46 protein-coding genes (1 of these 46 running past the window's edge) are annotated in these 57671 nt (G+C 68.9%); 19 read left to right on the top strand and 27 right to left on the bottom strand.

The window, feature by feature from the left end; genetic code table 11:
- Nucleotides 1–1589 carry the 5' portion of a DUF1800 domain-containing protein gene (locus HV783_RS17735; RefSeq protein ID WP_254603933.1) on the bottom strand. The gene continues 94 nt to the left of window position 1, outside the view, so only the first 1589 of its 1683 coding nucleotides appear in the window; it begins with the start codon at nt 1587–1589; the stop codon falls past the left edge of the window.
- Nucleotides 1590–1857: 268 nt separating this feature from the next.
- Here HV783_RS17735 and HV783_RS17730 point away from each other — a divergent pair, with 268 nt between their 5' ends.
- Nucleotides 1858–2193 carry a hypothetical protein gene (locus HV783_RS17730; protein WP_081273528.1) on the top strand — a complete coding sequence of 112 codons (336 nt, stop codon included), beginning with the start codon at nt 1858–1860 and terminating at the stop codon, nt 2191–2193.
- A 57-nt stretch (nt 2194–2250) separates the two neighbouring features.
- Here HV783_RS17730 and HV783_RS17725 read toward each other — a convergent pair whose 3' ends face one another.
- Both HV783_RS17725 and phrB read right to left on the bottom strand, forming a co-directional pair.
- Nucleotides 2251–3942: a methyl-accepting chemotaxis protein gene (locus HV783_RS17725; RefSeq protein WP_175189587.1), complete on the bottom strand. Its 1692-nt coding sequence runs from the start codon at nt 3940–3942 to the stop codon at nt 2251–2253.
- 168 nt (nt 3943–4110) lie between these two features.
- Nucleotides 4111–5529 (bottom strand): deoxyribodipyrimidine photo-lyase, encoded by a 1419-nt coding sequence (phrB, locus tag HV783_RS17720; protein ID WP_064526028.1) that lies wholly within the window; start codon nt 5527–5529, stop codon nt 4111–4113.
- A gap of 301 nt (nt 5530–5830) precedes the next feature.
- Here phrB and HV783_RS17715 point away from each other — a divergent pair, with 301 nt between their 5' ends.
- Nucleotides 5831–7279, top strand: a complete 1449-nt coding sequence (locus HV783_RS17715) for a CoA transferase (protein ID WP_175189586.1) — start codon at nt 5831–5833, stop codon at nt 7277–7279.
- A 16-nt stretch (nt 7280–7295) separates the two neighbouring features.
- Here HV783_RS17715 and HV783_RS17710 read toward each other — a convergent pair whose 3' ends face one another.
- The 6 genes from HV783_RS17710 to HV783_RS17685 form a co-directional block, all read right to left on the bottom strand.
- On the bottom strand, nt 7296–7835 hold the full coding sequence (locus tag HV783_RS17710) for a peroxiredoxin (RefSeq protein ID WP_175189585.1): 540 nt from the start codon (nt 7833–7835) through the stop codon (nt 7296–7298).
- A 123-nt stretch (nt 7836–7958) separates the two neighbouring features.
- On the bottom strand, nt 7959–9320 hold the full coding sequence (locus HV783_RS17705; RefSeq protein WP_175189584.1) for a YXWGXW repeat-containing protein: 1362 nt from the start codon (nt 9318–9320) through the stop codon (nt 7959–7961).
- Between the two features lie 31 nt (nt 9321–9351).
- The gene (locus tag HV783_RS17700) at nt 9352–9510 is read right to left on the bottom strand and encodes a hypothetical protein (protein WP_006385045.1); all 159 of its coding nucleotides are present in this window, start codon (nt 9508–9510) and stop codon (nt 9352–9354) included.
- 252 nt (nt 9511–9762) lie between these two features.
- On the bottom strand, nt 9763–10170 hold the full coding sequence (locus HV783_RS17695) for a DoxX family protein (RefSeq protein WP_049074147.1): 408 nt from the start codon (nt 10168–10170) through the stop codon (nt 9763–9765).
- 174 nt (nt 10171–10344) lie between these two features.
- Nucleotides 10345–11733 carry an ATP-dependent RNA helicase DbpA gene (gene dbpA / locus HV783_RS17690; protein WP_054504299.1) on the bottom strand — a complete coding sequence of 463 codons (1389 nt, stop codon included), beginning with the start codon at nt 11731–11733 and terminating at the stop codon, nt 10345–10347.
- 131 nt (nt 11734–11864) lie between these two features.
- Nucleotides 11865–12626, bottom strand: a complete 762-nt coding sequence (locus HV783_RS17685) for an IclR family transcriptional regulator (protein WP_054504298.1) — start codon at nt 12624–12626, stop codon at nt 11865–11867.
- A gap of 160 nt (nt 12627–12786) precedes the next feature.
- On the opposite strand from HV783_RS17685, the gene xsc reads away from it, so the two are divergent.
- The 10 genes from xsc to HV783_RS17635 all read left to right on the top strand — a co-directional run bounded on the left by xsc (nt 12787) and on the right by HV783_RS17635 (nt 25446).
- On the top strand, nt 12787–14598 hold the full coding sequence (gene xsc / locus HV783_RS17680) for a sulfoacetaldehyde acetyltransferase (RefSeq protein ID WP_063583568.1): 1812 nt from the start codon (nt 12787–12789) through the stop codon (nt 14596–14598).
- Nucleotides 14599–14602: 4 nt separating this feature from the next.
- Nucleotides 14603–15532: a bifunctional enoyl-CoA hydratase/phosphate acetyltransferase gene (locus HV783_RS17675; RefSeq protein WP_144657596.1), complete on the top strand. Its 930-nt coding sequence runs from the start codon at nt 14603–14605 to the stop codon at nt 15530–15532.
- A 182-nt stretch (nt 15533–15714) separates the two neighbouring features.
- Entirely contained in the window at nt 15715–17250 is a 1536-nt protein-coding gene (locus HV783_RS17670; RefSeq protein WP_254603932.1) for an ABC transporter substrate-binding protein, read from the top strand.
- A 10-nt stretch (nt 17251–17260) separates the two neighbouring features.
- Nucleotides 17261–18229 (top strand): ABC transporter permease, encoded by a 969-nt coding sequence (locus tag HV783_RS17665; protein ID WP_175189583.1) that lies wholly within the window; start codon nt 17261–17263, stop codon nt 18227–18229.
- Nucleotides 18226–19128, top strand: a complete 903-nt coding sequence (locus HV783_RS17660; protein WP_049074140.1) for an ABC transporter permease — start codon at nt 18226–18228, stop codon at nt 19126–19128. Before HV783_RS17665 ends, HV783_RS17660 begins: the two co-directional genes overlap by 4 nt.
- The gene (locus tag HV783_RS17655; protein WP_175189582.1) at nt 19128–20759 is read left to right on the top strand and encodes a dipeptide ABC transporter ATP-binding protein; all 1632 of its coding nucleotides are present in this window, start codon (nt 19128–19130) and stop codon (nt 20757–20759) included. The genes HV783_RS17660 and HV783_RS17655 overlap by 1 nt, the downstream gene beginning before the upstream one ends.
- Nucleotides 20752–22428, top strand: a complete 1677-nt coding sequence (locus HV783_RS17650; RefSeq protein ID WP_175189581.1) for an amidohydrolase — start codon at nt 20752–20754, stop codon at nt 22426–22428. The genes HV783_RS17655 and HV783_RS17650 overlap by 8 nt, the downstream gene beginning before the upstream one ends.
- A 1-nt stretch (nt 22429) precedes the next feature.
- A complete protein-coding gene (locus HV783_RS17645; protein WP_175189580.1) occupies nt 22430–23422 on the top strand; it encodes a CobW family GTP-binding protein in 993 nt (330 codons plus the stop codon).
- A 149-nt stretch (nt 23423–23571) separates the two neighbouring features.
- Nucleotides 23572–23964: a nuclear transport factor 2 family protein gene (locus tag HV783_RS17640; RefSeq protein WP_064526043.1), complete on the top strand. Its 393-nt coding sequence runs from the start codon at nt 23572–23574 to the stop codon at nt 23962–23964.
- A gap of 90 nt (nt 23965–24054) precedes the next feature.
- Nucleotides 24055–25446 (top strand): NAD(P)/FAD-dependent oxidoreductase, encoded by a 1392-nt coding sequence (locus tag HV783_RS17635; RefSeq protein ID WP_081273532.1) that lies wholly within the window; start codon nt 24055–24057, stop codon nt 25444–25446.
- Nucleotides 25447–25530: 84 nt separating this feature from the next.
- Here the strand turns inward: HV783_RS17635 and HV783_RS17630 are convergent, their stop codons facing one another.
- The gene (locus tag HV783_RS17630) at nt 25531–30894 is read right to left on the bottom strand and encodes a S6 family peptidase (RefSeq protein ID WP_254603930.1); all 5364 of its coding nucleotides are present in this window, start codon (nt 30892–30894) and stop codon (nt 25531–25533) included.
- Nucleotides 30895–31149: 255 nt separating this feature from the next.
- Here HV783_RS17630 and HV783_RS17625 point away from each other — a divergent pair, with 255 nt between their 5' ends.
- Nucleotides 31150–32388 carry an MFS transporter gene (locus HV783_RS17625; protein WP_175189579.1) on the top strand — a complete coding sequence of 413 codons (1239 nt, stop codon included), beginning with the start codon at nt 31150–31152 and terminating at the stop codon, nt 32386–32388.
- Between the two features lie 56 nt (nt 32389–32444).
- On the opposite strand, the gene HV783_RS17620 is transcribed toward HV783_RS17625, so the two are convergent.
- The 7 genes from HV783_RS17620 to HV783_RS17590 form a co-directional block, all read right to left on the bottom strand.
- A complete protein-coding gene (locus HV783_RS17620) occupies nt 32445–33164 on the bottom strand; it encodes a class II aldolase/adducin family protein (RefSeq protein ID WP_175143798.1) in 720 nt (239 codons plus the stop codon).
- Nucleotides 33165–33192: 28 nt separating this feature from the next.
- Nucleotides 33193–34188 carry a tripartite tricarboxylate transporter substrate binding protein gene (locus HV783_RS17615; protein WP_175189578.1) on the bottom strand — a complete coding sequence of 332 codons (996 nt, stop codon included), beginning with the start codon at nt 34186–34188 and terminating at the stop codon, nt 33193–33195.
- Between the two features lie 190 nt (nt 34189–34378).
- Nucleotides 34379–35902 (bottom strand): MocR-like pyridoxine biosynthesis transcription factor PdxR, encoded by a 1524-nt coding sequence (gene pdxR, locus HV783_RS17610; RefSeq protein WP_064526052.1) that lies wholly within the window; start codon nt 35900–35902, stop codon nt 34379–34381.
- Between the two features lie 168 nt (nt 35903–36070).
- Nucleotides 36071–36898, bottom strand: a complete 828-nt coding sequence (locus tag HV783_RS17605; protein ID WP_063583226.1) for an ABC transporter permease subunit — start codon at nt 36896–36898, stop codon at nt 36071–36073.
- Nucleotides 36891–37727 (bottom strand): taurine ABC transporter ATP-binding protein, encoded by an 837-nt coding sequence (locus HV783_RS17600; protein WP_049074125.1) that lies wholly within the window; start codon nt 37725–37727, stop codon nt 36891–36893. The genes HV783_RS17605 and HV783_RS17600 overlap by 8 nt, the downstream gene beginning before the upstream one ends.
- Nucleotides 37728–37816: 89 nt before the next feature.
- Nucleotides 37817–38845 (bottom strand): taurine ABC transporter substrate-binding protein, encoded by a 1029-nt coding sequence (gene tauA, locus HV783_RS17595; protein WP_175189577.1) that lies wholly within the window; start codon nt 38843–38845, stop codon nt 37817–37819.
- A gap of 262 nt (nt 38846–39107) precedes the next feature.
- Nucleotides 39108–39959: a LysR family transcriptional regulator gene (locus HV783_RS17590; RefSeq protein WP_175189576.1), complete on the bottom strand. Its 852-nt coding sequence runs from the start codon at nt 39957–39959 to the stop codon at nt 39108–39110.
- Between the two features lie 105 nt (nt 39960–40064).
- Here HV783_RS17590 and HV783_RS17585 point away from each other — a divergent pair, with 105 nt between their 5' ends.
- Nucleotides 40065–40997, top strand: coding sequence for a DMT family transporter (locus HV783_RS17585; protein ID WP_240806509.1), 933 nt, complete (start codon nt 40065–40067; stop codon nt 40995–40997).
- 73 nt (nt 40998–41070) lie between these two features.
- Here HV783_RS17585 and folE read toward each other — a convergent pair whose 3' ends face one another.
- The 3 genes from folE to HV783_RS17570 form a co-directional block, all read right to left on the bottom strand.
- Nucleotides 41071–41616 carry a GTP cyclohydrolase I FolE gene (folE, locus tag HV783_RS17580; protein ID WP_026383761.1) on the bottom strand — a complete coding sequence of 182 codons (546 nt, stop codon included), beginning with the start codon at nt 41614–41616 and terminating at the stop codon, nt 41071–41073.
- Nucleotides 41617–41715: 99 nt separating this feature from the next.
- Entirely contained in the window at nt 41716–42372 is a 657-nt protein-coding gene (locus tag HV783_RS17575; protein ID WP_006387204.1) for a response regulator, read from the bottom strand.
- A complete protein-coding gene (locus tag HV783_RS17570) occupies nt 42369–43796 on the bottom strand; it encodes a cache domain-containing protein (protein WP_054504286.1) in 1428 nt (475 codons plus the stop codon). The genes HV783_RS17575 and HV783_RS17570 overlap by 4 nt, the downstream gene beginning before the upstream one ends.
- Nucleotides 43797–44113: 317 nt before the next feature.
- Here HV783_RS17570 and HV783_RS17565 point away from each other — a divergent pair, with 317 nt between their 5' ends.
- Together HV783_RS17565 and HV783_RS17560 are read left to right on the top strand one after the other, a co-directional pair.
- The gene (locus HV783_RS17565; RefSeq protein WP_054504285.1) at nt 44114–46198 is read left to right on the top strand and encodes a carbon starvation CstA family protein; all 2085 of its coding nucleotides are present in this window, start codon (nt 44114–44116) and stop codon (nt 46196–46198) included.
- Between the two features lie 17 nt (nt 46199–46215).
- Entirely contained in the window at nt 46216–46428 is a 213-nt protein-coding gene (locus tag HV783_RS17560) for a YbdD/YjiX family protein (RefSeq protein ID WP_100504858.1), read from the top strand.
- Between the two features lie 62 nt (nt 46429–46490).
- On the opposite strand, the gene HV783_RS17555 is transcribed toward HV783_RS17560, so the two are convergent.
- A complete protein-coding gene (locus HV783_RS17555; protein ID WP_049074106.1) occupies nt 46491–47354 on the bottom strand; it encodes a DMT family transporter in 864 nt (287 codons plus the stop codon).
- A gap of 116 nt (nt 47355–47470) precedes the next feature.
- Between HV783_RS17555 and HV783_RS17550 the strand changes: the two genes are divergently transcribed.
- Entirely contained in the window at nt 47471–48865 is a 1395-nt protein-coding gene (locus tag HV783_RS17550; RefSeq protein WP_175143807.1) for an aminotransferase-like domain-containing protein, read from the top strand.
- Between the two features lie 25 nt (nt 48866–48890).
- Here HV783_RS17550 and HV783_RS17545 read toward each other — a convergent pair whose 3' ends face one another.
- The gene (locus tag HV783_RS17545; RefSeq protein WP_175189575.1) at nt 48891–50081 is read right to left on the bottom strand and encodes an MFS transporter; all 1191 of its coding nucleotides are present in this window, start codon (nt 50079–50081) and stop codon (nt 48891–48893) included.
- 109 nt (nt 50082–50190) lie between these two features.
- Nucleotides 50191–50892 carry a DAPG hydrolase family protein gene (locus HV783_RS17540; protein WP_054504281.1) on the bottom strand — a complete coding sequence of 234 codons (702 nt, stop codon included), beginning with the start codon at nt 50890–50892 and terminating at the stop codon, nt 50191–50193.
- 127 nt (nt 50893–51019) lie between these two features.
- Between HV783_RS17540 and HV783_RS17535 the strand changes: the two genes are divergently transcribed.
- Both HV783_RS17535 and HV783_RS17530 read left to right on the top strand, forming a co-directional pair.
- A complete protein-coding gene (locus tag HV783_RS17535) occupies nt 51020–51685 on the top strand; it encodes a TetR/AcrR family transcriptional regulator (protein ID WP_175189574.1) in 666 nt (221 codons plus the stop codon).
- Between the two features lie 158 nt (nt 51686–51843).
- A complete protein-coding gene (locus tag HV783_RS17530) occupies nt 51844–52395 on the top strand; it encodes a Dps family protein (RefSeq protein ID WP_049074093.1) in 552 nt (183 codons plus the stop codon).
- A gap of 84 nt (nt 52396–52479) precedes the next feature.
- Here the strand turns inward: HV783_RS17530 and HV783_RS17525 are convergent, their stop codons facing one another.
- The 4 genes from HV783_RS17525 to msrB all read right to left on the bottom strand — a co-directional run.
- Nucleotides 52480–52980 (bottom strand): hypothetical protein, encoded by a 501-nt coding sequence (locus tag HV783_RS17525; RefSeq protein ID WP_175189573.1) that lies wholly within the window; start codon nt 52978–52980, stop codon nt 52480–52482.
- Nucleotides 52981–53180: 200 nt separating this feature from the next.
- A complete protein-coding gene (locus HV783_RS17520) occupies nt 53181–55988 on the bottom strand; it encodes an autotransporter outer membrane beta-barrel domain-containing protein (RefSeq protein WP_175189572.1) in 2808 nt (935 codons plus the stop codon).
- 533 nt (nt 55989–56521) lie between these two features.
- Nucleotides 56522–57220 carry a peptide-methionine (S)-S-oxide reductase MsrA gene (gene msrA, locus HV783_RS17515; RefSeq protein ID WP_116792643.1) on the bottom strand — a complete coding sequence of 233 codons (699 nt, stop codon included), beginning with the start codon at nt 57218–57220 and terminating at the stop codon, nt 56522–56524.
- Between the two features lie 35 nt (nt 57221–57255).
- The coding region (gene msrB, locus HV783_RS17510) for a peptide-methionine (R)-S-oxide reductase MsrB (protein ID WP_254603929.1) at nt 57256–57671 on the bottom strand (416 nt) is incomplete at its 5' end.

The raw sequence follows: 57671 nt of genomic DNA, 5'->3' as shown, positions 1-57671 counted from the left end.
AGGCGCGCGAACAGGCCGTCGCCGGCGTTCTCGCGCAACAGCTCGGGCAGGCGCGGCAGTTCCACCGGCCCCTTGTCGTCGCCTTCGCGATAGAAGGCCTGCGGCGCGGCGGCGATGGCGCGCGCCACTTCGAAGCGCGCGGTCATCTGGCCCGAGCCGGCCCAGTCCGACTGCGCCTGCGGGTAGCCGTCGGGCGTCAGGCGCTGGTTCAACGGCTGACCCAGTTGCCGCAGCATGGCCAGGCCCGGCCGCGGGGTGACGATGGGCGGCAGGTCGGCATAGGTCAGGCGCAGTGCCGAGTAAACGTAATGCACCGGGTCCTTGAACACGCCCGTCTTGAGCGACTGCGTGAATTCCGGCGAGCCATACAGCGTCTGCAAGGTGGCGGCGATGTCGCCGTCGCTGGCCTGGAAGGTCTTGGCCATCTTGTCGATCACGGAGGCCGGCGGCGCGTCGCCCATGAAGTAGGCGGCCAGCTTGGCGCTGATGAAGCGCGCGGTGGCGGGATGGCGCGCCAGCAGGTCCACGGCCTCGTCGACCTCGGCCAGGCCGGCGCCGCGGATGGTGTGCCCCAGGAAGCGCTTGTCGCCGTAATCGTGGCGCGCCGGGTTGAACAGGAACAGGCCGTCCAGCACCACCTGATTGCGCAGCGCCGGCCGGACCTTGGGCGGCCCGTCCTGGTTGTGGATGCCCAGGCCGGTGAGGATGCGCGCCAGTTCCTGCACGTCGGCCTGCGTGTAGCCGCCCTTGACGCCCAGCGTGTGCAGCTCCATCAGTTCGCGCGCGTAGTTTTCATTGATGTGCCCGGCGGCGTTCTGGGTGTTGTCCAGGTACGCCAGCATCGCCGGCGATCGCAGCGTGGCCGCCAGCAGGTCGCGGAACTTGCCAAGCGCGTGCGGGCGGATGGCGCGTTCCTCGTACTGGTCGATGTAGGTGCCGATGTCGTTCTTGGCCGCGTAGACGTTGAAGTGGTTCATCCAGAACCAGGTCATCTGTTCCTGCAACTGGTTGGGCGAGTACAGCGCGCGGTAGAACGCGCGGCTGGAGGTGTCGTCGGCGCGCTGGCGCGAGATGGCGCGGGCGTCGCGCTGGGCCTGCTGGCTGGCGTCGGGGGCGGCGTTCTTGGCGCCCTGGCGCAGGCTGCGCTGTTCGGCGTGCGCGTCCTCGGCGCTTTGGCGCGAGATCGACAGCGCGTCGATGCGCTGCTGCACGGCGGCGGGCAGGCGCGCCTTCGGGTCGGGATGCAACTGCGCCTGCAGGTACCGCTGCGGGCCGAGTTGGTGCATGCGCGCCAGCTCGGCGGGGGTGGCGCCCCAGGTGATGCGGTTGACCAGCGCGGCCTCGAGCGCCTGGGCCTCGGAGCCGGTGGCGGGTCTGGATGCGGTGGGCGGCGCGGCCGTCGCAGGGGCCGCGGCCAGCAGGGGGGCGGCGAGCAGGGGCGCGGCGAGCGCCAGGGCCGCCAATGGCGGCCGCCGGGCCGCGAGGCGACGCAGGAAGAAGCGACGCAGGAAGAAGCGACGCAGGAAGAAGCGGCGCAGGAAAAGGCGGCGCGGGAAAAAGAGACGCGGGAAAAGGCGCATGTTCGGCATGAAGCGGCACCTTGCGGGTTGACGGTTGCGGCCTGCCTTCAGCAGGCGGTCAGGGTCGGCCGCGCGCGTTGCGGCCGAGTCTGAGCATGTGACAGGATAGTCGCACCGCCATTCCCGTCGCGGCGCTGCTTGAAACGCAAGGAAACCGATGCTTGTGCAATGCGCCGCCGCTTTCCCTGCGCGGCGCGGGGCCATTGCCGCCGATGGGCGGTCCGCGGCCTATCATGTGCCATCGCAGTCAGCGCAAGCGGCGCAAAGGAGGCCGGGCATGCGGGAAATGATCGATCGACTGGAAACCATGTTGGCCAAAGGCACCGACAATATGTTGTTGCGATTCTCGCTGGGCAAGGCCTACGCCGAGCAGGAATGCTACGGCGACGCCGAGACGCATCTGCGCGCCTCGCTGGTGTTCGATCCGGCCTACTCGGTGGCCTGGAAGTGGCTGGGCAAGGCCTGCCTCGGCCGCGGCGACAAGGCTGGCGCCCGCGCCGCCTGGGAGTCGGGCCTGAAGGCCGCGCAGGCGCGCGGCGACAAGCAGGTCGAGAAGGAATTGCTGGTATTCATCAAGCGGCTCGACAAGGAGGCCGCCGCGCCGCAAGAGTGACCCGCTATTGCCGCTTGGCCGGCCGGGTCCGCGCCCGAATCCACGCCGGCGCCGGGGCTATGAGGGGCGCCGTTCCAGCAATGGTTGTCCTTGCCGGGGCGCGGTGATCAACGCCGCTGTCACGGGCGCGGCGGCGCGCTTGGGCAACACGGTCTGGGCGCCGGCGATGCGGAACACCTCGATGGCGTGGCGCAGTTGGGCCCCGCGTGTGCGCAGGTTGTCGACCGCCAGGCTGGCCTGCTCCACCCGCGCCGCGTTGCTTTGCGCGGCGCTGTCGGTTTCCGAGATGGTGCGGCTGACGTTGTCGATGCCGGTGTGCTGCTCGTTGGACGTGGCGGCAATCTCGTTGACGATCTGGGTCACCTGCTGCACCGAGCCGACGATGTCGAGCATGGCCTCGCCGGCGCGCTCGACGTGGCGCACGCCGTCCTCGACCTTGTGGTTCGACGCCTCGATCAGTTCCTTGATCTCGCGCGCTGCCGTGGCGCTTTTCTGCGCCAGGCTGCGCACTTCGGAGGCCACCACCGCGAAACCCTTGCCGGCCTCGCCGGCGCGGGCCGCTTCCACTGCGGCATTGAGCGCCAGGATGTTGGTCTGGAAGGCGATGCCGTCGATGATGCCGACGATCTCGCGGATGCGCGCGGTGCTTTGCACGATGCCCTGCATCGCCCGCACCGCGTCGTCCACAACCTCGCCGCCGCGCTTGGCCACGTCGGACGCCTGGTTGGCCATCTGGTCGGCGCCGTGCGCGTTGGTGGCGGTCTGTTTCACCGTGGACGCCAGTTGTTCCATGCTGGCCGCGGCTTCCTCCAGCGAGGCTGCCTGGCGCTGCGTGTGGGCCGAGAGGTCGGCATTGCCATCGGCGATTTCGGCGGCCGAGGTCAGCGCGCTTTCGATGCCGCTGTGGACGTCGCGGGTGATGCTGACCAGGCTCTTGCGCATCACTTCCAACGAGAATTTCAGGGCCCCGATCTCGTCGCGGATGCTGGCGGGGGGTAGCGGCGTGCTGAGGTTGCCAGCGGCGATCTGGCGCGTGAAGTCGGTGGCGGTGACCAGCAGGCCGGTGATCGAGCGGGCAAAGCCCCAGCCCGAGGCGAAGATCAGGATCACGCCGCCGGCCAGCATGGCCGCCGCCAGCGCGATCTCCTCGGTGCTCATGCGGTCGAGCATGCCGTATAGCGCCACGCCGGCCGCGCCCAGGAACAGCGTCGAAGCCAGCATGGCCCAGGCCAGCATGCGCGAGCGCACGCCGGTCAGGCGCCAAATCTTGAGACGCGCCAGTACGCCGCGCAGGCCGGTCGGCTTGACCTGGCCGCGGCTGAGCCTGAAGCCGCGCGCGGTGCCGGCGCGCAGTTGCCGGTAGGCCGCGTCCGCGGCGTCGATCTGGGCCCGGGTCGGCTTGACCCGCACCGAGGCATAACAGACCGTCTCGCCGCGCTCGATGATGGGGGTGACGTTGGCCAGCACCCAGTAGAAGCCGCCATCCTTGCGGCGATTCTTGACCACGCCGGTCCAGGATTCGCCGCGCTGGATGGTGCGCCACAGGTCCTCGAACGCCTCTTCCGGCATGTCGGGGTGGCGCACGATGTTGTGGGCCGCGCCCACCAGTTCCTCGCGGGCGAAGCCGCTGACCTCCACGAACGCGGGATTGGCGTAGATGATGCGGCCGCGGGCGTCGGTGCGCGAGATCAGGTACTGCTCGTCGTGAAGCGTGTATTCCTTGTCGTAGACCGGCTGGTTGTTGCGCATGCGTCTTTCGTCCTCTGATGGGCGGGGGCGTGTTGCTGCTGCCGGATCATCGGGGACGGGCGATATCGCCGGGTTGATCTACATCAAAATATTTTGAAACGATGCGAAACGTAAACGGCCGCAAGCGGGCTGGGCCGTGATGTGATGGACGATTTTTGGCCGGCCGGCTCAGGCCTTGGGCAGGTTGCCGAAGGCCTCCAGCGCGCGCAGGCGGCTCTGCGCCAGGTCGACGATGGGCAGGGGATAGCCGGCCGCCGCGCGTTCCATCGGGCTGGGATCGTGGATGGCGCTGTCGTCCAGGTGGGCCAGCTCGGGCAGCCATTCGCGCAGGAACACGCCGCGGGGATCGAACTTGCGCGATTGCGACAGCGGATTGAAAACGCGGAAGTAGGGCACGGAATCCGCGCCGGTGGACGCGCTCCATTGCCAGCCGCCGTTGTTGGCCGCCAGGTCGCCGTCGACCAGGTGCGCCATGAACCAGGCTTCGCCCAGGCGCCAGTCGATCAGCAGGTTCTTGGACAGGAACATGGCCGTGACCATGCGCAGCCGGTTGTGCATCCAGCCCAGCGCCAGCAATTGCCGCATGGCGGCATCGACGATCGGCAGGCCGGTGCGGCCCTGCTGCCAGGCCGCGAGGTCGTCGGGCGCGTCGCGCCACGGCACCGCGGCGGTTTCCGGCTTCATCGGCCGGTGCATCGACAATTCGGGGCAGGCCGCCAGCAGATGCTGGTAGAACTCGCGCCACAGCAGTTCGTTGATCCAGGTGGCGGCCCCGGCATTGCCGCTCTCCAGCTCGCCGTGGTTGGCCGCCTGCGCCGCGCGCAGGGCCTGGCCCGGCGACAGCACGCCGGCGGCCAGGTACGGGGACAGGCAACTGGTGGCCGGCAGGCTGGGGAAGTCGCGTTCGTCGCGATAGGCGTCGATGACCCCATCGACGAAGGCGTCCAGTCGTTCGCCCGCCGCGGTCTCGCCGGCCGGCCACAGCGCGCGGATGGCGTCGCTGGCGGGCGGGTAGCCGTCGAACGCGTCGGGCAGCGGGTCGGCCTGCCAGGCCGGCGCGGCCTGCGGCCTGGGCGCCGGCGTCGCGCGCAGCGGGGCGCTGCGCAGGCGTTCGCGGCAGGCGCGCGCATATGGGGTGTAGACACGGTAGCAGTCGCCCTTGCCGGTCACCACGGTGCCCGGACGCAGCAGCGAGGCGCCGTGGTGCAGGTGCCAGTCGATGTCGGCCTCGGCCAGCCGCTGCGCCACGGCGTCGTCGCGGCGGCGCTCGTTGACGGCCCATTCGGTGTTGGCGTGCACCTGCGCGATGCCGTGTTCACGGCAGAAACCGGCCAGCGCTTCGGGCACCTGGTCCCAGGTGTCCAGCGTCAGCAGCTTCAGCGGAATGCCGAGGCGGCCCAGGTCCCGCGACAGCTCGCGCAGGTTGCGCAGCCAGAAGTCGACCTTGGCCGGCGCCTCGCCGTGGCGGCGCCATTGGCCCGGCGCGGCAATGAACAGGGCAGTGACCGTGCCCGCCTGCGCCGCGGCTGCCAGGGCGGGGTTATCGTGCAGGCGCAGGTCGGTGCGCAGCCAGATCAGGGTATGCATGAGGGCGGTCGTTCCGGAAAGGGGCGGCGGGAAGGGCGCGGCAAAGGCAGGCATTCTATCGCGCCCCGGCGGCGCCTCCGCGAGCCGGGCGGCTGCCCACACCATGTAAAAACTACGAGTAGATGTGACGGCGGTGACGGCGCGTGCGCCGCCAGCGGGCGCAGGGGGGGACGGCGGATGCCCGGGCGATGCCGCCCGGCCGGCGGTCAAACCATGAAACACGCTGGCGCCGCCGCCTTATTGACGCCGCCGCGGCCCGCGCCATGTAATCCAATTACCGACAAAGCAAAGAATGAACGCCATGGGACATCTGATGGATTTCCGCGCGTCCTTCCTGAGGGGACGCGCACCCGCCGCCAAGACGCCAGGCGATGTATTGCAGGATCTGTGGCGTTCCTTCGACCTGCCCGGCGAATCGCTCGAGCACGTGGTGCTGATCGGTAACGAGCCGGTGCTGCCGTCCTCATTCGCGGTGGGGACGGCGGCCCAGGTCAGCATGGCGGCGGCGGCGCTGGCCGCGGCCGAGTTGTGGCATCTGCGTGGCGGCGAGCGGCAGCAGGTTGGCGTGGACATGCTGCACGCGGCGCAGGAATGCCGCAGCCACTTCCTCATCAACGGCGCCTCGCCGGATCCGCGCGATCCGATCACTGGCGTGTATCGCTGCGGCGATGGCGGCTGGGTCCGCATCCACGCCAATTTTCCGCACCATCGCGACGGCGCCCTGGCCTTGCTGGGCTGTCCGACCGGCGACGGCGCCACCCGCGAAGCGGTCGAGCAGGCGCTGGGCCGCTGGCGCGCGCAGGATTTCGAGCAGGTGGCGGCGGACGCAGGCATGGTGGTCACCGCCATGCGCAGTTTCGATGAATGGGACCGCCACCCCCAAGGGCAGGCGATCGCGGCTCAGCCGCTGCTGACGGTCGAGCGCATCGGCGAGGCCGACCCGCGGCCCCTGCCCAAGTATGGGCACGATCCGCGCCCGCTACAGGGCATCCGCGTGCTGGACCTGACCCGCATCATCGCCGGCCCGGTCTGTGGCCGGGCGTTGGCGGCCTACGGCGCCGACGTGATGCTGGTGAATTCGCCGCACCTGCCCAATATCGCCAACCTGATCGACACCAGCCGCGGCAAGCTGTCGGTGCACGCCGACCTGGACACCGCCGACGGCCGCATCGCGCTGGCCAATCTGCTGCGCAGCGCGCATGTGTTGGTGCAGGGCTATCGGCCCGGCGGCATGGCCGCGCTGGGGTTCGGTCCGCAGGACGCGGCGCGCCTGCGGCCGGGCATCGTCTACGTGTCCCTGTCCGCCTACGGCGCCTCCGGCCCATGGTCGGGCCGGCGCGGCTTCGATTCGCTGGTGCAGACCGCCGCCGGCTTCAACCATGCCGAGGCCGAGGCCGCTGGCCAGGACGCGCCCAGGGCGCTGCCGATGCAGATCCTGGATCACGCCTCGGGCTACCTGATGGCGTTCGGCGCACAGGTGGCGCTGGCGCGCCAGGCCACCGAGGGCGGCAGTTGGCATGTACAGGTGTCGCTGGCGCAGACCGCGCATTGGTTGCGCACGCTGGGCCGCATCGAAGGCGGCCTGAACCGCGCCATGCCAGGCTTCGAGGGCATGATGGAAACGGAGGCATCGGGGTTCGGCGAATTGATCGCGATGCGCCATGCCGCGCAGTTCTCGCTCACGCCGGCCCGCTGGACCCGGCCGTCCAGCCCGCCCGGCACGCATCCGACGGTGTGGCCGTTCAATTGACGGCATCGCGGCCGCGTTATTTCTTGCCGGCCTTCCAGTCGCGCAGCGCCTTCATGGTGTTGGTGACGTGGGCCTCGGGATTCATGTTGGTGTATTCGTACAGGATCTTGCCATCGGGCGTGATCACGTAGGACACGCGTTGCGCGCGCTCGGGCCGCGCGTCCAGCACCGCGTCGTAGGCCTTCATGATCTTGCCGTCGCCATCGGCGGCCACCGCGAACTTGCTGCGGCATGCACTGACCGAGAATTTGTTCAGGGTGTCAATGTCGTCGGCCGAGACGCCGATGACGGTGGCGCCCAGCGACTTGTATTCGTCGGTGGCCTCGGCGAAATCATGGGCCTCGATGGTGCAGCCCGCCGTGAACGCGGCGGGGTAGAAATACAGGACCACCGGACCCTTCTTGAGCGCCTCGGCCAGCTTGAAGGTGAACACGTTGCCGCCGAGCGAGGCCTGGGCGCTGAAGTCGGGCGCGGGCGCGCCGACGTTGAGGGCGGCCTGGGCGGCGGGGCCGGCCAGCAGGCCGCAGGCGAGAAACAGGGGGGCAAGGCGCTTCATAGGGGTCTCCGCGAATCGATGGGCCGTGGGCCGCGTGGACATCGACGGGGCCGGGCCTGACCACTGTAGCCGCGTCGTCCGCAGGAATCCAGCCCGGCGGACGACGCGGCCGTGGTTGCGAGGTCAGTCGCGGCCACCCCGTTCATGCGGCGCGCCTCGCTCGCCGCCACCGCCGCGTTGCGGTTCCTGGCCGCCGGATGGCCGCCCGCCGCCGTGCTGCGGATTGCCCTGGGGCCGGGCCTCGGGGCGGTTGGCGGGGGCCGCGTGCGACTCGCGTGGCGCACGGGGCGCCAGGTTGTCCGGGGCCGGGCCGGGACGCGGCCCTTGCTGCGGCCGTGCCTGGGGCTGGGCTTGCGGCGGTCGCGATTGCATCTGACTGGGCGGCTGGGCCTGTGGCGGCCTCGATTGCGCTTGACTCGGCGGTTGGGCCTGCGGCGCGTTTTGCGGTTGCCGCGCTTGCGGTTGGCCGGGCGTCTGTGCCTGCGGCGGGCGGGCCTGCTGCCCCGGCGCCTGCGCAGCAGGCGGGCCGCCGGCACCGCCACGATTGAAATCCGCCCGCGGGCCGCCGGGCGTCGCGGCGCCCGGTCCACGGTCCGGGCCATTGCCCGGTCGATTCTGCGCGCCGCTTCCCGGACCGTTTCCTGGGCCATATCCTGGCCCATTTCCAGGCCCATTGCCCTGGCCCGCGCCGGGGCGCGGTCCCGCAGCCGGCCCGCCGCGGCCCGGCGCATGGTCCACGAACGCCTGCGGCGGCCGCCCCTGGTTGTGGTCGAAGAACTGGGCGCGGTTGCCGCCGGCCTCGCGCACGAAGCCGCGTTGCACGTCGGTGGGCGGATGGTGTGGTTCGTTGCGCGCGGCGACCTCGCGCGGGTCGGGCCGGCGCTGGATGCCGGCCGGGCCGCCGTTGTAGCTGATGCGGCGGTTGTCGATATTGTTGTTGACCACCACCGTGTGGTTGTAGACGTTGGTGACGCGGGTGACATTCACGTTGGTCACGGCGCGGTTGTAGAAGAAGCGGTCGTGATCCCAGTAACCGCCGACGTAGCCGATGCCGATATAACCAAAGCCGTAGTTGACGCCGCCGTAGAAGCCGATGTGCGGCCCCCAGTAGCCCGCATGCCACAGGTAGACGCCGTCGACGAAGCCCCAGTAGCCCGGGGTCCACAGCGCGCCGGTGTAGGGCGCCAGCACCCAGGCGCCAGGCACCCAGAAGTAGCCGTAGCGATTCAGGCTCCAGTAACCCGGCACCCACATGTAGCCGTCGCCGGGGGCGGGCGGCTGCGTGTAGACCGGCAGGGGCGGAGGCGGTTGCGGGCTGCGGTCGATCGGCGCCAGGTTGGCATTGGCGGGATCGCCGTTGTCGTAGGCGGGGGCGGCTGGAGCGGCGGGCGGCGCGTACGTCTGCGCCATTGCGCCGGCGCAGACGGTCATCAGCACGACGGCGGCCAGGGGGCGCAGGCGGGGAAGCGGGGCGAGGGCATTCATGGCGTTTCCTTTGCGCGGCGCGGCGCGCGGATCAATAGCCGTGGTAGTAGCCACCGTGATAGTAATAGTGCGGCGCGGGGTAATAGTAATAAGCAGGCGCCGGCCGGTAATAAGCCGGGCGCGCCGGCACCACCACACAGCCGGTCAGGGCGCTGGCCATCGCCAGCATCAACAGAATCGTCTTCTTCATTTGGGATCTCCTGCCGAGCGCCTGGCGTGCGTCACGCCTTCCTTGGGCTCGTAGGGATTAGGCCATGACCGCGGGGGCGAGTTCTGGGTCTGTAATGGATCCGAAACAGCTTTCAGGTGACGGATGTTTGCGCCGGCGTGACCGTTGATGTCGTTCGTAGCAATTGTTCCGGCCCGCGGCCCAGCGGCCGGCCGTCCATGAAAAAGGCCGCCTCGCGGCGGCCTTGAGGGGTGGCGCGAGGCGCCGGGGCGGTCAGTTCCAGCGGCCGCCGTTGCCGGCCAGGCTGAAGCGGCCGGCGCCCATGAAGGCGATGGCCAGGGCCGTGAACAGGAACATGCCTTGCAGTTCCAGCGCCCAGCCGCCGTTGTTGGTCAGGCTGCCGATCTGGCCGGTATGGGCCAGCAGGATCGCGACCACCATGTTGATGGCGATGATCAGGCCGCCCAGGCGGGTGTAGACGCCGATGATCAGCAGCACCGGCGCGATGATTTCGCCGATGTAGACGCCGTAGGCCAGAAAGCCGGGCAGGCCGTGCGAGGACAGCATGCCGGCGATGCCGCCGACGCCGCCGCCGGTGATCTTGAACAGGCCATGGAGCAGAATCAGAATGCCGAGGGTCAGGCGCAGGATCAGCTTGCCGGTGTCGTCGGATTTGATCATGGTGGATTTCTCTTATGGTGGTTAAGGGGGATGCGATGCGCCGGTTGGAGCGCACGCCGAGCCTTTGGTTCCCGCTCCCGCGCCGGCTGGCGCGGGGTGGGCCATTATTACAAATCCGGAATGTGACCAGCAAGCGTTTTGCCGGGGGGACGGCCAGTCGGTGCTGACGAATGCTTACAGTTCCTCGAGATAGCGCATGCGGAAGCGCCGGCCCTTGATGTTGCTGTTGGACAGGCGCGAGAAAGCCTGCTTGGCGATCTTGCGGTCCAGCGCCACGTAGGCGTTGAACTCGGTGATGTTGATCTTGCCGACCTGCTCGAAGGCCAGGCCGCCGTCGCCGGTCAGGGCGCCCAGCAGGTCGCCGGGGCGCAGCTTGTCCTTCTTGCCGCCCTGGATGCACAGCGTCACCATGGGCGCGCGCAGGGGACGGTCGGCCTTGGGGCGCAGCGATTTCAGGTCGCCCCAGGTCAGCGGCGCGCCCTGGTATTGCTCGATCAGGTTGGCCCAGCGCATTTCGTCGGGCGAGCACAGGCTCAGGGCCAGGCCCTTCTGGTCGCCGCGGCCGCTGCGGCCGATGCGGTGCACGTGGACTTCGGTGTCCTTGGTGACGTCGACGTTGATGACCGCGCCCAGGTTCTGGATGTCCAGGCCGCGCGCGGCCACGTCAGTGGCCACCAGCACGGCGCAGCTCTGGTTGGCGAACTGGATCAGGATCTCGTCGCGCTCGCGCTGTTCCAGGTCGCCGTTCAGCGCCAGGGCGCTGATGCCGTCGGCCTGCAAGCGTTCGACCAGATCGTGGCTGCGGATCTTGGTGTTGCAGAAGGCCAGCGTCGAGACCGGGCGGAAATGCGCCAGCAGCCTGGCCACCGCGTCCAGGCGTTCGGCCGGGTCGATCTCGTAGAAGATCTGTTCGATGCGGCTGGCGTCATGCTGCGCCTCGACCTTGACCTCGGCCGGGTTGCGCAGGAAGCGCGCGCTCAGCTTGCGGATGTTGTCGGGGTAGGTGGCCGAGAACAGCAGGGTCTGGCGCTTGGCGGGGCAATGCGAGGCGATCGCCACGATGTCGTCGTAGAAGCCCATGTCGACCATGCGGTCGGCTTCGTCCAGCACCAGCGTGGTCAGGCCGGACAGGTCCAGGCTGCCGCGTTCCAGGTGGTCCTGGATGCGGCCGGGCGTGCCGACCACGATGTGGGTGCCGCGCGCCAGCGATTCGGCCTGCGGGCGGGCCGCGGCGCCGCCGCACAGCGTCAGGATCTTGACGTTGGCAATCTGGCGCGCCAGCCGGCGCAGCTCCTGCGCCACCTGGTCGGCCAGCTCGCGGGTCGGACAGAGCAGCAGCGCCTGCGGCGTCAGGCGGGTGGGATCGAGCTTCTGCAGCACGCCCAGGCCAAAGGCAGCGGTCTTGCCGCTGCCGGTCTTGGCCTGCGCGATCAGGTCGCGGCCTTCCAGGATCAGCGGCAGGCTTTGCGCCTGGATCGGCGTCATCTGCTCGAACCCCAGGCTTTGCAGGTTATCGAGCAGGGCGGGCAAAAGGGGCAGGGAAGTAAAGGGCGTCTGGGTCACGGCAGGGGCTCTCGCAGGAACTGCGATAAATACGGATTCGGCCGACAGTGTAAGGCCTGCGGGTCCCGAGGGCGCCCGGACCGGCGCACGCACCGGCCTCCGGGCGCGCGCCAATTCGGGGGCGCGTGGCGCTATCCGGCCGACGGTTCGTAGGTGCCCGCCAGCGCCCGCGCCGCTTCCTGCATGCGCGGCAGCCAGGCGCGCGCGCCGTCGATCGACAGCCGCGCCATCGGCGCGTGCAGCGCCACGGCGGCGATGGCGCGGCGCCCGCGCATGATGGGCACCGCCATGCAGACGATGCCCAGCAGGAATTCCTCGCGGTCGAAACTGGCGCCTTCCTTGCGGATCGCCAGTAGCTCGCGTTCCAGCGCCGCCGCGTCGCATAGCGTGTTGGGCGTGTAGCGCGGCAGCGGCGCCGCCGCCAGCAGCCGCGCGCGCGCCTCGCGCCGCATGTGCGCCAGGAACAGCTTGCCGCTGGCGCTGCAATGCAGCGGCACGCGCGAGCCGGGCTGCAGGTTGACGCGCAGCGGCCAGGCGGTCTCGACCCGGTCCAGGTAGATGACCTCGTCGCCGTCCAGCATGGTGCAGTTGCAGGTTTCGCCGATCTCGTCGACCAGGCTGTCGAGGATGCGGTGGCGCTCGGCCCGCAGCGGCGAATTGAGCAGGGTGTCGCGCGCCAGCAGCGCCAGCCGCGGGCCGGTGATGTAGCTCTTGCCTGCGGGCTCGCGCAGCAGCATGCCGGCGTCCACCAGCCGCGACACGATGCGCAGCACGGATGGCTTGGGCAGGCCGGTGGCCTCGGTCAGCGCCGCCAGCGATACCGGCGTCTCGGAACCGGCGACCTGTTCCAGCAGGGATAGCGCGCGCAGCGCCGCGGAGGATTCGTCTTTCATCTTTCAATATTTGAAGATTTGGCGAAAGGCCGCCAGGTTGATGCGGATTCTGCAGAAAATGGAACGCTGCAGGGTGGGAAATGCGGGAGTTCTGCTGCAGTATCGGTTCACCCCGGCCAATATGCAATCCAAGCCGCGCCGGTCCGCCAGGAGAGAGACCATGAGCAGCAAACAACACATGACCCCCAGCGAAGCGTTCGTCGAGACGCTGGTGGCGCAGGGCGTCAAGGACGTTTTCGGCATCGTCGGCTCGGCCTTCATGGACGCGCTGGACCTGTTCCCGGCCGCCGGCATCCGCTTCGTGCCGACGGTGCACGAGCAGGGCGCCGCCCACATGGCCGACGGCTATTCGCGCGTCACCGGCCGCCACGGCGTCTGCATCGCGCAGAACGGTCCGGGCATCACCAACTTCGTCACCGGCGTGGCCGCGGCCTACTGGGCCCACAGCCCGGTGGTGGCGATCACGCCCGAGACCGGCACGTCCGGCATGGGCCTGGGCGGCTTCCAGGAAACCGAGCAGTTGCCGATCTTCTCGCGCATCACCAAGTACCAGGCGCACGTCAACCGCCCCGACCGCATGGCCGAATTCACCGCCAAGGCCTTCGACAACGCGCTGGCCGAGCGAGGCCCGACCCAGTTGAACATCCCGCGCGATTATTTCTATGGCGAGATCGACGTGGCGATTCCGGAGCCGCGCCGCATCCGCCGCGGCCCGGGGTCCGACGAGGACCTGGAAGCGGCCGCGCGCCTCCTGGCCAGCGCCAGATTCCCGGTGATCGTCGCCGGCGGCGGCGTGCTGTTCTCGGCCGGCCAGGCCGAATGCGTGGCGCTGGCCGAATTGCTGGGCGCGCCGGTGGTCACCAGCTACCTGCACAACGACGCCTTCCCGGCCAGCCATCCGCTGTGGTGCGGGCCGCTGGGCTACCAGGGCTCCAAGGCCGGCATGAAGCTGCTGTCGCAGGCCGACGTGGTGCTGGCGCTGGGCACGCGCCTGGGACCCTTCGGCACCTTGCCGCAGCACGGGCTGGACTACTGGCCGCAGAACGCGCGCATCATCCAGGTCGACGCCGACCACCGCATGCTGGGCCTGGTGCGGCCGGTGTCGGTGGGCATCTGCGGCGACGCCAAGCCGGCGGCGGCGGCGCTCGCCGCGAAACTGCGCGATCGCGAGGTCGCCTGCGTGGCCACCAAGGCGGCGCGCGGCGAAGAGATCGCGGCGCAGAAAAGCGCCTGGGAAAAGGAACTGGACGGCTGGTCGCACGAGCGCGACGACTGGAGCCTGGACATCATCGAGCACGGCGGCGGCCGCATGCATCCGCGCCGCATGCTGCGCGAACTGGAGCGCGCCATGCCCAAGCATGTGATGGTGTCCACCGACATCGGCAACATCTGCTCGGTGTCCAACAGCTACCTGCGCTTCGACGAACCGGATTCGATGCTGGCGGCCATGAGCTTCGGCAACTGCGGCTACGCGCTGCCCGCGCTGATCGGCGCCAAGCTTGGGCGCCCGGACCGGCCGGCGGTGGCCTACGTTGGCGATGGCGCCTGGTGCATGAGCTTCCAGGAACTGCTGACCTGCGTGCGCGAACGCATCCCGGTGACGGCGGTGGTGTTCCACAACGGCCAGTGGGGCGCGGAAAAGAAGAACCAGGTGGATTTCTACGGCCGCCGTTTCGTCGGCAGCAACCTGCAGAATCCCAACTTCGCGGAACTGGCGCGGGCCATGGGCGCCGAGGGCATCCGGGTCGAGCATGCCGACCAGGTCGGCGCGGCGCTGCAGGCCGCGTGCAAGGCGCAGTCCGAGGGCAAGACCACCGTGCTGGAGATGATGGTGAGCCAGGAGCTGGGCGATCCGTTCCGCCGCGACGCGCTCAAGCAGCCGCTGCGCCTGCTGGACAAGTACAAGCGCTACGTCAACCAGCCGTTCCAGCCGGGCGAGGTGCCGCTGCCGATCGACCCGGTGCGCGGCTGACGCCATGGCCAGCGACCGCTTGTTCGAGCCGCTGCGGGCCGCGGCGCTGTCGGCGGGGCGGGTGCGCACGGCGGTGGCCTATCCGCTGTGCGCGTCCAGCCTGGGCGCCGCGGTGCAGGCGCGAGAAGCCGGCTACATCGAGCCGCTGCTGGTCGGGCCGGCGGCCCGGCTGGCGGCCTTGATGGCCGAACTGGGCCTGCGTGCCGGCTCGCTGGAGATCGTCGACACGCCCGACGACGAGGTGGCCGCCGCGCGCGCCGCCGCCGGCCTGGCGCGCGACGGCGCCGTCGGCATGCTGATGAAAGGCAGTCTGCACACCGACCACTTCATGTCGGCGGTGGTGGCGCGCGAATCGGGCCTGCGCACCGGCCGGCGCATCAGCCATGCCTTCGTGATGGCGGCGGCCGCGTATCCCAAGCTGTTCATCCTGACCGACGCCGCCGTCAACATCGCCCCGACCCTGCAGGAGAAGGCCGACATCGCGCAGAACGCCATCGACCTCGCGCGCGCGCTGGGCGTGGCGCGGCCCAAGGTGGCGGTGCTGTGCGCCACCGAATCGGTCAACCCGGCGATGCCGGCCACGCTGGACGCGGCGGCCCTGTCGAAGATGGCCGACCGCCAGCAGATCCGCGGCGGCCAGATCGACGGTCCGCTGGCGTTCGACAACGCCATCTCGCGCCAGGCGGCCGAGCAGAAGGGCATCGTCTCGCCGGTGGCGGGCGATGCCGACATCCTGCTGGTGCCCGATATCGAGGCCGGCAACATGCTCTACAAGGAACTGACCTGGCTGGCTGGCGCGGCCACCGCCGGGCTGGTGCTGGGCACGCGCGTGCCGGTGCTGCTGACCAGCCGCTCGGACGCGGTGCAGGCGCGGGTCGACAGCTGCGCGGTGGCGGCGCTGTATGCGCGGGCGCTGGCGGCCGGCGCGCGTTGAATCGGGTCGCCCGCCGGCCTGGCACCATCAAGTCCGGCGGTTTGGTACTAAGCCGGACCCCCCGGGTTGACTAGGCTAGCGCCATAGCCATCGTTTGAATGGCTCATGCCAACAATGCCAAGGGGTGGATGATGCGCAGCGCGACACGCGGCTTTGCCGCAATACTGACAGCATGGGCCTTGATGGCCGGCACGCACGCGGCGCGGGCCGCCGACGCGCCCAAGCCGGGCGGCACGCTGGTGATCGGCTCGACCCAGGTGCCGCGGCACCTGAATGGCGCGGTGCAATCGGGCATCGCCACGGCGCTGCCCAGCGCCCAGTTGTTCGCCAGCCCGCTGCGCTACGACGCCAACTGGAAGCCGCAACCCTACCTGGCGCAGTCGTGGGAGCTGGCGCCGGACGCCAAATCGCTGACCCTGCACCTGCGCCACGACGCGCTGTTCCACGACGGCCAGCCGGTCACGTCCGAGGACGTGGCGTTCTCGGTGATGGCGGTCAAGCAGAATCATCCGTTCCAAAGCATGCTGGCGCCCGTCGAAAGCGTCGACACGCCCGATCCCTACACCGCCGTGCTGCGCATGAGCAAACCGCATCCGGCGATCCTGCTGGCGCTGTCGCCGGCGTTGATGCCGGTGCTGCCCAAGCACATCTATGGCGACGGGCAGGACCTGAAGAACCATCCGCGCAATTCGGCCAACGTGGTCGGCTCGGGCCCCTTTACGCTCAAGGACTTCAAGCCGGGCCAGGAGATCGTGCTGGAGCGCTTCGACAAGTTCTTCGAAAAGGGCAAGCCCTACCTGGACCGGGTGGTGGTGAAGATCAATCCCGACGCCACCAACCTGCTGATCGGGCTGGAGCGCGGCGACATCGGCGTGCTGCCGTACATGACCGAGCCGACCATCCTGCGCCGCGCCAAGGACAATCCGCAGATCGTCATGACCGATCGCGGCTACGAGGGCATCGGCGCGCTTGGCTGGCTGGCGTTCAATACCGCGCGCAAGCCGCTGGACGACGTGCGCGTGCGGCAGGCCATCGCCTACGCCACCGACAAGGGGTTCATCACCAAGGCGCTGAACGCCGGCTTCGCCAAGCCGGCGGACGGGCCGATCGTGGCCTCCAGTCCCTACGCGACCCAGGACCTGAAAAAGTATCCGCTGGACCTGAAGAAGGCCGAGCAGTTGCTGGATGAAGCCGGCTTCAAGAAGGACGGCAAGGGCGAGCGCATGGCGCTGACGGTCGACTACATGCCGGGCAGCGACGTGCAGGGCAAGAACGTCGCCGAATACCTGCGCAGCCAGCTGAAGAAGATCGGCATCGCGGTGCAGGTGCGCGCCTCGCCCGATTTTCCGACCTGGGCCAAGCGTATCGCCAGCCATGACTTCGACATGACCACCGACATTGTCTTTAACTGGGGCGATCCGGTGATCGGCGTGCACCGCACCTATCTGTCGAGCAATATCCGCGACATCATCTGGACCAACACGCAGTCCTACAGGAATCCCAAAGTCGACGAACTGCTGGCGCAGGCCGGCACCGAAACCGACGAGGCCCGGCGCCGCGCGCTGTATGCGCAGTTCCAGCAGATCGTGACCGAGGACCTGCCGATCGATTTCCTGACGGTCATCCCGTACCACACGCTGTCCTCCAGGAAGGTGCATGGCCTGCCCGATGGCATCTGGGGCCTGTTGTCGCCGCTGGACGACACCTGGCTGCAATAGGAGAGCGGCCATGTTGCGCTATCTCGCGCGTCGCATCGGCTATGCCGTGGTGCTGCTGCTGGCGGTGGTGACGCTTAACTTCGTGTTGATCCACATCTCGCCGGGCGATCCGGTCGAGACCATCGCCGGCTCCATGGGCGGCATCAGCGAGGAACTGCGGGCCCAGTTGCGCACCCAGTACGGGCTGGACCGGCCGTTCCTGGTTCAACTGGGGCTGTATCTGTCGCAGGTGGCGCGCGGCGACCTGGGCTATTCCTACTTCTTCAACCTGCCGGTGGCGCAGTTGATCTGGGAGCGGGTGCCGGCCACGCTGCTGCTGGTGCTGACGTCGGTGTCCAGCGCCTTCCTGGCGGGCACCGCGCTGGGGGCGCTGGCGGCGCGCAAGCCCAACGGGCCGCTGTCGCAGGGCATCACGCTGCTGTCGATCGTGGGCTATTCTGCGCCGGTGTTCTGGACCGGCATCATCCTGATCATCCTGTTCGCGTCGCTGCTGCCGTGGTTCCCGGTGTCGGACATGCGCTCGGCGGGCGGGCCCGAGGGCGGCTGGGCCGGCGCGCTGGACGTGCTGCACCACCTGGTGCTGCCGGCCTTCACGCTGGCCTTCGTGTACCTGGCGCAGTACAGCCGGCTGGCGCGCGCCAGCGTCATGGATGCGCTGGCGGCCGACTACATCCGCACCGCGCGCGCCAAGGGCCTGCCCGAGCGCACCGTGCTGTACCGGCACGCGCTGCGCAACGGCGTGCTGCCCGTGGTGACCATGCTCGGCCTGCAATTCGGCAACGTGCTGGCCGGCGCCATCCTGGTGGAAACGGTCTTCAACTGGCCGGGGCTGGGCCGGCTGGCGTTCGATTCCGTGCTGCGGCGCGACTATCCGACCCTGCTCGGCATCCTGCTGTTCGCGTCCCTGCTGGTGGTGGTGATGAACCAGCTTACCGACCTGGCCTACCGGCTGATCGATCCCAGGATAAAGACCTCATGAGCCACGTTCCTCCCGCCTTGTCCGGCGCGCCCGCGCCGGCGGCCGCCCGTGCGGCGCGGCCATCGTACGAAGCGCTGCGCGCGTTCGCCCGCAATCCGGGCGCGCTGATCGGCTTGCTGTTGCTGGCCGCCATCCTGGCGGTGGTGCTGATCGGCCCCCTGGTGATGCCGGCCGATCCCTTCGAGATCGCCAGCGCGCCGATGGAGCCGCCTGGCGGCGAGCTGCTGCTGGGCTCGGACTATATGGGCCGGGACGTGCTGACCGGCATCATCCATGGCGGGCGCGCCACCTTGCTGGTCGGCGTGGTGGCGGCGGTGCTGTCGATGGCCATCGGCATCACCGTGGGCGCGCTGGCCGGCTACTACGGCGGCTGGGTCGATGAAACGCTGATGCGCATCACCGAGTTCTTCCAGGTGCTGCCGGCGCTGTTGTTCGCCATGGTGCTGGTGACGCTGTTCTCGCCGTCGCTCGGCACCATCGCCGTGGCCATCGGCGTGGTTAGCTGGACCGCCACCGCGCGCCTGGCGCGCGGGGAATTCCTGAGCCTGAAGCGGCGCGAATACGTGCTGGCCGAAAGAGTGATCGGCTCCAGCAACGCGCGCATCATCTGGCGCGTGATCCTGCCCAACGCGCTGGCGCCGCTGATCGTCTCGGCCACGCTGGCCATCGGCACCGCCATCCTGTTCGAGGCGGGCCTGTCGTTCCTGGGGCTGGGCGATCCCAACGTGATGAGCTGGGGCCTGATGATCGGCAGCAACCGCCCCTACATCCTGACTGCCTGGTGGGCGGTGACGTTGCCGGGCGCGGCCATTTTCCTGACGGTGCTGGCGGTCAGCCTGATCGGCGACGGCCTGAACGATGCCCTCAATCCCAAGCTGGCCAGCAAACGGAGAAGCTGATGAGCGCCTTGCTTGAAGTCCGCGATCTCGGCGTGTCCGCCGCCCACGGCGGCCCGGTGGTGGTGCGCGGCGTGTCCTACACCGTCAACCGCAACGAAATCCTGTGCGTGGTGGGGGAGTCGGGATCGGGCAAGTCGGTCACCGCGCAGGCCATCATGGGCCTGCTGCCGCCGGATCAGTTGCGCGTGACCCAGGGCCGTATCCTGTACGACGGGCGCGACCTGGTCGGCCTGTCGGCGGCCGAATGGCAGGGGCTGCGCGGCCGCAGGTTCGGCATGGTGTTCCAGGAGCCCATGACCGCGCTCAATCCCGTCATGCGCGTGGGCCGGCAGGTGGAGGAGGTGCTGGCCTGGCACACGGACATGGACGCCGACGCGCGCAGGCAGCGGGTCCTGGAGCTGTTCGGTCAGGTGCTGCTGCCCGATCCCCGCGCCATGTACGCGGCCTTTCCATTCCAGTTGTCCGGCGGTCAGCGCCAGCGCGTGGTGATCGCGATGGCGCTGGCGCTGGAGCCGGACGTGTTGATCGCCGATGAGCCCACCACCGCGCTGGACGTGACCACGCAGGCGCAGATCCTGGCACTTATCAAGGACATCCAGCGGCGCATGGGGATCGGCGTCATTTTCATTACCCATGATTTTGGCGTGGTGGCCGACATTGCCGACCGCATCGTGGTGATGCGCCACGGCGCGGTGGTGGAGGCGGGCGCGGCCGCCGAGATCCTGAACCGGCCGCAACATCCCTACACCCGTCAATTGATCGCGGCGGTGCCGCACAAGCCCGAGGGCAAGGACGAGGCCGCCGCCACGCCGCCGCTGATGACCGTGGCCAAGCTGTGCAAGACCTACGTCACCGGAGGCCGCCGGGTCGAGGCATTGCGGGATATTTCGCTGGAGATCCGCCAGGGCGAGACCCTGGGGCTGGTGGGCGAATCGGGCTCGGGCAAGTCCACGCTCGGCAGCGCGCTGATCGGGCTGGTGGCGCCAGACAGCGGCAGTGTGCGCCTGGACGGCCGCGAACTGGTCGGCATGACGCCAAGGGATTTCCGGCCCTACCGGCGTCAGATCCAGATGGTGTTCCAGGACCCTTACGCTTCGCTCAACCCGCGCCAGCGCGTGATCGATTCGGTCGCGCAGGGGCCCATCGGCTTTGGCGAGAGCCGCCAGACCGCGCTGCGCGAGGCCCGCGAACTGCTGGCCCTGGTGGGACTGGGCGGCGACGCGGGGGAGCGCTATCCGCACCAGTTCTCGGGCGGCCAGCGCCAGCGGGTCGGCATCGCCCGCGCGCTGGCGCTCAAGCCGCGGCTGCTGGTGGCCGACGAGGCGGTCTCGGCGCTGGATGTGTCGATCCAGGCGCAGGTGCTGGACCTGCTCAAGACCATCAGCGGCCAGTTCGATCTGTCGGTGCTGTTCATCACGCACGACCTGCGCGTCGCGGCGCAGATCTGCGACCGCATCGCCGTGATGCGGCACGGGCAACTGGTGGAGCTGGACCGCGCCGCCACGATTTTCTACCACCCGCGACACGAATACACGCGCCGCCTGATCGATTCGGTGCCGGGCAAGGCCTGGAACAAGCCCGACCTTCAGGCGCTGTCGGACATCACGAACAGGAGCAAGCAGCATGCATGACGCCCCGCATCCGGGACCGGCGCAAGCCGCCCGCACCACCATTTTTGCCGCCCGCGCCATCCTGACGATGAACCCGGCCCAGCCGCGCGCCACGCACGTGGCGGTGCGCGACGGCCGCATCCTGGGCGTGGGCAGCCGCGAAGACCTGGCCGGTTGGGGACCCGCCGACCTGGACGAGCGCTACGCCGACCACGTCCTGATGCCGGGGCTGGTGGAGGGGCACTGCCATCTGCCGGAAGGGGGCATGTGGCAGTTTGCCTACGTCGGCTACTACGACCGCCGCGGGCCCGACGGCCGCGTGTGGCCGGGCCTGCGAAGCTTCGCGGCGGTGGCCGCGCGCCTGCGGGAATTCGCCGCCGGCCTGGCGCCGGAACAGACACTGATCGGCTGGGGCTTCGATCCCATTTTCTTCGGCGGCCAGCGCATGAGCGTGCGCGACCTGGACGCGGTGTCGGCCGACCGGCCGGTGGTGGTGATGCACGCCAGCATGCATCTCATGAATGTGAACACGCCGATGCTGGCCCGTGCCGACATCGACCGCGATACGGATATCGAAGGCATCAGCCGCTTCGCCGACGGCCAGCCCAGCGGCGAGCTGTGCGAATTCGCCGCCATGTTTCCGGTGATGCGGCTGATCGGCAATCCGTTCCGCACCGTGGGCCTGTCGGAAAACGGCCTGCGCATGTTCGGCAAGGTGGCGCAGTGGGCCGGCGTCACCACCGCCACGGATCTCGTCAACGAACTGGGCGACGAGGGCCTGGCGACGCTGGCGCGGGTCACGGCCGAGCCCGACTATCCGGTGCGCATCGTGCCAGCGGCGTCGGCGCTGACCTACGCCGGCGACCCGGCCGCCTGCCTGGCGAAGCTGCGCGAGGCGGGCCGGCTCAATCATGGCAAGCTGCGCCTGGGCATGGTCAAGCTGGTGGTGGACGGCTCCATCCAGGGCTTCACCGCCAGGGTGCGCTGGCCGGGCTATTACAACGGCGCGCCCAACGGTATCTGGGTGATCGCGCCGGGCGAGCTGGACGGTCTGGTGCAGGCCTATCACGACGCCGGCGCGCAGTTGCACATCCACACCAATGGCGACGAAGCCACTGAGCTGGCGATCGACGCCATCGACCGCGCCTTGCGCCGCAGCCCGAGGCGCGATCACCGCCACACGCTGCAGCATTGCCAGATGGCCGATGCCGCCCAGTTCCGCCGCATGGCCAGCCTGGGCATGTGCGTGAACCTGTTCGCCAACCACATTTTCTATTGGGGCGACGCCCACCATGCCCTGACCATGGGGCCGGACCGCGCCAATCGCATGGACGCCTGCGCCTCGGCCGCGCGCGCGGGCGTGCCGTTCGCCATCCACTCGGATGCGCCCATCACGCCGCTGGGGCCGCTGTTCACCGCCTGGTGCGCCGTCAACCGCCAGACCGCCTCGGGCCGGGTGCTGGGCGAGTCCGAGCGCATCAGCGTCGAGGCGGCGTTGCATGCCATCACCCTGGGCGCGGCCTACACACTGCACATGGACCACCTGGTCGGCTCGATCGAGGTCGGCAAGCACGCCGATTTCTGCGTGCTGCGCGACGATCCGCTGGACGTGCCGCCGCAACGGCTCAAGGACATCGAGGTGCTCGGCACGGTCATCGGCGGCCGGCCGTTGGCGCTCCAGGCCGCCTGACATGGCGCGCATCCCGCTGACGGTGGTGGGCGGTTTCCTGGGCGCCGGCAAGACCACCTTGCTGAACCACGTGCTGGCGACCGGCCGCCGCCGCGCCGCGGTGCTGGTCAACGATTTCGGGCCGGTCGATATCGACGCCGGCCTGCTGGCCGAGCGCGCCGACAACGTGATCCGGCTGGCCAACGGTTGCGTCTGTTGTTCGATGGCGGGCGGCCTGGACGACGCGCTGGCGCGGGTGCTGGCGCTGGACCCAGCGCCCGAATGGATCGTGATCGAGGCCAGCGGCGTTTCCGACCCCGGGCGCATCGCGCAGGTGGGCCTGTCGGATCCGCTGCTGCAACTGGAGGCGGTGGTGGTGCTGGTGGACGCCGGCGCCATCCGCGAGACGCTTGCCGATCCGCTGCTGGCCGACACGGCGCAACGCCAATTGCGCGCCGCCGACCTGCTGGTGCTGAACAAGACGGACCTGTTGCCCGCCGCCGCGTTGCCGGCGCTGCGCGACTGGCTGCGGACGCAGGCGGGCGGGGCGCCGATCGTAACGACGCGCGAGGCGCGGGTGGAGCTGGGCGCCTTGCTCGGCGCGGGCGATCGCGGCCATGAAACCTGCGCGGCGCATTGCTGCGATCCGGCGCACCGCCACGCGGCGGCCGGACCGGCGCACGCCATGGACGCCGACGAGCCGCAACATCCGTTCCAGAGCTGGCTCTGGCCCGCGCCCGCCATGCTGCATGCCGACCGCCTGGCCGATGCGCTGCGGCAGTTGCCGCGCCATTGGCTGCGGGCCAAGGGCTGGGTGCGCACCGAACGCCATGGCTGGGTGCTGGTGCAACTGGCCGGACGCCGGGTGCGCTTCGATACGCGGGCGGCGCGCCCCGCCGGGGTGCGTTCGCCGTCGCTGGTATTCATCGGCATGCGCGGCACGGCGCAAGTCGATGAATTGGACGCGCGGCTGGCGCCCGCCGCCGAGTCAGGCGCCACGTCAGGCGCTACGTGAGGCGTCGTGAAGGCAGACGCCGCGCCGGCGGGGCCGTTCTGGTGCAAGCGATTTGCCGCGTCTGGTTCTAGACCCTGCCCAGGCCCCCCGCGTACCTTGGGCATGGAGCCTGGGCGCACGTCGCGCCCGGCGATCGAGGAGGGTAGGCAATGCAAAAGACCGTCACCGTGGACATGCTGGCCGAGTTCGCGGCCGCATGGAACCGCCACGATATCGACGCCCTGATGTCCTTCATGAGCGAGGACTGCGTCTTTGAAACGGTGGGGGGCCCCGAGCGCTGGGGCGCCCGGCACAGCGGCCGCGAGGCGGTCCGCGCCGCTTTCGAAGCGGCCTGGAAGAACTTCCCGGATGCGCAGTGGAACAACGGCCGCCACTGGGTGGCGGGCGAGCGCGGCGTGTCGGAATGCACCTTCACCGGCACGGCCGCGGACGGCTCGCGGGTCGAGGCCGACATGGTCGACGTGTTCACCTTCCAGGACGGCAAGATCCGCGTCAAGAATGCCTTCCGCAAGCAACGCCCGGCCTTGCCGGCCCGCGCCTGAGCCGACGCCGCCACCGGACACCGCCCCATGGATGCCGCTATGTCTTCCGATCCGTCGAATACCGCCGGTACCCTCATCGACCCCGACGGCATGCCGGCCGCGCCGCCCGCCGCCAGCCCGGCCGCCAACGCCTACGATCCGCTCTACGATCCGCTGGTGTCGGGGCCGGGACGCGGGCAGGAATACGCGCCAACCTACTGGGTCGACACGGCCGGGCCGCCGCCCGCGGACGACGGCCCGATCCAGGGCGACATCGAGGCCGACGTGGTCATCGTCGGCTCGGGGTTCACCGGCCTGTCGGCGGCGCTGGCGCTGGCGCGCGACTACGGCGTGCGCGCGGTGGTGCTGGAGGCCAACCGCGCCGTGTGGGGCTGCACCAGCCGTAACGGCGGGCAAGGGCAGAACGCCTCGGGGCGGCTGTACCGCTCGCAATGGATCGAACGCTGGGGGCTGGATGTCGCGCGGCGCCTGGACGCCGAGATCCACGAGGGCTTCGATTACTGGAAGAGCCTGGTGGCGCAGATCGATTGCGACGCGCAACCCGGCGGCCATCTGTACACCGCGCATCGCGAGAAGAAGATGGCCTTCCTGCGCAACGAGGCGCGCGTGATGCGCGAACTGTTCGGCTACGACACGCACATGCTGACCAAGGCGGAACTGCGCGAGCGCTACGTCGACGACCACGAGGCGGTCGGGGCCTTGCACGAGCCGGACGGCATCGGCGTGCATCCGTTGAAACTGGCCTATGGCTACATGCGCCAGGCCCGCGCGCTGGGCGCGCGCGTCCATCCCGGCAGCCCGGTGTCGGGATGGAGCGAGGAGGGCGGCGGCTACCGGCTGCATACGCCGGGCGGCACGGTGCGCGCCAGGCGGGTGGCCTTCGCCACCGGCGGCTATACGGCGCAAGGGGTGAACGGCCTGCTCGACAACCGCATCATGCCGATCCTGTCCAATTCCATGGTGACCCGGGTGCTGACGCCGGACGAACGCGCCCGCGCCGGCCTCAAGAGCACGGTATTCATCACCGACACGCGCACGCTGCGCTTCTATTACCGGCTGCTGCCGGACGGCCGCATGCAGATCGGTAGCCGCAGCGCGTTGCGCGGCGCCGACGCGCAGCATCCGCGCCACCTGGCGCTGCTGCGGGAAGGGCTGGCGCGCAAGTTCCCGTCGCTGCGCGGCATCGAACTGGACTATGCATGGACGGGCTGGGTCGACGTCAGCCACGACATGATGCCGCGCATCACCCAGCCGGACCCGGCGCGGCAGGTTTATTACGCCTTCGGCTATGGCGGCAACGGCGTGTCGTTCTCGGCCCATGCGGGTCGCCGCCTGGCGCAGCGCATGATGGGCCAGGACGGCCTGTCGTGGAACCTGCCGATCTATGACTCGCCGCTGCCCGGGCACCTGTTCGCGCCGTTTCGCCGGCTGGGACAGGCGTTGCTGTATCGCTGGTATTACCTGCGCGACGAAGTGCTGTAGCGGCGGGGGCGTGGCGCGGAACGCGCCCGGACCATCGGCGAAGCCGGGCCGGGCGCGGTGGGCCGCGTTCAGAAAGGGGCGCGCTCAGAACTGATAACGCACGCCGATCTGGCCGTTGTAGTCGTGCTTGAGCTTGCCGGCGAAACTGCTTTCCACCTGGCTGTAGAGGCGCCAGTTGGCGGACAGCCTGGCGTTCAGCGACAGGTTCACCAGATAGCGGCTGTCGTCCGCCATCGGCTTGCGCAGCACGTCGTCCGGATTGCCGTTGTTCACGATGTCGACGCTGCCGCCGCGCCGCAGGTTCTGCAGCCGGAACAATCCGGCGGACACGGCCAGCGCCTGTTGCTCATCGGACTGCAGGTTCAGGCCGACGGCCGCGCCGATCTTGGCGTAGACCGGCCGGCTGGCATTGACGCGCACATCGACGCTGTCTTTGCCGCCATGCAGGGTGTAGCCGCTGGTGGCGCCCGCGACGACTTCGGCCGATGGCTCGATGAAGGCGCTGCCGTTGAACAGGTTCTGCCGCCATCCCGCCTGCACGCTGGCCAGCAGCGAGGTCGAGCGCGCACCTCGCGCGCCGATGTCCAGTTGGCCCGGGAACTGGTAGGTCTGGTTGGTTTTCAGGTACTTGGCGACGACGTCGATGAACGGGCCGTCCTCGTGGATCAGGGCGTAGTAGAGACCGATGCCGCCCGTGGTGTGCCGCTCCGACAACTGGCCTTCGCCCTGGCCGGAACCCTGTGTGTAGCTGCCCATGATGCCGTATAGCTGCCTGCCCTGCTTGCGGTCGAGGCCGAATTGCAGCGTGGTGTGCTTCAGGCGGATCTGCTGGTAGTCGGCCCGTCCATGGCTGGTCTTGATCCAGAGTCCGGCGTCTTCATTGAGCTGGCGCACGTCGCCCAGGCGCTTGTCGAGCTGGTTGGTTTCGAGCACGAAGGCGACGCGCGGCAGGCTGGCCAACGCGCCGGTGCGGTCGATCTGCCGGCGCACCTCGGTGATCTGTCGGATGGTGCTTTCGTCCGCCGCGACGCCCGCCTGTCCCAGGCGCTTGATGATTTCCTCGCGCGACCGCAGGCTGTCCAGCTCGGTCAGCCTCAACGACACGGCCGTGAACAGCGACAGGCCGGGCCTGGCCTGCGCGCCGCCGCCGGCATCCGGGGTGACGACAAGGACGGGATCGTCGGCGGGCTGTGGCGCGGGTTCGGTTGCGGCGGTATCGCCGGGGGCTTCAGGTGAGCCGGAGGAATCGCCCGTTTGCGGCGTGTCGGTGGCGCCGGGGTTGGTGGCGGGGCCGGGATCGCCATCGGGCGCGGCCCCGTCGCCGGGACTGGCGCCGCCGCCCTGCGGCGTCTCGATATCCGGCATTTCGGCGGGCTTTTCTACCGGCGGTTCCGCAGGTTTTTCGACTGGCGGGTCAGCGGGCTTTTCGGCCGGCGGGTCGGCGGGCTTTTCGACCGGCGTGTCGGCAGGTTTTTCGACTGGCGGGTCAGCAGGTTTTTCGACCGGCGGGTCAGCGGGCCTTTCAACCGCCCTGTACGCCAACTGCCATTTTTTCTCCGTGTCGGTGCTGACGATTTCAAGGTTGGGTACGTAGACGGTCAGGCCCTGCGTGACCGAACCGGTCTTGAAATAGCTGTCGGCCGTGCCCACGGGCGCGGACGCCAGCAGCAGACTGCCGCTGGCGTTGTCCGGCACCTCGCCACGAACCAGGAGCGTGAGGTCCAGGCTGTTGTCATCGCCCAGCGCCTCGGTAGCGACGTGGATGCTGTCGCTTGCGCCGTCCTGGGGCCGCGCGGTCAGGGCGAAATGCACGCCGCTGGCGTTCAGGGTGTCGGTTTGCAGGGTGCGCGGCGTCCAGTCGGCCGCCTGGGGCCGGGACAGCTCCACGCGGCCGCCCGTCGGCAAATGCAGCGCGTCGAACTGGCGATCCTGGCTCAAACGCCAGGGGGCGTCGCCGCGCATACTGATGAACCACCATTGCCGCTGGTCGCCGTCATGGCTGACCGCGAGGCCGCCGAGCCACGGGTTGGTGTCCTCGCTGGCGCCGGCCGTGCCATGGATGTCGGCCCGCTCCAGTTGAAACAGGTCAGCCGGCGCAGAGGAGGGGGCGCTCAGCAACAGGTCTTCGCGCGCGACTGGCGCGGCGCTGGCGGGGCGGTCGCCGAAGTCGGTGATCCGCAAGCGGTTGCCGCTGCCGCTCAGCCCGGTGGTGATAATCAGGCGGTCATGATCGCCGCCATTCGGATCGACCCGCAAGGCAAACGTGCTGTCCGTCGCGGCGACGGTGTCGGCTGTGAGGGTGTAGGCGGACGGGCTTACCGCCGTTGGCGACAAAATGCCGGCCACGTCGGGGCCGGACTGCGCCCGCGCCATGAATCCATTCCGGGTCTGGGTCATGTCGTCGAAGCTCAACAGCGCCTGGGTCGCCTGGAGTTGTTTCAGCGTGGAATCGCCCGTGACGATCCAGTGGGCCTTTTCCTGGATCCGCATGCTGGCCTGCGCCGCGTTCACGCTTCCCGCGTAGATCGTTTCCGGCGCGTCGGCCGTGGCCGAGGCGCCCAGCGTGATGCGGCTGGCGGCCGGGCTGGACAGGTCGCTGAACGAATGGCTGCCCGGCGCCAGATACAGGTTCGCATTGTCGCCCTGCAACGCGATGGCCTGGGTGAAGTAATGGGCCGGGCCCGCGGACGCGCCGGACAACGTCAGCGCCGCGCCGTCCGCCAGCGTGACGGCGCCGTCGTCGTACCAGCCGCCCGAGGCCTTGAGATGCGCGCCGCGTTCCAGCGTCAAGGGACTGCCGGCGAACCGGCTGTGACCTGTCAGCGCCGCCTGATCGGAAAGCACGCTGACGGCGCTGCCGCTGGCGTCGATGGCGCCAGCGAACAATTCGCGGATTTCCAGCGTGGAACTGTCCTGCAAGGTGACCTTTCCGTGGTAGCTGCTCCTGTCGGCGTCCGTGGCGGCGATGGAGGTGCCCCGTTCCGGTTCCTGCGCCAATGGGCCGCCGTCGTTCTTGTTGATATACAGCGACGGGCTGCCCAGGATGACCCGCGCGCGGCGCGCGTCGATGTCGCCCTGCAGCGTGGCGTTGCGCGCCAGGCGGAAAGTGCTGTCCGTCAGCGCCAGTTTGCCGAGGGTGAAATGGCGCGTTTCCCAATCCGGCTGGTCGAACGATACGGATTGGGTCAGGACCGAATCATCGCCGATATCCCGCAGCATCTGGGCGACATCCGGCGTATTGGTGGCATGGATGACGGGATGCCCCTGGAAAACCACTTCGCCCTGGCGCGCGCTGACGGCGTTGTCGCCAATGGCAATGTCGCCGTCGGCGATGAAGGCCGTGTTTGCCTGGTTGACGATGTCGACGTCGAGATTGTCTTTCAGGGATCCGGCAAAAATGAATGCCGTGCGAGGGGGAAAGTACTCCCGCTTGCGCGCATTCGCGATTTCCAGCGCGGGATCCAGGAATTGTCCGGCGTATTCCCAATAATCGTCGCTGGCTTGGGAAGCCGTGGAGGGAACGGTGGCGAAGCTGTTCTGCTTCAAGACAAAAAAGCTGAGGCCGCGCTTGTACAGGTCGCCCCGCGATCCGGTGCCCGCGCGCGACGGCATGATGATGTAGTCGGTGACGGCAGCGGGGCCGACCGGGCTCAGGTTGACCGTCACGCCGGCCTTTCGGGCGGCGTGGTTGGCGATCGTGGCGCCATGGTCCAGGGCGTTGTCGGCGAGCTGGTTGAACGTGATGTCGTTGCCGTTGATGTCCAGCACGCCGCCGCGCGCGCCCCACTGGATGCGGTCGGGATTGACCTGCCTGGCGTCGCCCAGCACGACTTCGGCGCGGCCGCTGGCAATGGTGATGCCGGCGAATGCCTGGACCTTGTCGTCAGCGCCTGGCTGTTGCGCGAGGATGACCTTGCCCTCACCCACGCGCAGGCCGCCCGGGTTGACGCCGGTGCCGCCGATGGCCAGGGTGCCGGCGCCGATCTTGTGCAGGTTGTCGCCGGCTACGCCATTGACGTTCCACGCGACCGTGACGTCCTGCTTCACGTCGATGCCCGCGCCCATCCAGGTCTGGTTCGTGTCGGGGGAAACGGTGTAGTCGTTGTGGAAAGTCAGCGCGCCGGCGCCCTGGTTGACCGAGTCTTTCAGGCGGATCTGGCCCGCGCCCGTGCCGCTCGCGGTGCGAAAGGCGAGGTTCTTTCCCGCATCCAGGCCAGGGAAGTCCAGCGCGCTGTTGGCCAGCGCAAACGTCGGCGACTTCTTGTAGCCGTGCATGGCGTAGGCGGGGCCGGCGGTCTGTTGCAGGGCGCCCGTGCCTTGCGTACTGTCGAAGGTCCAGGCCAGCGCCCCGTTGCCGGCCGTGTGGATGACGTCCGGATCGTTGTCCTTCTTGAGAATGCCGTCGATGAAGTCATCGGGCAGGTGCGACCAATAGACGTAGCTGCCCTGTTCGGACATTTTCAGGTCCGCCGCCGTGCCGGCGACCACCCATTGTGCCTTCGCGGCGTCCCAGGCAAACAGGGGGGAGCCGCTGTCGCCTTGCTCCACGTATGACGGCAGCAGGCCCTTGTCTCCCTGGGCGATGACGAAAGTCTCATTCGACCAGGTCGGCGTCACCATGCCGCCCGTCGCCCATCGGTAGGCATAGCCGAGATAGTGCTCGCCGTCCTTGAGGGGCTTATTGGCAGGGTTGGGATCTTCCCCCGCCATGTTGACGCCCAGGTCTGGATTCGGGCCGACGAACTGGATACCCATGCCGACGCGGTAGAACAACGGAAACTGTTGGCGCTGCGCCTCTGTCCAGCGATCCTTGTCGTTGCCGTCCAGCGCCGGCACCGGCGCCCGCGCCACCACGGACCTGGCGATGGGCGCGACGTCAGTCACCAGTTTGCTCATGCGGGTAAGGTCGAAATCCCATTCCTGGGTGTAATCGCGGATCGCATGATAGTTGGGATGCAAGTCTCTCCTGACCTGCGAGTACACCGTGCCGCCGAAGCGGGCCTCGTCGTGATCGACGTTGTGCGCCACGCCCACGGCGTATTGGGGCGCGATCAGGGTTTCAATGGCGCGGTCGTTGCTGACGCTGGAAAAATCGATGAACGGGATGGCGGCGCTTGTATCGCCGCGCAGCGTGCCATCCTTGTTGAGGATGGGAATGCCCAGGGCGCCGGGCTGGAAAGCCCCCTTGTTCTCGGCGAAATCGCGGTAGGTCTGGTAGGGAATGTCGATGCTGACGTAGCTGGCGCAGGCCGCGCCCGGCAAGAGGGCGGCGGCCAGCAGGGGCAGGCAGGCCGCGAGCGCCGCGCGCCGGCCTTGCCCGCGAGCGCGCCGGGTGGCGCCGATGGTCGAGCCCCGCTTGCGCGCGCCGCAGACTTCGGAGACCGGGACCAGCAGGTTTTGATGGTTGTACTTGAGCGAGTGGATCTTGTTCATGAGGAGAGGGGGCATGCGCCAATGGAAAGCGCAGGGGCGGGCATCGGGGGGGGCGGTCGGCATCGCCTCGAGCAGGCGAAGGGTGTTTGCCGGGCCGCGCATCGTGGGATGGGATTGAACTTGAGTTTGGCGAGCCTGGCGTCGCAATCGTCGATAAATCAGACGGCTTCAACCTCACGCCATCGGACCAGCGGATGCGACCGAATTCCTGGTAATGTTCTGCAACCCTGGAACCTCCCGTTTGCAGAGATGCGTCGCCCGCCGCTTGCCATGCCGTCGCCCCGCGCCAATCCGCCATGCCTCGAGCCGCGCGCGGCCGCCGCCCTGTTGGGCGACCGATTGCCCGCGCGGCTGCTGATGCCTTATCTATTGGCGGCGCTGGCGCTGGCGATCGCCTATGGCGCCAGCTTCCTGCTGGTCGATGCCTTGCGCGCGGCCGGCTTTGACGCGGCCGATGCCGGCACCGTCATCAGCATTGGCACGGTGGCGACACTGATCGGGGCGGGCGGGGCTGGCAGGCTTGCGCAGCGCGCCGGCATCCTGCCCGTGATCGCGGCGGCCGCGGTGGTCATGGCGCTGGCGATGGCCTGCTTTGCCGTGGTTGGCACGGCCGGCATCGGGATGGCCTATGCCGGCGGCGTGCTGCTGGGGCTGGGATGGGCGCTGTTCTACATGCTGGCGCCGATCCAGTTGATCCATTGCCTGAAGCCGGCGGCCCGGCTGGAGGCCCTGACCCTGTTGTCCGGTTCGCAGATGCTGGGTCTGGGGCTGGCCGCGCCGCTCGGCCATTTCCTGGCGGACAGGTTCGGCGGCGCCGCGTTCGCCTTTGCCGTCTATGCGGCGCTCTGCGTCGTGGCGGTCGCGGTGGCGTGGGGACTGCGGCGTCCGCTGGCGCGCCTGCCGCAACTGCCGCTGGACGCCGTGGCGCTGACGCCGCCGGCGATGGCGCGGGTGCTGGGATCCCGGGTCGCGTTGCCGGTCCTGATGATGGCCTTGTCCGCCTGTACGTTTGCCGGTTTGTCCACTTTCCAGAGCCTGTACGCGCGCCCCTTGCGGTTGACGCCGGATACGTTCTTCCTGACCTTCACGCTGACTACGGTGGCGCTGCGCTTTTCGGTGGCTTCGCTCATCGGCAAGCTGCCGTTGCGGCCGCTGGCGCTGTGCCTGTTCCTGTTGACCCTGGCGGGCATCGCGCTGCTGGCGCTGAACCCCGGCAGCGTCTGGCTCTATGTCGGCGCCACCGTGCTGTTCGCCACTGGCTATGGCCTGACGTATTCGACCCTGAACGCGATGGTCGTCAACCTGGCCGGCGAGTCGAACCTTTCCATTCCGGTGGCGTCGCAGGTATTCACCCTGGGCTACTTCGCCGGGGCGTTCGGCTTTCCGTACGTCGCGGGCAGGCTGATCGCCGCCCACGGCATCGGCTTCGCGTTGGCCGCGATGATGGCGCTGGTCGCGGTCAACATCGCGATCATCGGCGTGGTGCTGCTGCGGGGCCGCCAGGGCTGACCGTCGCGGCGTTCGCGCCGGGCGGCGTCATGTCGCCGCCCGGCGCACGGAGGCCATCAGGGCTGCCCGGATGCCTGCTTCTTCCACAGCTCCCAGGGGCGGTTCATGACGCCCGCCATCATGTCGTCGGCCATGGCGGCTTCCTCGTCGGACAGGTAGGTGATCTCGCCGTTCAGGCCGATGGCCTTCTGCTGGAGCGCCGCATTCATCTCGGTGTAGATGGCGCGGTAGACCGCCACGGGGATGTCGCCGCCCACCGCGACGAAGCCATGTCCGCGCATCAGCGAGACCTTGCTCTGGCCCAGGGTCCGCGCCAGTTCGCGGCCATGGTCGCGATTCCTGACGAGCATGTCGGTGTGGCCGAAGCAGCAACGGATGTCGAACACCGGGGCGCCGGCGCCGAGAAACCCCGCCATGTGATAGATCGGGCGCAGGCGCACATTCGATCCGGCATAGGGGATCACCGACGGCGAATGGCTGTGGACGACGGCCTGCACGTCGGGCCGCGCGCGATAGATCTCGCCGTGGATGTAGCGCTCCAAATAGGGCTTGCGCGCGTCCGCGCCGGCCGGCTCGGAGGTCTCGTCGAATTCCATGATGTCCTGCGCGGTCACCAGTTCCGGCGCGAGCGAGCGCGACAGCAGGAAGTGCGCGGGATTGCCCGGGTGGCGGACGCTGACATGGCCGAAGCCGTCAAGGACGCCGAAACGCGCCAGGATGCGGTTGGCGGTGACCAGGTCGTCGATGACCTGTTGGTGTTGCGTGGGGGTGCTCACGTGATTTTTCCCTTGTCGTTCGTGGCGGCTATTGGGCGTCCAGCGAAATGCCGGATCTGCTGGCCAGCGCGCTGTACAGGCCGAGATCGCCGTCAAGCTGCCGCGCCATCGCGGCCGGGCCGGTCTCGACTGCCTCGTAATAGCGGTCGCGGAATTCCTGCTGCACCGCCGGGTCCTTCATCGTCGCGGCTACGGCCTCTTCGAATTTCGCTTTCACGCCCGCCGGCAGATCGCGCGGACCGAGGATGCCGAACCAGACGGAGATGTCGAGGTCGCTGAAGGGCGCGGTCTCGGCGATGGCGGGCACGTTCGGCAGGAACGAGACCCGCTGCCTGGATGCCACCGCGATCATCCGCAGCTTGCCGGCGTCGGCGTGGGGCGCCAGGTTGGGAATGGTGCTGAACAGCACCGGCACCTGGTTGCCCAGTCCGTCGTTGATGGCGGGCGCGCAGCCCTTGTACGGCACGTGGACGATGTCCAGCTTGGCCATCTGCTTGACCGACTCGCCCACGAAATGCTGGGGCGTGCCGTTGCCGCAGGACGAATAGCTCAGCTTGTCCTTGTTCTGCTGGATATAAGCGACCAGTTCCGGCACTGTCCTGGCGGGAATGGCGGGGTTCACGCCCAGCGCGACCGGCGCCGAAACCAGCAGCGAGATCGGCGCCAGGCCTTTCTTTACGTCCGGCGTGCCGCGCATCTGCAGCGCGGCGTTGATCGTCAGCGTGCTGTTGGTCAAGAGGAAGGTATAGCCGTCAGGCGCCGCGCGCGCCACCTGCTGCGCGCCGATGTTGCCCGAGGCGCCCGGCTTGTTATCGACAATGACGGTCTGGCCGCCCAGCCGCTGCGGCAGTTTCGCCGCCACCAGGCGGGCCACGACGTCAGCGCCGCCGCCCGCGGCGAAGGGCACGATCAATGTGATGGGCTTGGCGGGATAGGGGGCCTGGGCCCACGCGGGCGCACCTCCCAGCGCGAGCGCGATGGCGGCGCCCAGCCGCCAGCGCCTCGCCATGCGTGGCTTGGTCATGTTGATGTCTCCGTATGGTGTTTTTATGTGGAGCCATTATCTGGACCCGGCCATGCGAGTTCCAATGAAAAAATATTATTTTCCATACGATGCCGCGTATGGCTGTATGGGCCCGCAGGGCTATGGCCCCGCCATCGGTGGCGGTCAGGCGAGGCGCGGCCTCACCGTGATGGCGCGGCGAACGGCGTCCTCACGCGGCGGCCCGCAGGCGGAAGCGGTGCACCACCTGTGCGAGTTTCTCTATGCCCGGGCCGATATGCTCGGCGCGGATGGAGGTGAAGCCGACGCGCAGGAAGTTGCGCGGCGCGCCGGCGGCGTCCATGAAGAACACCTGGCCCGGCTCCACCACCACGCCTTCGGCCTGCGCCGCCTGCGCCAACGCGGTGGCGTCCAGCCATTGCGGGCCCCTGAGCCAGCACGATGACGAGCCGGTGATGGGCACGGCGGTGAAGTCGGGCAGCCAGCGCGCCAGCGCATCGGCGAGCTCGGCGCCGCGCTTCTGGTACGCCTGCGACTGGCGCCGCAGCAGCGAATGGTGGTGTCCCAGCGAGATGAACAGCGAGAACGCGCGCTGGATATAGGCCGATGGGTGGCGCAGCATCAGGCGGCGCAGCGCGCGCAGTTCGGCGGTGAGTTCGCGCGGCGCGACGATGTAGCCGATGCGCAGCCCCGGCGCGAACGACTTGGCCAGGCTGCCGACGTAGATGACGCGGCCGTCGCGGTCCAGGCTCTTGAGCGCCGGGATGGCGCCGTCGCCCCAGCGGCTTTCGCTTTCGAAGTCGTCTTCGATGATGAGGCTGTCGGCCCGGCGCGCCAGCGTCAGCAGTTCCTCGCGTCGCGTCGGCGACAGGGTCACGGTGGTGGGGCACTGGTGGCCCGGGGTGACGAACACGTAGTCACAACCCAACAGTTGGGTGCCGGTGCGCAGGCCCTCGTCGTCCACCGGCAGCGGCAGCAGGTGGCGGGTATGGCTGGCGAAGATGTTGCGCGCGTCCGGGTAGCCAGGGTCTTCCATGCCGACCACGGTGTCCTCGTTGACCAGCAGGTCGGCCAGCAGGTAGAGCGCGTGCTGGGCGCCGACGGTGATGACGATCTCCTCGGCATCGGCCCACACGCCGCGGCGCGGCAGCACCTGGGTGCGGATCTGTTCGATCAGCGCGGGATCGTCATGGGTGATGAGGTCGGGCGCCCAACTGCGGATGTCCAGCACCGACAGCGCCTTGATGCAGCATTCGCGCCAGTCGGCGGTGGGGAACAGGTCCTGGTCGAACTGGCCATAGACGAAAGGGTAGGGCTGCGTTTGCCAGTCGCGCGGCTTGACGATGTTGCGCTGGCGGCTGGGACGAAAGCGCAGCCGCTCGTCCCAGCGAACGTGGTCGACCGACGAGGCGGGCCCGCTGTCCATGCTGGGAGGCGCGGCGCGCCCTTCGAGCACGCCGTCGTGGACGAAATGACCGCTGCGTTCGCGCGATTCGAGGTAGCCTTCGCTGACCAGTTGCTGATAGGCGAACACCACGGTGTTGCGGGCAATGCGCAACTGGTCGGCCAGGTAGCGGCTGGATGGCACCGGCGCGCCGGGCGGCAGGTGCCCGCTGAGGATCGCCGACACCAGCATCTGCCGCACGCGGCCCTGCAGGCTGAGGTTGGGGGCGCTTTCCCGTTCGAACAGGCGTTCCCACAACACAGGCTTGAGCATCGAGGCCTGGCTGGACATGGCGGCTCCTTGTAGGGGGCGCGTCTGGCCCGGTCGGCACGCTGGAGCGGCCGACACCGGGGACGCGCTCCCAGGATAGAGTAGCCGTGCGAAAAAAAGGAATGCGGGATTGCCCTGTCGATGGGCAGGGTTTGGGCGTATCGGCGCAAAAATGGAACGGTGAGCGTCTTAGACCCGTCCCTTCCAAGGAATCGCGAACCTCTCCAGATACCGCACCAGCAGATCGAACGCGAAGGCGAACACGCCGATCACGATGATGCCCATGATGACCGTGTCGCTGGCCAGGAACTGCGCGGCGTTCAGCACCATGAAGCCCAGCCCGCGATCGGCCGCCACCATCTCGGCGGCCACCAGCGTGGTCCAGCCGACGCCGATGCCGATGCGCATGCCGGTGAAGATCTCGGGCATGGCGGCCTTCAGGATCACGTGCCAGACGATCTGCATGCGGCTGCCGCCCATGGCGTAGGCGGCGTGGATCTGCTCGATCGACACCGAGCGCACGCCGGCGCGCGCGGCGATCGCCATGGGCGCGAAGATGGCCAGGTAGATCAGCAGGATCTTGGGGAACTCGCCGATGCCGAACCAGATGATGATGAGGGGCAGGTAGGCCAGCGGCGGCAGCGGACGGTAGAACTCGATCGGCGGATCGAAGATGCCCCGGGCGTAGCGGTTCACGCCCATCAGGATGCCGACCGGAATGGCGGTGGCGCAGGCCAGGAAGAAGGCCGAGAACACCCGCGTCAGGCTGGCCAGGGCATGCTCGGCCAGGGTCGAGTTGGCCACGCCGTCGGTCATGGCGGACACGAACTTGCCGTACACCGCCTGCGGCGACGGCAGGAACAGCGGCTTGACCCAGCCGGCGTTGGTGGCCAGGAACCACAGCGCCAGCAGCGCGATGCTGGTCAGCAGGCTGATGTGGCCGCTGTAGCCGGCCCCGGGCGCGCCGTACACCTTGCCGGGCGCGGCGGGCCGGCGGCCGCCCAGCCCGCTAGGCATGGACGGCCTGCGCGTCGGCGGCGGCAAGTTCGTCGCCGTAGATGATGCCGAGGACTTGTTCGCGCATGGCGATGAAGTCGGGACTTGATTTGATGCCGCGGCCATCGCGCGTCTCCAGGTAGCGCCGGTTGAAGTCCGGCTGGAAGGTGTGGGTGATGCGTCCGGGGCGCGGCGACATGACGATCAGCCGCGAACCCAGGAACAGCGCCTCTTCCACGCTATGGGTGATGAAGAAGAACATCTTGCCGGTCTGGCGCCAGATATCCAGCAGCAGCTCCTGGATGGTCTCGCGCGTCAGCGCGTCCAGCGCCGCCATCGGCTCGTCCATCAGCAGCATGGCCGGATCGCAGGTCAGGGCGCGGGCGATGCCCACGCGCTGCTGCATGCCGCCCGACAACTGGTAGATCATGTGGCGGTGAAAGTCCTTCAGTCCCACCAGCTCCAGGTTGCGGCGCGCGCGGGCGCGCCGCGTCTCCTTGTCCACACCCTGCAGCTTGAGGCCGAATTCGGTGTTTTCCAGCACGTTCAGCCAGGGCAGCAGCGCGTGCTTCTGGAACACCACGCCGCGGTCGGCGCCGGGGCCGGTAATGGGTCGTCCGCCCAGCGTGATCTCGCCGTCGGTGGGCGACAGGAAACCGGCCAGGAGGCTCAGCAGGGTGGTCTTGCCGCAGCCGGAGGCGCCCAGCGCGACGACGAATTCGCCGGGTTCGATAGTCAGGTTGACGTCCTGCAGCGCGATCACCGGTCCGCTGTCGTGCAGGCCGGGGTAGGTGACGCTGACGTGGTCCGCGCGCAGGGCCTGCGCGGCGGGCGTGGCGGGTGGAGTCATGCGGGGTCCCCTTGCATGGTGCGACGCCCGCGGCCAGGCGGGCGCCGGGACCGGGCGCGGCTTGCGGCGCGCCCGGCGTCTCGCCGCGGCTATTTGGCGGCCGCTTTGGCGTACTGGTCGGTGACGTGGGCGCTGTAGTCGTCCAGCGACTTGTCGATCTGCTTCTGGTCCTTGAGGAATTTGGCGCTGGCGGCGAAGGCGCGCGCGGCGCCCGATTCCTTGCCGCCGCCCAGCCATTCGGGCGAGGCCTGTTCCTGGGCGGTGGGGAAGGTCAGCAGCGTGAGCGCGGTGGCGACGTCGTCAGGCTTGCCGCCGATCAGCTTGACGATGCTCTTGACCTGCACCGAATCGGCGGTCCAGGCGACCGGGTTGGCGCGATAGGCAGCGTACGACTTGGCCAGCACGGTGGTGAAGGCGGCCATGAACTTGGGGTTCTTGGCGGCCCAGGCGCGATCGACCACCAGGCCGTCGAAGGTCGGCACGCTGGCGCGGCCGATGGCTTCGGAGTCGGCGATGACCTTGCCCGTCTTCTCGATCTCGGTCAGCGCGGGCGGCCAGACGTAGGCGGCGTCGATGTCGCCGCGCTGCCAGGCGGCCACGATCTGCGGCGGCTGCATGTTCAGGATGCGCACGTCGCGCGGGTTGATCTTCCAGACCTGTTCCAGCCCCACCAGCAGGTGAAAGTGCGAGGTCGATACGAACGGCGTGGCGACGCGCTTGCCCTTCAGGTCGGCGGTGCCGTTGATGCCCGAGCCGTTGCGCGCCACCAGCGCTTCCGACTTGCCGATGTTGTCCAGGATCCAGAACAGTTGCAGGTCGACGCCGCGGGTGGCGGCCGAGGTGATGCCGGTGGAGCCGAGCACGCCGACCGGCACGTTGCCCGAGGCCAGGGCGGTGGAAATGTCGCCGCCCGAGGTGAACTGGCGCCAGTCGACCTGGTAGCCGGCGTCTTTCAGGGCGGCATCGAAGCTGCCGTCGGCGATGGCGGTCAGGAAGGGGCCGACGATGAGCTGGTAGCCCACGGTCAGGCGGGTCTGGGCGTGGACGGGCGCGGCCAGCAGGGTGGCGGCCAGGCCGGCCAGGATGCCGCGGCGGATGAGGCGGTATAACGCGTTCATGGGTGATCTCCGATAGAGAATGGGCCGCGCCCCGACGCGACCGGCTTGTGCCGGTGCGGCCTGTGGTGCCAGTTTGCCCGGATGGGGCCACAGCGCTAGGGCCAGATGCCGTATTCGATAGGAGCCAAGGGGGTTGCCCCACCTTGGGGCGGCGGCCCCGGGCGTCCTACATCTTTTGGGGGAGAGGGGGCGGAACAAGGGGGCGAGCCGGGCGGACCCTTGCCGTCAGGTCTCGCCGTGACCGGCGATCCCGCTCGTCGCGCTAGAGCCTGAAATGCCGCCGCAGGGTCTGTTCCAGCAGGTCGGTGGCCGGGGCGGTTTGCGCCGAGGCCGCGCGCAGCAGAACGATCTCATGCGCGGCAATGGCCGGCAGCGTGTCCAGCACCCGCATGGTGCTTGTCACCCGCGAGCGATCGATCAGGCTGACGGCCAGGCCCGACTCGACGCAGGCTTCGACCGCCTGGCTCGACGGACTGCTCAGGATCGTCCGCCAGGCCAGACCCGCGCGATCCAGGCTGGTGGTCATTGCCTCCCGGTAGGGGCAGTGCGCCGCGTGCAGGGCCAAGGGCAGGGGATCGGGCAATGGCGTCCCCAGCCTGGCGCTTCCCACCCACACCGGCGTGGTCGAGGCCAGTGACTGCGGGTCCGGCCGCCGGGCCATCGCCTGCGCCGCCAGCGCCAGATGCAGGCGACCGCGCCCGACCTGGTCGCGCAGCGCCAGGCTGGGCGCCGTCGTCACTTCCAGCACGACGCCCGGCCAGTCCGCGGCGAACAGCGGCAGGATGTCGCGGATGACGTGGGCCGCGTACTCGTCGGGCAGGCCCAGCTTGATACGGCCGGCAAGCGCCGTCCCCTGGATACCGCCCAGCACCCGGTCGTGCACGCGCAGCAGCTCGGCCGTGCTGCCCAGCACGCGCTGGCCCAGGGGCGTCAAGGTCACCGACTGGTTGTCGCGCTCCAGCAGCCGGCCGCCAACCACGGCCTCCAGCCGCTGGATGTGGACACTGACCGCCGCCGGGCTGCGGTGGACATGTTCGGCGGCGGCGCGGAACTGCCCCAGCCGGGCCACGGCATGGAATGTGCGCAACAGGTCGATATCCAGGGAGGCGCTCATGGTTTTGATTTCATGAATCAGATGGCAAATATATTTTGATTTATTTGATTATGGCCTGGCTTTAAGGTCAAGGGCATGAGGACGCCCACCACGAGCAAGCCAGCCATGCCCCGCCGGGACACCCGTAACGCCACATTCGCCCCGGGAACGGCGCCGCGCGCCGCCCTGGCGGCCGTGCCCCTGCTGGTCCTGGAGGCCGCCTTGATCGTGACGTGGAGTTCGGGGTTTGTCGGCATGCGCTTTTCGATCGATCACGCCTCGGCTTTCCTGGTGGTGTTCTGGCGCTGCGTGGTGGTGGCGCTCGCGCTGCTGCCCTGGGTGGCGGGCGAGCTGCGACGCACGCCGCCGGCGCTGCTGCTGCGCCACGCCGGCATCGGCCTGCTGGCGATGGCGGGCTATCTGGCGGGCGTTGCCAAGGGCATCGAGTACGGGGTGCCCGCGGGATTGGCCGCACTGATCGCCGACCTTTTGCCGATCGGTACGGCGCTGCTGGGCGCCGGGCTGCCTGGCCAGCGCCTGCGCCGGCAAGCCTGGCTGGGATTGTTGCTGGGATTGCTGGGCGTGGTCCTGGTCACGCGCGATGCGCTGGCCTGGGGCGGGACGCCGCCATGGACCTACGGCCTGCCGCTGCTGGGCATGCTGTCGCTGGCGCTGGCCACCCTGTGGCAGAAGCAGGCCGATTCCCCTGCGTCCATGGGGTTGCTGTCCAATCTGTGGGTGCAATGCGCGATTTCGGCGGTGGCTTTCGCCGCGTTGGCGGGCAGGGAAGGCAGCCTGCTGCCGGTTGCCAGCGCGGGGTTCGCGCTGAGCGTGCTGTGGACAGCGGCGCTGTCGACGCTGGGCGGCTACGGCCTGTATTGGATCTGCCTGCGGCGCTCGTCTCCCACCCGTGTCGCCAGCGTGCTGTACCTGAGCCCGGCGGTTACGCTGGTGTGGGCCTGGGCCATGTTCGGCGAGCCGCTGTCCTGGCTGATGCTGGTGGGCACGGCCGTGTCTGCGTGCGGCATCTGGATGGTCGTGCGGAACGAACCGCGCTAGCGCTCGCTTCGTGCGCCGACAAAAAAAGCCGGTCCCGAGGGGCCGGCCATTCCCGGGCGACGCCAGGCGCGCTTCAGCGGATCAGGCTGAGGAACTCGGCGCGGGTCGACGGGTTGTCGTGGAACTCGCCCAGCATCACCGAGGTGACCATCGACGAATTCTGCTTTTCGACGCCGCGCATCATCATGCACATGTGCTGGGCCTCGATGACCACCGCCACCCCGGCGGCGCCGGTGACGGACTGCACCGCCTCGGCCACCTGGCGGCTGAGGTTTTCCTGGATCTGCAGGCGGCGGGCGTACATCTCGACGATGCGCGCCACCTTCGACAGGCCCAGCACCTTGCCGTTGGGCAGATAGGCCACATGCGCCTTGCCGATGAAGGGCAGCATGTGGTGTTCACAGAGCGAATACAGCTCGATGTTCTTGACCAGCACGATCTCGCGCGTGTCGGAGGTGAACAGGGCGCCGTTGACGATTTCTTCCAGATTCTGGTTGTAGCCGCGGCACAGGTGGCGCATGGCCTTGGCCGCGCGCGCCGGCGTGTCCGCCAGGCCTTCGCGGGATGGGTCTTCCCCCAGTGCTTCGAGAATGGCGGTGTAGTGACTTTCCAATGACATGGGAACTCCTGGGGGCTGCGCGCCGGCGATGGCGATGAACACGCAAGTCTACTCCAGCGCGGGCCGGCTTCGCAGCCGGAAACCTGACGGCCAGAGGGGTTATACGCCGCGGTTTTCCACCGCGTATTTGATCAGTTCGGCCTGGCCGTCGATGCCCAGCTTGCGCTTGATGTTCAGGCGGTGGGTTTCGACGGTGCGCACCGACAGCCCCAGCGCCTGGGCGATCTGCTTGTTGGCGTGGCCACTGGCGATGTGGCGCAGCACGTCGCGCTCGCGCTGGGTCAGCAGGGTGGCGGGGGCGCTGGCCTGCGACAGGCGCAGCGACACGGCGGCGCTGAAGTAGGTGCGGCCGGTCATGACCGCGTCGATGGCCGCCAGGATCTCCTGGGCCGGCTCGTCCTTGAGCAGGTAGCCGCGGGCGCCGGCGCGCACCGCCTGCACCATGTATTCGGCGTTGTCGTGCATCGACAGCACCAGCACCGCGATCTGCGGATAGCGTTCATGCAACTGCGCGGTCAGCTCCAGGCCGCCCACGCCCGGCATGTTCAGGTCCATCAGCACCAGTTGCGGCAGGGTGCCGCCCAGCGGGTCCTCCGCCAGGCAGGCCTGCAGGAAGGCCAGGGCGGCGGCGGCGTTGCCGGCTTCGCCCACCACCTGCAGGTGCGGCACGGTCTCGAGGCGCAGGCGCAGGCCGTCGCGCACCAGCGGGTGGTCGTCGATCAGGAGCAGTCGGATGGGGGAGCCAGGGTCGGTCATGCGGGTCGGGAAGCGTCGGAGGCGTCGGAGAAGGGCGGCGGCAAGGGCAGCCAGGCCTGCAGGGTGGTGCCCTGGTCGGAGGTATGGAAACTGAGGCTGCCGGACAGCGCGGTCATGCGTTCGCGCATGTTGCGCAGGCCGATGCCGCGGCGCGGATCCTGCTGCACCTCGGCGTAGTCGAAGCCGCGGCCGTCGTCATGGATGGTCAGGCGCAGGTCGCGTTCGGTGTAGGCCAGCGTCAGGTCGGCGCGGCGGGCGCCGGCGTGGCGCACGACGTTGGTCAGGGCCTCCTGGGTGACGCGGAACAGGGCGGTGGCGTAGGCGTCGGGCAGCTTCACCGGCCGGCCCTGGGTCGACAGGCGCACGGTCAGCGGCGCGGCGCCGTGCTGGCTGGCGCCGGCGAATTCGCGGCCCAGGTGTTCCAGCGCGGCCGGCAGGCCCAGGTCGTCCAGCAGGGTGGGGCGCAGGTTGTGCGAGATGCGGCGCACTTCGCCCACGGCGGTATTGAGGCGGTCGAGCGCGCCGCCCAGCGGCGTGTCGATGTGCGCCAGCGCGCGCGGCTCGGCGCCGAGGGCCTGGCGCAATCGTTCGCGCGCGGCCTCCAGCGCCAGCTTGATCGACACCAGCACCTGGCTGATGCCGTCGTGCAGCTCGCGCGACAGGCGGGCGCGTTCGTCTTCCTGCGAGCGCACCAGTTGCTGCGCCATCAACCGCAGCTTGGCGTCGGACTGGCGGTGGTCGCTGATATTGAGCGCCAGGCCGCAGGCCGCCACGCCCAGGATCGAGACCGCGGCGATGCCGGCAACCCAGGCGAACATGTTGCGGATGTTGGACTGGGCGGCGGCGTCGATGTGCGCCAGGGTCTGCTCGACGTCGTCCAGGTAGATGCCGGTGCCCAGCATCCAGCCCCAGCGTTCGAGCACCACCACGTAGCCGAGCTTTTCCACCATCTGGTGGGTCGAGGGCTTTTCCCACTGGTAGTGCACCGCCTCGCCCTGGCTGCCGCCGCGGCGGGCCGCCGTCAGCAGGTTCTGGATCACTGGCTGGCCGCGGGTGTCGCGCAGGTTCCAGAGATCCTGGCCGACCAGTTCGGGCTGGCGCGGGTGCATCAGGTTCCGCCCTTGCAGGTCGTAGACGAAGAAATAGCCGTCGTGGCCGAATTCCATCTGTGCCAGCAGCGCCAGCGCGCGCTCGCGGGCGGCGTCGCCGTCGCTGGCGTCCTGCAGCGGGGCAATCGCGCTGTAGGCCAGGCTGACGTAATGGCGCAGCTCGCTTTCCTTGCTGCCGAGCCAGGCGCTTTCCACCACTTCCTTTTCGCGCTGGGCCAGTTGCAGGCCCTGCACGTAGACGGCCACGGCGATGGCCGCCAGCGCCACCAGCAGGGGGACGGCGGCCAGCAGCAGGATTTTCAGGCGCAGCTTCATCAGGGGATTTGTATCAGCGCCGAATGCGCGTGTTGCGGTGCATCAAGGGAAAAAGGCCCACGCCGGACAGGAGTCCGCGCCGCCGATTTTACGATCCCCGCGGGGAATATGCTGCGGCGCATTCCGTAGTACCACGTAGGGGGCTTGCGTAGTTCCGCGCTTGTTGCGCCCCGGGCAAACCGAAATACTAACGCCCGCGTCGACCGGACGCCGTGCGGACGTTCGCGCCCGCCACCCTACAACAATGAGTCTGCCTACCCGCGGGACGAAAAAAGCGTTTCACGCCAAAAGCATGGCGGGAGGCAAGAGGAGCACTTATGCAAACCAGCAGTAAGGGACTGGGTCAGCACCTGGTCTGGCTGGCGGTTGCGGTCCTGGGCGCGTTCGCGCTGGGCACCGTGGCGCTGGCCAGAGGGGAGACCATCAACGCGCTATGGGTGGTGATTGCCGCCGTCTGCGTGTACTTGATCGCATACCGCTATTACAGCCGCTTCATCGCCAACAAGGTGTTCCGCCTTGATCCCACGCGCATGACGCCGGCCTGGAAGTACAACGACGGCCTGGACTACGTCCCGACCAACAAGCACGTGCTGTTCGGCCACCACTTCGCCGCCATCGCCGGCGCCGGCCCGCTGGTCGGCCCCGTGCTGGCCGCGCAGATGGGCTACCTGCCCGGCATGCTGTGGATCCTGGCCGGCGTGGTGTTCGCCGGCGCCGTGCAGGACTTCACCATCCTGTTCATCTCGACCCGCCGCGACGGCCGCTCGCTGGGCGACCTGGTCAAGTCCGAGCTGGGCAAGATCCCGGGCGTGATCGCGCTGTTCGGCGCCTTCATGATCATGGTCATCATCCTGGCGGTGCTGGCGCTGATCGTGGTCAAGGCGCTGACGCACTCGCCGTGGGGCACCTTCACGGTGGCCGCCACCATTCCCATCGCGCTGTTCATGGGCGTCTACCTGCGCTACATCCGCCCGGGCAAGATCGGCGAAGTGTCTATCATCGGCTTCGTCGGCCTGATGGCGGCGATCACCTTCGGCCAGGACGTGGCCGCGCATCCGGTCATCGGCCCGATGTTCGACTTCGACGGCAAGGGCCTGACCTGGATCCTGATCGTCTACGGCTTCATCGCCTCGGTGCTGCCCGTGTGGCTGCTGCTGGCCCCGCGCGACTACCTGTCGACCTTCCTGAAGATCGGCACCATCGTCGGCCTGGCCATCGGCATCGTGGTGGTCGCGCCCGAGCTGAAAATGCCGGCGCTGACGCAGTTCGTGGACGGCTCCGGCCCGGTGTGGTCGGGCAACCTGTTCCCGTTCCTGTTCATCACCATCGCCTGCGGCGCGGTGTCGGGCTTCCACGCCCTGATCTCGTCGGGCACCACGCCCAAGCTGATCGAGAACGAAACCCAGGCCCGCTACATCGGTTACGGCGGCATGCTGATGGAGTCGTTCGTCGCCATCATGGCGCTGGTGGCCGCTTGCGTGATCGAGCCGGGCATCTACTACGCCATGAACAGCCCGGCCGCCGTCATCGGCACCACGCCCGACCAGGTCGCCCAGGTGGTGTCCAGTTGGGGCTTCGTGATCACCCCGGCCGACCTGGTGCAGACCGCCAAGGACGTCGGCGAAAGCACCATCATCTCGCGCGCCGGCGGCGCGCCGACGCTGGCCGTGGGCATGGCGCACATCCTGCACCAGGCCATCGGCGGCCCCAGCATGATGGCGTTCTGGTACCACTTCGCCATCCTGTTCGAAGCGCTGTTCATCCTGACGGCCGTGGACGCCGGCACCCGCGCGGGCCGCTTCATGCTGCAGGACCTGCTGGGCACCTTCGCGCCGTCGCTCAAGCGCACCGAGTCGCTGCCCGCCAACCTGATCGCCACCGGCCTGTGCGTGGCGGCGTGGGGCTACTTCCTGTACCAGGGCGTGGTCGATCCGCTGGGCGGCATCAACACGCTGTGGCCGCTGTTCGGCATCGCCAACCAGATGCTGGCCGCGATCGCGCTGACGCTGGGCACCGTGGTGCTGTTCAAGATGAAGCGCGACCGCTACGCCTGGGTCACCGTGCTGCCCACGCTGTGGCTGCTGGCGTGCACGCTGACCGCCGGCTGGCAGAAGCTGTTCCATGCCGACCCCAAGGTCAGCTTCCTGTCGCACGCGGCCAAGTACAACGCCGCCATCGCCGAAGGCAAGGTGCTGGCCCCGGCCAAGTCGCTGGCGGAAATGTCGCGCGTGGTGCTGAACGACTACATCAACGCCGGCCTGTGCGCGATCTTCATGTTCGTGGTGGTCAGCATCGTGGTGTTCGGCATCCGTTCGGTGATGCGCGCCCGCGCCGAGAACCGGCCGACCGCGCGCGAGACGCCCTACGAAGCCCTGCCGGCCGTGGCCGCCGGCGCGGACTGACGCAAGGAGGCGCCGCCATGCTGTTTTCCAACATGACCTCGGCGGCCGGCGCCGCCGGCCGCTACCTCGGGCAGACCCTGCGGTTGATGGTCGGCGTGCCCGACTACGAGAACTACGTCGAGCACATGCGGCGCACCCATCCCGACCAGGAGCCCATGAGCTACGAGGACTTCTTCCGCGAGCGGCAGGACGCCCGCTACGGCGGCAAGAAACGCATCGGCTGCTGCTGACGGGCCACGGCTCGTCGATCGCGATGGCAAAAGGCGCCGGCTTTGTCCGGCGCCAATGGCGTTCAACGGGCGTGCTTGCGGGCCCCGGCCACGCAGATGACGGCGGCCAGCGTCACCAGCAGCATGGTCCAGTTGACCTGCTCATGCAGCAGCAGCGCCGCCAGGCCCAGGCCCATGAAGGGCTGGAACAACTGCAACTGGCCTACCCCGGCGATGCCGCCCAGGGCCAGGCCGCGATACCAGAACACGAAGCCGATCAGCATGCTGAACAGCGACACGTAGGCCAGGCCGATCCAGCCGGCCGCGGTGACCTGCGCGAACGACGAAGGCAGGGTCAGCAGCGCAAGCGGCAGCATTGCCGGCAAGGACAGCACCAGCGCCCAACTGATGACCTGCCAGCCGCCCAGCGTGCGCGACAGCCTGGCGCCCTCGGCGTAGCCCATGCCGCAGACCACGATGGCGGCCAGCATCAGCAGGTCGCCCTTGAGCGACACGTCCAATCCGCCCGTCAGCGCGTACCCCACCACGAAGGCCGAGCCCGCCACCGAGAACAGCCAGAATGCCGGCCGCGGCCGTTCGCCGCCGCGCAGCACCGCGAACACGGCGGTGGACAGCGGCAGCAGGCCGACGAACACGATCGAATGCGCCGAGGTGACGTGCTGCAGCGCCAGCGCCGTCAGCAGCGGAAAGCCCAGCACCACGCCGATTGCCGTCAGCATCAGGGCGGGCAGGTCGGCGCGCCGCGGTCGCGGCTGGCGCAGCAGCCACAGCAGGGCCCAGCCCAGCGCGGCGGCGATGGTGGCGCGGGCGCAGGTGAGGAAGATGGGGTCCAGCTCCGCCACCGCCACCCGCGTCGCGGGCAGCGATCCGGCGAAGATCGCCACGCCGATGAAACCGTTGATCCAACCGCTGGTTGCCTTGTCCATGCACTGCTCCGCGCAAAGCGTCCAGTGAAGCATCCGGACGCCGCGTTTCCCAGAGACAGTCCAGTACAATTTAAAATAACTGTTATGCAAAACAGTCCAGTACGGATGGAGGCGAAATGACATCAGGCGGCACCCGGATCGAGGCGGTCATGGCGCAGGTGCGATCGCGCATCGCATCGCGCGCGTACTCACCGGGTGCGCGCCTGCCGTCCGTGCGCGCGCAGGCCGGCGCCATGGGCCTGTCGGTGTCGACGGTAGTGGAGGCGTATGAACGCCTGGCCGCCGAAGGCAGCATCACGTCGCGACCAGGTTCGGGCTTCTACGTCGCCGGCCCGGTGGCGCCGCTGGCGCTGACCGAGATCGGCCCCAAGCTGGACCGCGAGATCGATCCGCTGTGGGTCTCGCGCCAGTCGCTGGAGGCCGCGCCCGACGCGCTGCGGCCCGGCTGCGGCTGGCTGCCGGGCGACTGGATGTACGAGTCCGGCATCCGCCGCGCGCTGCGCGCGCTGGCCAAGTCCGATTCCCTGGAATTGACCGATTACGCCACGCCCCTCGGCCACCCCGCGCTGCGCCAGGTCCTGTCGCGGCGCCTGGCCGCCGCCGGCATCGAGACCGCGCCCGAGCAGCTCATGCTGACCGAGTCCGGGACCCAGGCCATCGACCTGATCTGCCGCTTCCTGCTGGAACCGGGCGATACGGTGCTGGTCGATGATCCCTGCTATTTCAATTTCCACGCCTTGCTCAAGGCCCACCGCGCCTGCGTGGTCAGCGTGCCGTACACGCCACACGGGCCCGATGTGGCGCGTTTCGAGGCGGCGCTGCGCGAGCACGCGCCGCGCCTGTACATCACCAATTCGGGCATCCACAACCCCACCGGCGCGACGCTGTCGCCGCTGGTGGCGCACCGGCTGCTCAAGGCCGCCGACGGCGCGGGGCTGGTGATTGTGGAAGACGACATCTTCGCCGACTTCGAACACGCGCCGGCGCCGCGGTTGGCGGCCTTCGACGGCCTGTCACGCGTGATCCAGATCGGCAGCTTTTCCAAGACCATCTCGGCCTCGCTGCGCTGCGGCTTCATCGCGGCGCGCGGCGACTGGATCGACAGCCTGGCCGACCTGAAGATCGCCACCACGTTCGGCGGCGGGCGGCTGGCGGCCGACGTGGTGTTCCGGACCTTGACCGACAGCGGCTACCGCAGGCACATGGAGTGGGTGCGGCAGCGGCTGGCCGAGGAGCGCGACAGCGTCACGGCGCGGCTGCGGGCGCTCGGCATCGTGCCGTGGCTGCAGCCGAAGGCGGGCATGTTCCTGTGGTGCCGCCTGCCGGCCGGCATTGACGCGGCGACGGTGGCGCGATCCTGCCTGCGCGACGGCGTGGTGCTGGCGCCCGGCAACGCCTTCAGCGTGTCGCTGAGCGCGGGCGACTGCCTGCGCTTCAACGTGGCCCAGTCCACCGATCCGCGCGTATTCGACACGCTGGCGCGGGCGTTGGGCGCGGCGCGATCGGCGTGAGCGGTCCCGCGGATGGGGCCGCGCGCTAGGAGTTGTTGGCCGGCGCGTCGCGGCGGGTCCGCTTCTCGGCGGCCAGCACCAGCGGAATGGCGCAGGCCGCGCACAGCGCCATCACCAGGAAGCCTGCCGGCGCGTAACCGCGATACAGCGCGCCGCCCAGTTGAATGCTGCCAAACATGAACACCCCGCCCGACAGCAGCGCATACAGCGCGATGGCCGACGTCTTGCAGGCCGCGGGCACGCGGCGCGCGATGTACCACATGATGGCGGCATTGTTGCCGGCCAGGGTGAAGCATTGCAGCACTTGCAGCGCCGCGATCCAGCCCGGGTCGGTGGTGGCCGACAGGCCGGCCCAGCGCAGGGCGGTCATGGCGGCCGAAACCAGGATCAGCCATTGGGCGCCGAGCCGCGCCAGCACCTTGGGCGCCAGGAAGAAGAACAGCACTTCGCTGGCCACGCCCACCGCCCACAGCGTCGAGATCAGCGCCGTCGACAGGCCGCGGTCGGTCCAGTAGAGCGTGGAATACGAATACAGGAAGCCGTTGCTGGCCTGTACCAGCGACGCGGCGGCGATGCACAGCAGCAGCGGCCGGTCGCGCAGGATCTCGCGCATCGGCAGCCGCGCGCGCTCGGCCGGCGCCTCCTCGGCGCTCGGGCGCGCGGCCCGCGGCAACAGGCGCACGCACGCCAGGCAGGCGACGATCAGCAGGATCGACAGCCACATTACCCAATCGGCGTCGAAGGTCTTGATGAGGTAGCCGCCGGCCACCGTCACCACGGCGAAGCCGAGCGAGCCGCAGGCGCGGATGATGGTGTAGGAATTGCCCTGGCCGCGGCTGCTGGCGATGGCCATGCGGTCGAGCAGCGGCAGCACCGCCGGGAACACGGCGTTCAGCAGCAGCGTGACGGCGAACAGCCAGGCCGGCGCCGCGCTGAACGGGTAGCAGATGAACAGCAGCAGCGAAGCGGTCAGCGCGGCGAAGATCAGGCCATGCGCGCTGCCGCGCTGGTCGGCCACGTGCGCCACCACCGGCGTCGACAGGATCTTGGGCAGGAACGAGGTCGCCACGATCAGGCCGATCAGCGCCGGGTCGAGGCCGCGGCTGGCGAACCACAGGGGAAGAAACGGGATGCTGACGCCCTGCAAGCCGTAGTACAGGAAGTAGAACCCATGCAGGGCGATAGCGCCTTGCCGGGCGTCGGGGTTGCCGCGCATAGCGATGTGACAGAAGTGTGGCTGGGAGGAAGCGCCGTAGCATACTCCTTCCGCCCGGCCGGCTCCGCGCCGCCGCGCCGGCCTTGCCATCGCAACGGCCGTGTCGGCCTTACCAGGGCAGCGGCGCGGCTTCGCCGTTGGCGTGCTCGCCGTAATAGATCGACGGCAGCAAGCGCGACAGGTAGGTGAACTCGGTATAGCAATGGCGCAGCAGGTTCAATCCCAGCACGTCGGGCACGTCCTCTTGCGGCCGTGGGCTCGACAGGCCCAGGTAAAAGCGGCTGCGCAGCACGCAGCCGAACGGCGTGTCGCGCGCCAGGTGGATCATCTGGCCATCCCTCGGATCGCCATCGGCGTCGAGTTGGATGTGGTCGCCGAAGCCGATGCGGGCGTAGATGGCCGCCGACACGTCCTGGTTGCCGTGCGCGGCGCGCAGGCGCGCGGCGTCGAAGGCCTCCTGCGGTGCGTGGAATTTCAGCCTGGCGGCCACCGGCGGCAGGTCGGCCAGCGACTCCACCGCGTGGATCGAGGCGCCGATATAGCTTTCGCCGCGCCGCCAGGCGCTGTCCCAGCCGCGGTGCTCGACATGGTCGTGCGGATGCCACCACTTGATGTGCTGGGTGGTCTGGAAGAACTTGAACCACCAGTCGAGCATGCGGCCCTTGCAGCCATGCAGGTCGGTGCGCGTGGCCACCACCAGGCCGCCGCCGGGCAGCCGGGCAATGCCGGTCTCCAGCCTCAGCGGCGCGGGATCGAGCAGGCTGTCCATGTCGGCGGCGATGTGCGCCGCATCGGGGTGCGGGGTGGTCATGCGAGGTCTCCGGGATAAGGGAAAGCCATAAGGGAAAGCCGATTCTACATTAAAGAAACGTTATTCGTTTCCAAAATAAATGGACCGTGTAAGATCGCCCACTCGACATCAGGAGAACCAATCGCCCATGGCGTCCCTTGCCTCATCCGCCGCGCCGCGCCCGCGCGGCCGTCCCGCCCGACCCGACGCCGAACTGCGCGCCGCGATCCTCGACGCCGCCACCTGGCTGCTGCTGAACGAAGGTTATGGCGGCGCGACGCTGGAAGCGGTGGCCCGTCGCGCCGGCATGGCCAAGAAAACCGTGTACCGCTTCGCCGCCAATCGCGAGGACCTGGTGGCGCAGGTGGTGCGCGGCTGGACCGACAGCTTCGAGCCGGCGCTGGCGCAGGAGGTCGCCAGCGCCGCCGAGGTGCTGCCGGCGCTGGCGCGGGTGCTGCAGACGATCGCCGACCGCGCCCTGTCGGCCGACGCCGTCGGCATGTTCCGTTTGTTGACGGCCGATTTTCCGGCGCGCAACGCGCTGCTGGCGGTGTATCAGGAAAACGGCATCGAGCGCGGCACCGCGATGCTGGCGGGGTGGTTCGAGAAACTGGCCGCGCGCGGTTTGATCCGCATCAAGCAACCACGTCAGACCGCCGGCCTGCTGTTGGCCATGACCATCGCCGAACCGCTGCGGCAGATGGCGCTGGGCCTGGCCGAGCCGCTGCCGCGGGGCTCCATCGCGGATCGCATCCAGGCTTGCGTGGCGCTGTTCTCCGGGCAGGGGCGGGTGTTCGAGGTCCTGCCGGACTAGTGATGGCGTCATGCCCGCGCGGGCATATCGATTCAGCTTGGCGCCAGCCGCGCGCGGCCATTGGCAAAGCGCGCATACGGAATTACCCTGGGACGTCGCGGCGCGACCGATCGCGCCGCGCGCGTGTTTTCCGAATCATTTCCAGGAGCTGCGATTCCATGGCCAAGAAACTGAATGCGAAGACCACCAAGGCGGCGAAGACGCTGCGCAAGCGTCCGCTGGCAACCCCCACCGATCTGGCCGCCGCCGCCACCCGCGATATCTCCGCGGTGTTGAACCAGGTGCTGGCCGACGTGTTCGCGCTGTACCTGAAGACCAAGAACTTCCACTGGCATGTCAGCGGGCCGCATTTTCGCGATTACCACCTGCTGCTGGACGAGCAGGGCGACCAGTTGTTCGCCATGACCGATCCCATCGCCGAGCGCATCCGCAAGATCGGCGGCACCACGCTGCGTTCCATCGGCCATATCGCGCGCACCCAGCGCATCGCCGACAACGATGCCGACTACGTCCAGCCGCTGGACATGCTGGCCGAGCTGCGCGAAGACAACAAGACCCTGGCGGCCACGCTGCGCGAGGCCCACAACGTGACCGACGAGCATCGCGACATCGCCAGCTCCAGCCTCATCGAGAACTGGATCGACGAGACCGAGCGGCGCACCTGGTTCCTGTTCGAGGCCAGCCGGCAGGGCGACAGCACCGGTCATTGAACGGCGTAGGCGGCCGTTTCCCGGCCCCTGTATCGGGGGGCGGGAGAGGGCGGGGCGAAGGGCGGTCCGCCGGTTGCCGGTGCGTCAGCCCTCGCGCCCAAACCCGCCGCGGGCCCATTCCGAGGCCCGTTGCACGCTCAGCTTGTAGGTGGGCGCCACGTGGATTTCGGCCAGTTGTTCGCCCGATTCGTCGTAGGCGCTGAGCACGGCATAGGGCTCGTCCTCGTCGGGCACGATATCCAGCTTGACGGTGACGCGGCCGGCGGCCGCATCGATCTTCACGCTCTTGTGCAGCGTCGCGTGCAATTGCTGTTCGTGGCGCCGCAGGACTTCGTTGGCGGTCTTGACCAGGGTATGGAAGGCGGGGGTGTCGAGGGGCTTGGGGTTCTTCTTGTCGCGGCCCATGGTCCACGGACCCACCAGGGCCGGTTCGGCCTGCCCGTCCAGGGTCATCTCGACGGCCCAGCCGTCGTCGTCTTCGTTCTTGATGATGCGGGCGGTCCAGCCATCGTCGCGCCACAGCGTGGCGCCCTGTTCCTTGCGGTCTTCGAAGTCGCCGTCGTCCGGCATGTGGGTGTCGTTCACTACTGTGCTTTTCCTGGGGGCATGGGTTCGCGGCCTCGCGGGCGGGGTTGCCGCGCCAGGCCGAAGAGATCATGGATGCGCAGGGCGGATATCCGGATGGCCGGATTCCGCCTGCCCCCCGCACTGTAGCGCAATGCGCGCGGGCGTTCCCGGCGCGGCGGGCGCCGCCATCGCGACGCCCGCGGTCTCGCGGCGTTGCCCTAGAAGCGCACGGCCAGCTTGAGCAGGCCCGACTGCTGGCGGTTGCCGCCGCCGAACTGCGCGTCGTAGGCGACGCCGGCGGTGGTGTTGCGGGCGAGCGCGATTTCGGCGCCCAGGCCGACCACCGCGGCATTCCTGGCGATCGGCACGCCGCGCACCGAGAACGTGCCGCCGCCGTCGAAGGCCAATTGCTGGCTGGGCGTGACGTCGCCCATGGCGTGGCGCCAGCCCAGCGAGGCGGTCAGGCGGCCCGGCGCGCCGCTGGACTCGAACTGCCAGGCGCCGCGCACGCCCAGCGTGCTGCTGGTCACGTCGTCGGTGCGGCCCTTGCCGCGCAGGGCGGCCGATCCGCCCGATTCCTCGAAATCACGCGTGCGAAGCTGGTTCCAGGCCAGGCCGGCATAGGGTTCGATGCTGTAGGCATCGCTCAGCGGCAGGTGGTAGCCGAGTTCGCTGAAAAGCTGCGTCGACGAGGCGCGGTAGGACGACTCCAGGCGCTGGTTCAGGCTGCCGGCCGCGACGTCGCGCTTGGTGTTGATGTCGTGCCAGGTGTAGGCGGCGCCGGCCATGAAGCGCAGGTGGCCGGGACCGGCCTGGAAATTGCGGCCGCCGAAGATCGTGGCGGTGTAGCTGTCGACGTCGGTGCGCGAGGCGGAGTCGGCCAGCGAGCTGTGGCTGCCGACGTAGCCGACCGCACCGCCCAGGCGCCAGCCGCCGCCGACCGCGCCATCGCCGCCGACGAACAGGCCGCCGGACGATTGGCTGACGCTCGAGGCGTTGCCGTCGCCGGCGAAGGTGCTCCAGTTGCCGAACGCCTGCGCCCAGACCGGCGAGGCGCCGCTTTGCGGCAGCGCGTCGGCCGACGGCGCGCCCAGTTGAGCGGTCGGCTGCCCGGCGCGCGCCGGCGCGTCGAGGTTGCCGCGCAGGTGATCCAGCGGCAGCGCGCGCACGCTGTCGGCCTGGCTCTGCAGCACGGTGGCGGTGCTGGCGTAGGCCTCGCCGGACAACTGCTTCAGGGCCGAACGCGCTTCATTGGGCGTCATCGTCAGCACGGCCGTGGTCACCTGGCGGGCGCCGGTGCCGGCGGCCGCAGTGCTGCCGCTGCCGACCACGGACGAGCCGTTGCCGGTGGCCGTCGTGCCATTGCCGCTGGAGGCCGACGCGTTGCCGCCGGAGGTCGAACCGTTGCCGCTCGCGGGCGGATCTTCCTGGTCCAGCGCGCCGCCGACGCTGGCTTCGTTGCCGGTGCCGCCGATGCTGCCGATCGGCACGTCGTTGCGCGTGAGCGTCATGAAGGCATTCTTGGCGTCGTAGCTGAGCGTGGGCGTCAGGAAGGCGTAGGCGCTGGAGGCGCCGGTGAAGCGGCCCTGAATGCCGCCGTCGGCGGTGAGAATGTTGTAGGTGGTGCGCGGCGCATAGTTGCCGGCCGGGCCGACGTGCGCCACGGTGCCATCCAGCGTGGCGACGCCGGTGACGTGGATGCGGTCGCTGGCGCTGCTGGCCGGATCGGCGTGCACGCGATAGACGGTATCGGCGCCGAAGGCGAGGTTGCCGTTGACCGTCAACGTGCCGATGGGCGAGCCGTCGTTGCCCGGGGAGATCACGGCGGTGGGGTAGAGCGTGGTGGTGCCGACCTGGCCGACGCCCGCCAGCACGACCTCGCGGCCGATGTCCAGGGGGCCGTTCAGCTTGCCGTCGATCTCCAGGGCGCCGTCGGCGATCAGGATGGGGCCGCTCAGGCCGCTGCTGTCGGCCGTCAGGATCAGGGAGCCCGGGCCGGTCTTGACGAAGCCCTGGGTGCCTTGCAGCGGGTTGTGGATGGTGTCGACGAACTGGCCCGAGGCATAGGTGCCGTCGCCGACCACCAGGGCCGGCGGGTTGCCGCCGCTGCCCACCAGGGTGATGGGCGAGCCCTGCACGGTGTAGCGGTCGGTCGCGAACTGGATGCCCGACACGCGCACCGGGCCGGCGCCGCCATCGACCGTGACCGTGCCCGCCGCGCCGGTGAAGATGGCGTAGCCGCCGTCGGGCAGGGCGCCCGTGGCGTTGGTGGGGCTGTTCCAGTTGCCGCTGGCGGCGCTCCAGGTGCCATTGCCGCCGCCGGCGCGGGTGGCGGATGCCGCGCCGTTGCCGTTCCACAGATTGGTGGTGCTGGGGCCCAGGATCAGGTTGATCTGTTTGTCGCCGGTCAGCGACTGGATGGTCGCCGCGGGCTGCGAGTCGCCGGTCACGCTGCCCAGCGTCAGGCCGTTGCCGCTCAGGGTGCCGCCGTATGACAGGATGCGGTAGTAGCCGGCGTTGGTGCCCAGCGTGTTGACCGACACGTTCAACGTGGTGTTGTTCAGGGTGGCGTTGCCGGCGACCGTGATGTTGTCGCCGGTGCCGGGCTGCGTGATCGGCAGGCCCGCGTAGCCGGTCTCGAAGTCGAATACGGCGTTGTTCATCGACAGGTCGCCCCTGACGACGAGGTTGCCGTTGGATACGCCGGTGGGCGTGCCCACCGGGTAGCCGGGGGCGACGCGCGCGCCGTTCACGTCGAGGTTGCCGTTGATCGCGCCGAAGCCCGAGACGGTGCCGTTGGCGGCCGCGTTGACGTTGCCGGTGAGGGTGACGCCGGCGCCGCCGCCGTTGCCGCCGATCACCAGGGTGCCGCCGTTGACGTCAACGCCGCCGGGGAAGGCGGCCGAGCCGTCGAACACCTGCGTGCTGCCGGACGCCACCGTCAGGTCGGCCGCCATGGCGGCGCCGCAGCAGGTGGTGCTCAATGCGACCGTGGCCGTCAGCCACTTGTTCGTGCCGTATATCAAGACTGGAATCCTTTTTGTCTCGGCCCGAGGTCCCGATGCCATACGCAATTGCCCACGGAAATCGTGTTTCCGATGGCTGAAATACTTTGTATGGAATGGACGGGCCGGTGGAAAAAGGACGCAATTTATACCTGCTTTTTTGCAGATTAAAAAACTGCCTGAAAGATACCATCCAAGGCCGCAATTTTCGGCCGTTTGGATACCAACCAATTGTTTTTATTGGTGTTTTGGATACCGGCCGTATTATCAATATGGCGGGAATCGATACATTCTATATTATCTGTCAGGCACGATAGATGCTGACTTTCTGTTTTAAGAATCGGCGCGGTTTTTATTATTTATCTTGCTTATCGAAGCGCCGCGAAAATGGTCAGGACGCGCGCTTTTACGGCCATCGCGAGAGCGCCTTCCCGGCTGCACGGCGCGGGACGGCAGCGACGGCCGCGCGTGGCGCGGCCGCCGGCGCGGCAAGCCCCGCCGGCGGCCGCCAACAACAGCCCTGTCCGCCAGCCGCCCGCGGATTCACCCGCTGCCTACGGATTCACCAGCACCGGCTTGTCGCGATACGCCGCCGGGAAGGTCTTGGCCAGGTTCTCCACCTTGGGCACGTCGTTCACCATGATGTACATGCTGTACGGGTGCCGCACCAGGTAGTCCTGGTGGTAGCCCTCGGCGGGGTAGAAGGCCTTGAGCGGTTCCACCGTGGTGGCCAGCGCCTTGGGGTAGACGCCGGATTTGTTCAGCTGGGCGATGTAGGCCTCGGCCACCTTGCGCTGGTCGTCGTTGGCCGGGAACACCGTCGAGCGGTACTGGGTGCCGCTGTCCGGGCCCTGGCGGTTGAGCTGGGTCGGGTCGTGCGCCACCGAGAAATAGATCTGCAGCAGTTGGCCGTAGCTGACCTGCTTCGGGTCGTAGGTGATTTCCACCGATTCGGCGTGGCCGCTGCGCCCGCCGCTGACGGTGTCGTAGTCGGCGGTGGCTGCCTGGCCGCCGGCGTAGCCGGAGACCGCCGAGGTGACGCCCTTGACGTGCTGGAACACCGCCTGCACGCCCCAGAAGCAGCCGCCGGCGATCACGGCTTTTTCCTGGGCCGCGCCGGCCGCCGACGCGTCGAGCGCGGGCGGCGGAATGATGAAGGCAGTCTCGGCGGCGCCGGCCGTGCCGAGGGCGAACAGGGCGCCGGCGGCGGCCAGCGCGGTCTGGCGGGCGCGGGAGAAGGGACGAAGGAACATGATGCGCAATCCTCGAAAAATGACGCCGGCCGCGATCAGGCCTGCGGGGTGAAGTTCATGGCCACGCCGTTCATGCAGTAGCGCAGTCCGGTCGGGCGCGGGCCGTCGTCGAAGACGTGGCCCAGGTGGCCGCCGCAATTGCCGCAATTGACGGCGGTGCGGGTCATGCCGAAGCTGCGGTCTTCCAGCGTGTCGACGGCGTGTTCCAGCGGCTGCCAGAAGCTGGGCCAGCCGGTGCCGCTGTCGAACTTGGTGGCCGACGAAAACAGCTTCTGGGCGCAGCCGGCGCAGGCGAAGGTGCCGGCGCGATGCTCGTCGTTGAGCGGGCTGGTGTAGGGCCGTTCGGTGCCCTCGCGGCGCAGCACGTCGTACTGCGCCTGGGTCAGCCTGGCGCGCCATTCGGCGTCGGTCAGGGTATAGGGGTAGGCGCGGGGCTGCGCGGCGCGCGCGG

Origin of the sequence: Achromobacter dolens (genome assembly GCF_902859745.1) — a bacterium.
Lineage (GTDB): Bacteria > Pseudomonadota > Gammaproteobacteria > Burkholderiales > Burkholderiaceae_B > Achromobacter > Achromobacter dolens.
This window is presented reverse-complemented; position numbering and strand designations above follow the sequence as displayed.

Bases quoted from the DNA above. Each gene is read 5' to 3' on its own strand.
- HV783_RS17565 (WP_054504285.1), top strand. From the start codon at position 44,114: ATGCAAACCAGCAGTAAGGGACTGGGTCAGCACCTGGTCTGGCTGGCG.
- HV783_RS17545 (WP_175189575.1), bottom strand. From the start codon at position 50,081: ATGCGCGGCAACCCCGACGCCCGGCAAGGCGCTATCGCCCTGCATGGG.
- HV783_RS17560 (WP_100504858.1), top strand. From the start codon at position 46,216: ATGCTGTTTTCCAACATGACCTCGGCGGCCGGCGCCGCCGGCCGCTAC.
- HV783_RS17685 (WP_054504298.1), bottom strand. From the start codon at position 12,626: ATGAAAGACGAATCCTCCGCGGCGCTGCGCGCGCTATCCCTGCTGGAA.
- pdxR (WP_064526052.1), bottom strand. From the start codon at position 35,902: ATGTCCAGCCAGGCCTCGATGCTCAAGCCTGTGTTGTGGGAACGCCTG.
- HV783_RS17700 (WP_006385045.1), bottom strand. From the start codon at position 9,510: ATGAAGAAGACGATTCTGTTGATGCTGGCGATGGCCAGCGCCCTGACC.
- HV783_RS17615 (WP_175189578.1), bottom strand. From the start codon at position 34,188: ATGACCAAGCCACGCATGGCGAGGCGCTGGCGGCTGGGCGCCGCCATC.
- HV783_RS17535 (WP_175189574.1), top strand. From the start codon at position 51,020: ATGGCGTCCCTTGCCTCATCCGCCGCGCCGCGCCCGCGCGGCCGTCCC.
- msrA (WP_116792643.1), bottom strand. From the start codon at position 57,220: ATGTTCCTTCGTCCCTTCTCCCGCGCCCGCCAGACCGCGCTGGCCGCC.
- HV783_RS17605 (WP_063583226.1), bottom strand. From the start codon at position 36,898: ATGCCTAGCGGGCTGGGCGGCCGCCGGCCCGCCGCGCCCGGCAAGGTG.
- tauA (WP_175189577.1), bottom strand. From the start codon at position 38,845: ATGAACGCGTTATACCGCCTCATCCGCCGCGGCATCCTGGCCGGCCTG.
- HV783_RS17590 (WP_175189576.1), bottom strand. From the start codon at position 39,959: ATGAGCGCCTCCCTGGATATCGACCTGTTGCGCACATTCCATGCCGTG.
- HV783_RS17530 (WP_049074093.1), top strand. From the start codon at position 51,844: ATGGCCAAGAAACTGAATGCGAAGACCACCAAGGCGGCGAAGACGCTG.
- HV783_RS17550 (WP_175143807.1), top strand. From the start codon at position 47,471: ATGACATCAGGCGGCACCCGGATCGAGGCGGTCATGGCGCAGGTGCGA.
- HV783_RS17725 (WP_175189587.1), bottom strand. From the start codon at position 3,942: ATGCGCAACAACCAGCCGGTCTACGACAAGGAATACACGCTTCACGAC.
- HV783_RS17600 (WP_049074125.1), bottom strand. From the start codon at position 37,727: ATGACTCCACCCGCCACGCCCGCCGCGCAGGCCCTGCGCGCGGACCAC.
- HV783_RS17710 (WP_175189585.1), bottom strand. From the start codon at position 7,835: ATGAAGCGCCTTGCCCCCCTGTTTCTCGCCTGCGGCCTGCTGGCCGGC.
- HV783_RS17660 (WP_049074140.1), top strand. From the start codon at position 18,226: ATGAGCCACGTTCCTCCCGCCTTGTCCGGCGCGCCCGCGCCGGCGGCC.
- HV783_RS17730 (WP_081273528.1), top strand. From the start codon at position 1,858: ATGCGGGAAATGATCGATCGACTGGAAACCATGTTGGCCAAAGGCACC.
- HV783_RS17635 (WP_081273532.1), top strand. From the start codon at position 24,055: ATGCCGGCCGCGCCGCCCGCCGCCAGCCCGGCCGCCAACGCCTACGAT.
- HV783_RS17570 (WP_054504286.1), bottom strand. From the start codon at position 43,796: ATGAAGCTGCGCCTGAAAATCCTGCTGCTGGCCGCCGTCCCCCTGCTG.
- HV783_RS17705 (WP_175189584.1), bottom strand. From the start codon at position 9,320: ATGAATGCCCTCGCCCCGCTTCCCCGCCTGCGCCCCCTGGCCGCCGTC.
- HV783_RS17575 (WP_006387204.1), bottom strand. From the start codon at position 42,372: ATGACCGACCCTGGCTCCCCCATCCGACTGCTCCTGATCGACGACCAC.
- HV783_RS17555 (WP_049074106.1), bottom strand. From the start codon at position 47,354: ATGGACAAGGCAACCAGCGGTTGGATCAACGGTTTCATCGGCGTGGCG.
- HV783_RS17645 (WP_175189580.1), top strand. From the start codon at position 22,430: ATGGCGCGCATCCCGCTGACGGTGGTGGGCGGTTTCCTGGGCGCCGGC.
- HV783_RS17625 (WP_175189579.1), top strand. From the start codon at position 31,150: ATGCCGTCGCCCCGCGCCAATCCGCCATGCCTCGAGCCGCGCGCGGCC.
- HV783_RS17655 (WP_175189582.1), top strand. From the start codon at position 19,128: ATGAGCGCCTTGCTTGAAGTCCGCGATCTCGGCGTGTCCGCCGCCCAC.
- HV783_RS17670 (WP_254603932.1), top strand. From the start codon at position 15,715: ATGGCCGGCACGCACGCGGCGCGGGCCGCCGACGCGCCCAAGCCGGGC.
- HV783_RS17540 (WP_054504281.1), bottom strand. From the start codon at position 50,892: ATGACCACCCCGCACCCCGATGCGGCGCACATCGCCGCCGACATGGAC.
- HV783_RS17585 (WP_240806509.1), top strand. From the start codon at position 40,065: ATGCCCCGCCGGGACACCCGTAACGCCACATTCGCCCCGGGAACGGCG.
- folE (WP_026383761.1), bottom strand. From the start codon at position 41,616: ATGTCATTGGAAAGTCACTACACCGCCATTCTCGAAGCACTGGGGGAA.
- HV783_RS17695 (WP_049074147.1), bottom strand. From the start codon at position 10,170: ATGATCAAATCCGACGACACCGGCAAGCTGATCCTGCGCCTGACCCTC.
- HV783_RS17640 (WP_064526043.1), top strand. From the start codon at position 23,572: ATGCAAAAGACCGTCACCGTGGACATGCTGGCCGAGTTCGCGGCCGCA.
- HV783_RS17715 (WP_175189586.1), top strand. From the start codon at position 5,831: ATGGGACATCTGATGGATTTCCGCGCGTCCTTCCTGAGGGGACGCGCA.
- HV783_RS17665 (WP_175189583.1), top strand. From the start codon at position 17,261: ATGTTGCGCTATCTCGCGCGTCGCATCGGCTATGCCGTGGTGCTGCTG.
- HV783_RS17675 (WP_144657596.1), top strand. From the start codon at position 14,603: ATGGCCAGCGACCGCTTGTTCGAGCCGCTGCGGGCCGCGGCGCTGTCG.
- HV783_RS17630 (WP_254603930.1), bottom strand. From the start codon at position 30,894: ATGCCCCCTCTCCTCATGAACAAGATCCACTCGCTCAAGTACAACCAT.
- phrB (WP_064526028.1), bottom strand. From the start codon at position 5,529: ATGCATACCCTGATCTGGCTGCGCACCGACCTGCGCCTGCACGATAAC.
- HV783_RS17650 (WP_175189581.1), top strand. From the start codon at position 20,752: ATGCATGACGCCCCGCATCCGGGACCGGCGCAAGCCGCCCGCACCACC.
- xsc (WP_063583568.1), top strand. From the start codon at position 12,787: ATGAGCAGCAAACAACACATGACCCCCAGCGAAGCGTTCGTCGAGACG.